Origin of the sequence: Nesterenkonia sp. PF2B19 (assembly GCF_001758425.2) — a bacterium.
In the GTDB taxonomy this organism is placed as follows: Bacteria; Actinomycetota; Actinomycetes; order Actinomycetales; family Micrococcaceae; genus Nesterenkonia; species Nesterenkonia aethiopica.
Window position 1 is genome coordinate 1 of the sequence record NZ_MDSS02000028.1, and the last position, 45297, is coordinate 45297.

Below are 45297 nucleotides of genomic sequence, written 5' to 3' on the forward strand. Positions count from 1 at the left end.
GTACCCATCGATCCGCCCGGGCACGGTCGCAGTCGGCCTGGTATTGGGCGGGGTCCAGGGTGGCGGTGTAGCGACGCAGCCAGGCCCGCAGCTCACCGAGAGTCATTCTCGCTGCCGCTGCGGCGGCCGCAGCATCGAAGGCCTCACAGTGCGCAGCCCGGATCAGGGTGGTGGCGGTGGTGGTGATCGCGCGCAGTCGGGCGGTGTCGATGATCCCGGCCAGATAGATCTTCCAAGTGACCGGCAGGGTGGTCCGGGCGGTGCGGGCGGCGGTCAGCATCCCGGAGGCGACCTGTTCGCTGACTCCGAGGATGTGGGCGGTGTCACCGGTGGCGGCCTCCCGCAGGGCGCGGCGGGTGTGATGGTCAACTCCGGCGGCGTCAGCTTCTCGGGCTCTGCGGTCTTGGTAGTCCAGCAGTCCGGTCAGCGCTTGGGCTTCGGTCTGTCGGGTGGTGATGATCAGTGCTCGGGCGTGGGAGAGTTCTGGTTCTTGGGCCAGGTGCGCGGCCCGGGCGGGCCAGAACACGGAGCCAGCATCACCAGAACCAGCAGCAGCGTGATCGGCACGAAAGTCGTCGCCGTGCTGGCTGTGCTGGCTGTGCTGGCCGTGCTGGTCTGGGTGCTGGTTCACCCCGTCCTGGTCCTCCATGTCTCCCACGCTATCCACCTCCTCTGACGCGTCCCGGAGCGGCTGAATCTGACCTCCAGATCGCGCCCCGCCTCGGCTGTGCCTCCGGCGCGTTCCGATCTCCTCCGGTGTGCTCCAGACCCTACGACCAGGCACTGACGCAGCCGGAAATGGCCACGTCCCCCCGCGCCGTCGTTCCCCGCCCTGCACAGCAGATGAACAGCTTCTGCGAATTGCGTGAATCTGGGAACAGTCTCCTGGGCCCGCGCGTTCTGTACGGATGGAACCCGTGATCCCGCCGCACCGTGGCCCTCACCGCGGACGGCGGTTCCGACGAGAGGAGTTCACTGATGACCCACCACACCGAGTCAGTCGCCCCCGAGGGCATCTCGATCGACGGCAAGACCATCGCACTGCTGGTGACGGACGGCGTGGAGCTGCCGGAGCTCACGGAGCCGCTGGCGGCAATCCGTGGGGCGGGAGGTACCCCGAAGATCGTGTCTCCGAAGGAGAGCTCCCTTCAGGCTATGAAGGGAGACTGGGAGCACGCGGACCACTTCGATGTCGACCATCAGCTCGGCACCGTCAGTGCCTCCGACTTCGACGCGCTGGTGCTGCCCGGCGGCACGCTCAATGCTGACTCCCTGCGCATCGATGAGAAGGCCCAGGAGTTCGTCTCCGGCTTCTTCAGCGAATCCAAGCCGGTGGCGGCGATCTGTCACGGTCCCTGGATCCTCACCGAGGTCGGCCAGGTTTCCGGCCGGCGGATGACCAGCTACGCAGCGCTGCGTACAGACCTGAGCAATGCCGGGGCGCAGTGGGTGGACGAGGAGGTCGTCGTCGACGGCGGCGTGGTCACCTCCCGCACTCCGAAGGATCTCGACGCCTTCAACCGCGCCTTCCTGGAGCTCGTCGCGGCAAGGGCCTGAGTCTTTCAGGGGCCGCTCGTTCCGCCTCTGGAGTTTCCGCCTCAGAAGTGAAACGATTCACGTCACGTGAAGCTCACCTGAGGAGGACCCATGCGTCGCGTCTGTTTCCAGCTGCAGGTCAGGCCGGACCGGATCGAGGAGTATACGGAGCGTCATGCCGCCGTCTGGCCAGAGATGCTGCGCGCGCTCAAGCGCTCCGGCTGGCACAACTACTCCCTGTTCCTGCGGGAGGACGGTCTGCTCATCGGCTACGTCGAGGTGGAGTCTCTGGAGGCCGCTCAGGCGGCCATGGAGGCCGAAGAGGTCAATGCCCGGTGGCAGGCGGAGATGTCCGAGTTCTTCGTCGAGCTCGACGGAGCCCGTCCGGACACCGGATTCCTGGAGCTGAGGGAGGTCTTCCATCTGGAGGACCAGCTCACCGACGCCGACGACGACGGCGCCCGCTGACGCCGCCGCCGAAGGGCAGGGGTGCTCGTGCTCACTCGCCGACGGCGGCCCGTGCTTCCGTCAGCCACTGTTCCGCCGCGTCCTCCGGTGAGGCGCCGTGGTGCAGCAGCTGGTCGATGACCCGCGGGGTGATGTCCTCGATCGCCGTGGAGCCGGCCGGGCCGATCCAGCGGGGAGCAGGGTCACGCTCCGCGACCTCCTCCACATAGTCCACCTCGGCCTGCTGGTTCTCGTCCAGGGAGCCTCGAGGGTCTCGCGCATGGCGGGACTGTCCGGGACTCCGCGTTCCAGTCCCAGGATCTCCACGGCCTGCTCGGAGTTGACCAGGAAGTCGACGAGCTGCGCTGCGGCGTCGGGGTCCGGGGTGTCGGCGGCGATCGCATAGAACTGTGAGGACTGCTGCCAGACGCCGGGGGTCGACGACTCACCGGGCAGCGGCCACAGCTCGAGGTCCTCGCCCACGGACTGGGAGAACGTGGAGAGGAAATTGCTCCAGTCGATGGTCATCGCGACCTGGCCGGTGGCCAGCAGCGTCTCCTCCGGGGCCGCGCCCTCCTGGGAGATCCGGCGGCTCACCGAGTGGGAGAGGCGGTGGGACTTCGGCGGTCACGGGACGCTCGACTTCGAGGTCGAGGTGTTCGGCTCGGAGGCCCAGCCGGATGGTCGCGTGCGCGTCGACCTCCGGGCCTTCGGAGAGCGACGCAGCATCGTCATGGATCAGGAGCTGCGAGCTCTGGGGGAGGGGCCCACGTCCCCCTGGCCGGACGGGCTCGACGTGGTGCGCGGCGACTTCCCGGGGCTGCAGGTGAATATGCTGCACGGCCGGGGAGTCGGCTCCGGCGGAGGGCGGTACGTGCTGCGCTGGGAAAGCCTGCCGGAGAACCGGGACCGGCCCTATGCGGATCACCCGCAGGGCGGACCGTTGGAGGTGGTGCGCCTGCCTGAGGTGCAGGACGGGCCCGCCGGTTGACACGCCTGTGACCATCATCATACGATGCTCGCAGGTTTTGAAACGATTTACTACCGGCAGGACTGAGGACCATGACGACATTCGCAGAGATCGCTCCGCAGCTGGAGGGCCAGGCGATCGAGGTGCCCTCCTGGGCCTACGGCAACTCCGGGACGCGGTTCAAGGTCTTCGGCACGGCCGGCACCCCGCGCACGGTGGAGGAGAAGATCGCCGACGCCGCCACGGTGAACCGCTTCACCGGTCTGGCGCCGAAGGTCGCGCTGCACATTCCGTGGGACCTGGTGGACGACTTCGCCGCGCTGCGCCGCTATGCCGAGGACCTGGGCGTGGAGCTGGGCACCATCAACTCCAACACCTTCCAGGACGACGACTACAAGTTCGGCGGTCTGACCCACCACGACCCCGCCATCCGGCAGAAGGCGATCGACCACCACCTGCAGTGCCTCGAGGTCATGAACGCCACCGGATCGCGGGATCTGAAGATCTGGCTGGCCGACGGTTCCAATTATCCGGGACAGGCGGACATCCGCGGTCGCCAGGACCGGCTGGCCGAGTCCCTGCAGACCATCTATGCCCAGCTCAGCGGCGACCAGCGCCTGGTGCTGGAGTACAAGTTCTTCGAGCCGGCGTTCTACCACACCGACGTCCCGGACTGGGGCACTGCACTGGCGCACGTGCAGGCCCTCGGGGACAACGCCACCGTCTGCCTGGACACCGGGCATCACGCCCCGGGCACCAACATCGAGTTCATCGTCGCCCAGCTGCTGCGGCTCGGGAAGCTCGGCGCCTTCGACTTCAACTCCCGGTTCTACGCCGACGACGACCTGATCGTCGGCGCGGCCGACCCCTTCCAGCTCTTCCGCATCCTCTTCGAGGTCATCCGCGGCGGCGGCTACGGCCCGGGCTCCGAGGTCGCCTTCATGCTGGACCAGTGCCACAACGTGGAGAAGAAGATCCCGGGCCAGATCCGCAGCGTGCTCAACGTCCAGGAGATGACGGCCCGCGCACTGCTGGTGGACCGTGAGGTGCTCGGGCAGGCTCAGCAGGCCGGAGACGTGCTGGGCGCCCACGAGGTCTTCATGGACGCCTTCTACACCGACGTCCGCGCTGACCTCGCCGCCTGGCGGGAGTCCCGCGGGCTGCCGGCGAACCCGATGCGAGCCTACGCCGAGTCCGGCCACCAGGAGCAGATCGAGGCCGAGCGCGTCGGCGGCACCCAGGTGGGCTGGGGCGCCTGATGCGCGCCGCCGTCGGGGCTCTGGACGCCGTCGAGGCGCAGGACCACACGCTGGCCGGCCCGCACGGGTCGCTGCCGGTGCGTCTCTACCGCAGGCAGCCCCCTGCGGCGGCGCAGCCGGGACCGGCGCTGGTGTGGGCCCACGGCGGCGGCTTCGCCTACGGCGACCTGGAGATGGCCGAGGCCGACTGGGTGGCCCGATCCCTGGCCGCCCGCGGGATTCCCGTCGTCTCCGTCGACTACCGGCTGGCTCCGCCGTTCGAGGCTCTCGACGCCGCTGACCTGCACCAGGGCGAGCCCGAGACTGGAGTGCGCTTCCCTGTGCCGGGGGAGGAGCTGGCGGCGGCCTTCGACTGGACCGCGCGCAGGCCGTCGAGATCGGGGCGGACCCGGAGCGGATCAGCCTCGGTGGAGCGAGCGCCGGCGCGAACCTGGCCGCCGGCGCGTGCTGACCCGCCTGGCCCGGACCACGGGCGACGACGACGAGCACCCCGCCCGGCCGCTGCCGGCCCATCTGCTCCTCGCCTACCCCACCCTGCACGCCGTCCAGCCACCTACGCCTGCGGATCTCCGCGCGCTCCTCGACGCCGATCCGGAGGCCGACCGCTTCGGCCCCGAGCCGGTGCGCCGCATGTACGAGAACTACCTGGCCGCCGGCCGAGGACGCCCCCGTGGCCGCCGTGCCCGGGACCGCCGACGTCGGCCAGCTGGCCGGGCACCCGCCGACCACCCTCGCCACCGGCGAGGTCGACGAGCTGCGCGTCTCCGCCGAGACCTACGCGGAGTCCCTGCGGCAGGCCGGCGTCGACGTGGACCTCCGGATGGTGCCCGGCGTCCGGCACGGCCATCTCAACCGGCCCCACGAAGGGCCAGCGGCCGCACAGGCGGCGCAGCAGACCATCGAGCAGTTCGCCGCGCGGCTGCTCCGCACGCCCTGAGACCCTGACTCACCCACAGAAGGATCACTCATGACGAACCCCACCGTCGCTGACCTCATCACCCGGTCCAACCGGCTCGGAGCCGACCCGAAGAACACCAACTACGCCGGCGGCAACACCTCCGCCAAGGGCGTCGACGTCGACCCTGTCACTGGGGAGGAGGTCGAGCTGCTCTGGGTCAAGGGCTCCGGCGGCGACCTCGGCACCCTGAAGGAGTCCGGCCTGGCCACCCTGCGCCTGGACCGCATGCGCGCCATGGTGGGCACCTACCCGGGCGTGGAACGCGAAGATGAGATGGTCGCCGCCTTCGACTACTGCCTGCACGGCAAGGGCGGGGCCGCGCCGTCGATCGACACCGCCATGCACGGGCTGGTGGACGCCGCCCATGTGGACCACCTGCACCCGGACTCGGGCATCGCGATCGCCACCGCCGCCGACGGCGAGGAGCTGACCCGCACCATCTTCGGGGACAAGGTCGTCTGGGTGCCGTGGCGCCGTCCCGGGTTCCAGCTGGGCCTCGACATCGCCGAGATCAAGGAGAAGAACCCGCAGGCGATCGGCTGCATCCTGGGCGGCCACGGCATCACCGCCTGGGGCGACACCTCCGAGGAGTCCGAGCAGAACTCCCTGTGGATCATCGACACCGCCGCCGCCTATATCGAGAAGCACTCCCGGCCGGAGCCCTTCGGCCCGGCGCTGGACGGCTACGGCGCCCTGCCCGCGGATCAGCGCCGCGCCAAGCCGCCGCGCTGATGCCCACCATCCGCGCCATCGCCAGTGCGGACAAGCCGCAGGTCGGCCACTTCTCCGATGACGACGTCGTCCTGGACTTCCTCTCCCACGCCGAGCACCCGCGACTCGCGGAGCTGGGCACCTCGTGCCCGGACCACTTCCTGCGCACCAAGGTCAAGCCGCTGGTGCTGGACCTGCCCGCAGACGCCGCCGTCGATGACGCCAAGGCCCGTCTGCTGGAGCTGCACGAGGCCTACCGGAAGGACTACCAGGCCTACTACGACCGTCACGCCGACGCGGACAGCCCCGCGATCCGCGGCGCCGACCCGGCGATCATCCTCATCCCCGGGGTGGGCATGTTCTCCTTCGGCAAGGACAAGCAGACCGCCCGGGTGGCCGGCGAGTTCTACCTCAACGCCATCAACGTGATGCGCGGCGCCGAAGGGCTGTCCCGCTACGCGCCCATCGACGAGCGGGAGAAGTTCCGCATCGAGTACTGGGCGCTGGAGGAGGCCAAGCTGCAGTGCATGCCGAAGCCCAAGCCGCTGGCCACCCGCATCGCGCTGGTGACCGGGGCCGCCTCCGGCATCGGCAAGGCCATCGCCACCCGTCTGGCGGCTGAAGGCGCCGTCGTCGCCATCGCAGACCTGGATCTGGAGAAGGCCCAGGCGGTCGCCGCCGAGCTGGGCGGCCCGGACAAGGCCATCGGCGTCGCCGCCGACGTCTCCGACGAGGCCGCCGTGCAGGCCGCCGTCGATGAGACCCTGCTGGCGTTCGGAGGCTGGACATCGTGGTCAACAACGCCGGCCTCTCGCTGAGCAAGTCCCTGCTGGAGACCACCGCCAAGGACTGGGATCTGCAGCACAACGTGATGGCCAAGGGCTCCTTCCTGGTGTCCAAGACGGCGGCGAAGGCGCTCATCGACCAGGGCCTGGGCGGAGACATCCTCTACATCTCCTCGAAGAACTCCGTGTTCGCCGGCCCGAACAACATCGCCTACTCCGCCACCAAGGCCGACCAGGCCCACCAGGTGCGGCTGCTGGCCGCCGAGCTGGGAGAGCACCAGATCCGCGTCAACGGCATCAACCCCGACGGCGTGGTGCAGGGCTCCGGCATCTTCTCCTCCGGCTGGGGCGCCAACCGAGCCAAGACCTACGGCATCGAGGAGAAGGACCTGGGCAGGTTCTACGCCCAGCGCACCATCCTCAAGCGCGAGGTGCTGCCGGAGAACGTCGCCAACGCGGCCTTCGCCCTGGTCAGCTCGGACCTGTCCCACACCACCGGGCTGCACGTGCCGGTCGACGCCGGCGTCGCCGCCGCCTTCCTGCGCTGAGCCGCAGCCCGAGCGAGAGGCAGACTCGATGAGCACGACGACGCAGCCGACCACCCAGCATGCGGCCGTGGACCTCGGCGCCTCCAGCGGGCGCGTGGTCCTGGGTCAGGTGGGTCCGGACACGCTGCAGCTGACGGAGGTGTCCCGCTTCTCCAACGGGCCGGTGCACCTGCCCGACGGGCTGCGGTGGGACCTCATCGGCCTGTTCGACCACGCCCTGACGGGGCTGGGCGAGGCGGTCCGTGTCGCCGACGACGACGGCGGCCTCGCCTCGGTGGGCATCGACTCCTGGGCGGTGGACTACGGTCTGCTGGCCCGCGCGGCGGCGACGGCGGCCTGGCCCTGCTGGGCGCCCCGTTCCACTACCGGGACGAGCGCACCGCCGCCGGTGTGGAGGCGGTGCACCGACGGGTCCCCTTCGCCGAGCTGTACCGGCGCAACGGTCTGCAGTTCCTCCCGTTCAACACCCTCTACCAGCTGGCCGCCGACGAGCTGCTGGCCGGGCCGGCGGGGGCGGCCGTGGAGCGCGCCCTGCTGGTGCCCGACCTGCTGGGCCAGTGGCTCACCGGCGAGGCGACGGCGGAGGCCACCAACGCCTCCACCACCGGGCTGGTCAACGTGGACACCCAGGACTGGGACCATGAGCTGATCACGACACTCGGGCTGCCGGCCGGGCTGTTCCCGGACATCGCCGCACCCGGCACCACGCTGGGGGAGACTCGTGACCAGCTGGCCCCGTTCCTGGGCGGACAGCGGCTGCCGGTGACCCTGGTGGGGTCCCATGACACCGCCAGCGCGATCGTCGGCACCCCGCTGTCCTCCCCGCACGCCGCCTACATCTCCTGCGGCACCTGGGGGCTGGTGGGGCTCGAGCTGGATCAGGCCGTGGTCACCGAGGCCAGCCGGGAGGCGAACTTCACCAATGAGGGCGGCGTGGACGGCCGCTTCCGCTTCCTCACCAACGTGATGGGCACCTGGCTGCTCTCTGAGACCCTGCGCACCTGGGAGCGTCAGACCGGCCGGGCCCAGGACCTGGGGGCGCTGCTGGAGGCCGCGGAACAGGTGCCCGCCGCCGACGTCGTGATCATCGACGTCCAGGACGAACGCTTCGTCGCCCCCGGCGACATGCCCGCCCGGATCGCGGACTGGTGCACCGAGCACGACCAGCCGACCCCCGGCTCCGAGCCCGCCCTGGTGCGCTGCATCGTGGAGTCCATCGCCGCAGGCTTCGCCCGCGCCCTCGACGACGCCGCCCGGCTGGCCGAGAGGAGGGTCGACGTCGTGCACGTGGTCGGCGGAGGGTCGCTGAACGCCCTGCTGTGCCAGGCCACGGCGGACCGCAGCGGTCTCGACGTCGTCGCCGGCCCGGTGGAGGCCACCGCCATCGGCAACCTGCTCATCCAGGCGCGCACCGCCGGGACGCTCAGCGGCGAGCTGGAGGACCTGCGCGAGCTGATCACCCGCAGCCACTCGCCGACGAGGTACCGGCCGCAGGCCTGACCCTCGGCGGCCCGGCGTGCCGGAGAGGGATCATCCGTGGTCGCGACGCATCGCGGGAAGCGCGTCGACGGCGAAGCGGATGTGTTCCTCCACGAGATCTTGGCTCCGTCTGCTGTCACGGGCCAGGATCGCATCATGGATCTGGCGGTGCTGTTCCTGGAGGGAGGTCCGAAGCTCCTCCGGTCCGTCCTCGGCGCGGAACGCGTCCAGAATCGCCAGCCGGAGGGAGCTGCGGATCGCGGTGGTCAGGTCCGCGACAAGTCGATTGCCGGCAGCCTCTGCGATGGCCACGTGGAAGGCCGTGTCGGCGTCGTTGAAGGCTTCCAGCGACTCGGCATCCTCCAGTGCGGTGAGCGCCTCGGTGATCGTGGCCTGCTGCGTGTCGTCCGCCTGCTCCGAGGCCAGTTTCGCACTCGCCCGCTCCAAGGCGATGCGGGCCTCGACGACGTCGTCGAGGGGGAAGCTGGACAGCCCGATGTGCATGCGCAGCAGACGGGTCAGGCCCTTGCTCGGCAGGGCGGTGACAGTGGTGCCCGCTGACCGGCCCGACCCCACTTGGGACTGCAGCACCCCCTGGGACTCCAGGATCCTGATGGCTTCCCGCACACTGGCTCGGCTCACCTGGAGCCGTGCAGCCAGGTCCCGTTCGGGGGGCAGGGTGTCGCCGACGGCGAGCCGACCGGCCATGACCTGCTCCTCGATGGCGTCCAGGACCTGCTCGTGTGCTCGGCTGCGTGTGATCGGGTCCCACGTGATCGGCGTGCGGGGGGAATCGGAGGTGGGGTCGGACATAGCTTCCTTTCTACCACCGTGCGTCCTGTCTGCCGCCGTCGGGCCGCAGCCTACTGTCCATCGTCGACGCGACTGCGCCGCGTCAGCCAGAACCCGGCGGCCGGCAGACCCGCTGCGAGGACGGCGAGCGCGATGGTGCCGAGATTCCAGCCCACGCCATGGGCCAGGATATAGCTGATGGCTCCCGCCGCCGTGCAGTAGTAGAGGGTGACCGGCAGGACTTTGCGCAGAAGGTCTCCCTCCCTGCCGAGGAGCCCCACGGTGGCGGAGGCTGCGACGATGTTGTGGACTGAGATGGGGTTGCCTCCGGCACCGCCGACGGCCTGTCCTGCCACGACGATCTCCGGGTTCACCCCGATCTGCGTGCCGGTGTGCCACTGGAACTGAGCGAAGGTCAGGTTGGAGATCGTGTTGGAGCCGGCGACGAACGCTCCCAGAGCGCCGAGGAAAGGTGCCATGAAGGGCCACAGGCCGCCGGAGACGGCGGAGGCGCCCTCCGCCAGGATCACCGGCATGCTCTCCAGGCCGGAGTCGTTGATCCCGGATTGGAGCAGGACCCTCACCAGCGGGACGGCGAAGAGCAGGGCGAGCGCCGTGCCCGCGATCTGTCGACCGGCGACCCGCCACGTCTGGAGGATCTGGGGGCCGGACATCCGGTAGATCCCGTAGCCGCAGGCCACCGCCAGCAGGAGCATGAACCCGGGCAGGTAGAACGGGTCCACGGTGGGGCTGATGCCGCCGACGCCGAGCAGGTCCTCCAGGGGGAAGCGGGTCAGTCCGGGGCGGGTGAGGAGTTCGGTGAGCGGGTCGAGGATGCGCGTGGCGACGAGGAGGCCCGCGAGCACCAGGTACGGCGTCCAGGCCTGGAGCGTCGTGATCCGCCGGGTGGTCGTCGTGGCGCCCTCATCGGCGGTCATGCGGCCGCTCCAGCGGATGTCCCACTCGCTGCGGCGGGCGAACTCGAAGGTCGTCTTGGGCATCAGGAAGCCCTTCGACGAGGTCACCATGACCAGGACCAGCCCCGCGAGACCGCCCAGGAGGGAGGGGAATTCCGGTCCCATGAAGCTCGCGACCAGGACGGAGGGGATGGTGACCGCCAGCGAGGCATAGATGGCGAACGGCGCGATCCTCAGGCCGTCGGCGAAGCTCCGGTGCGGTCCGAACAGGCCTGTGAGCAGTGTGACGATCAGCAGCGGAATCAGCAGCCCCACCACCGCGTGGATGAGGGCCACCTGCAGACCGATCTCAGCGACGTACTCCGGGTAGGTCATGGACTTCTCCGCCAGGCGTGTCTGCAGAGAGCTGGAGCTCTCGTCCAGCCCGTGGCCGACGCCGATGAGGATGGGGGTTCCGACGGCGCCGAAGCTGACGGGGGTGGTCTGGACGATGAGGCCCACCATGACTGCAGCCATGGCGGGGAAGCCCATGGCCAGCAGCAGGGGGGCGACGACGGCGGCGGTGGTGCCGAAGCCGGAGGCGCCCTCGATGAACGAGCCGAAGCACCAGCCGATGATGATCGCTTGGACCCGGCGATCCGGGGAGATGCGGTCGAATCCGGTCTTGATCGTCTCCATCGCGCCGGATCCCACGACGGTGGCGAGCAGAAGGAGCGCGCCGAAGACGATGTACAGCATCGTGCCGGCGATGATGAGGCCTTCCAGGGAGGCCGCGGCGATCGTCGTCGGCGCCATGTCCCAGGTGAGCCAGGCGATGCAGACGGCCACGACATACCCGAGCGGCATCGCGAACTTCGCGGGCCATCGGAAGACGGCGAGCAGGATGCCGACGGTGAGGATCGGTGTGAGGGCCAGCATGCTGTACCAAGCGACGGAGTCCATGAGGTGTCCCTTCGACGAAGTGCTCGATGTGGCTTGCTAGATATGTGGTCTGACCACAGGACGATACGGTCAGATGTGATCTGCGTCAATGTCTCCGGCGTGGATGATCGGCGCGGACGACCGGGATGGAGTCGTGGGCCGAGGCATTGACGGCGGCGATGTGGCGCGCATAACCTTTGTGTGGTCAGACCACATAACTGAGTGAGAACCGTGCAGAGGAGCCCCCATGGTTGAGCGTCGCCTCCCCAAACCCCGTGACCTTGCGCCGCTGATGCAGTTCAAGAAGTTCGACGTCAATGCGTCTCGGCGGCGGTTGAACGCGGCGCTGACCATCGAGGATCTGCGCCGGATCGCGAAGCGGCGGACCCCGAAGGCCGCCTTCGACTACACCGACGGCGCGGCCGAGGGCGAGCTCTCCATGCACCGGGCGCGGCAGGCCTTCGAGGACGTGCAGTTCAACCCCTCGATCCTGCGGGACGTCTCCGAGGTGGACACCTCCACCACGATCTTCGGCGGGCCCTCGGCCCAGCCCTTCGGGATCGCGCCCACCGGGTTCACCCGGCTGATGCAGACCGAAGGCGAGACTGCCGGGGCCTCGGCCGCCGGCGCGGCGGGGATCCCGTTCACGCTCTCCACGCTGGGAACCACCTCCATCGAGGATGTGAAGAAGGCCAACCCGCACGGGCGGAACTGGTTCCAGCTGTACGTGATGAAGCAGCGGGAGATCTCCTACGGCCTGGTGGAGCGCGCCGCGGCCGCCGGATTCGACACCCTGTTCTTCACCGTGGACACCCCGGTGGCCGGGGCCCGGCTGCGGGACAAGCGCAACGGGTTCTCCATCCCGCCGCAGCTGAGCCTGGGCACCGTGATCAACGCGATCCCGCGGCCCTGGTGGTGGATCGACTTCCTGACCACCCCGCCGCTGGAGTTCGCCTCGCTGTCCTCCACCGGGGGGACCGTCGGCGAGCTGCTGGACTCCGCCATGGACCCGTCCATCAGCTTCGACGACCTGACGATCATCCGGGAACTGTTCCCCGGCAAGATCGTCGTCAAGGGCGTCCAGAACGTGGAGGACGCCAAGAGCCTGGCGGATCTGGGCGTCGACGGCATCGTGCTCTCCAACCACGGAGGCCGTCAGCTGGACCGGGCGCCGATCCCGTTCCACCTGCTGCCTGAGGTGGTCCGCGAGGTCGGAGACGACCTCGAGGTCACCATGGACACCGGCATCATGAACGGCGCCGACGTCGTCGCCGCCCTGGCCATGGGGGCGAAGTTCACCTTCGTGGGACGGGCGTACCTGTACGGGCTCATGGCCGGCGGCCGTGCCGGAGTGGACCGGACCATCGAGATCCTCAGTGAGCAGGTGGAGCGGACCATGCGGTTGCTGGAGGTCTCCACGGTCGAAGAGCTCGAGCCGAAGCACGTCACCCAGCTGCAGCGCCTGGTGCTGCGGGAGGCGTCGACGGTCAGGACGCCGAGCCGTGGGCGGCCATCGTCAGCAGGCTGAACAGCGTCATGGCGATGACCGCCAGGATGAGGATGCCGACGACGATCTCGATCCACGCCACCACGACCACCCAGCGGAGGGGCTCGCCTCCCAGGCGCCGGGTCCTGCGCACCAGGATCAGCGCCATCGGACCCAGAAGCATCGGCAGGAGCACCAGCCCCACCAGGACGGTCACGACGGCGCGGTCCGCCGCCCGCTGAGCGGCGGTGAAGCGGTGGACCGGAGGGGCAGGCGGTGCGAGCGCGCTGTGCTGCGGCGAGCAGGTCATGGAGCTGCCCTCCTCACAGTCCGCCGGTGGCCAGGATGATGAGCCCCAACACCACCGGGATCAGCGTCAGCACACCGATCGCCAGGGATATCCACCCGAGCACCAGGCCGGGCAGAGCGCGGTGGCCGTTCCGCCGCGCCCGGACGGCGAATCCGATGGCGACCGGCCCCAGCACGATGTGCAGGAAGAACAGCCCCACGATGCCCAGCGCCAGGGAGACCGACGCATCACGCTCGGCATTCTGAGCCTGCGGGTTCGGCGGCGGAGGCATGGGCGGTCCGGCCGGTGGAGGGGCGGGCAGCGCCCCCTGCGGAGGGGCGGGCATCGGGATCTGACCTGGAGTCACATGCGGTGGCTGGCTCATGCCTCCACGGTAGCCAGATCCGAGGGGCCTGGCAGGCCCCCACCGGCAGCCTGTGGAAAACGCGACTGGGGAGGGCCTGGAGGGGAGGGCCCAGGGATCAGCGCCCGGCGTCGGAGGGCTCCCGGGCGGGCTCCTCGCCGGGCACCGCCAGCAGATCCGCGACGGCGCATCGCCGTGCCGCAGCGGCCCGGGCTCGGCGTGGACCTGGACCGGAATCGCCTGGAGGAGGCCCATGAGCTCTACCTGCGGGAAGGGCTCGGTGCCCGCGACGACGCGGTGGCCATGCAGTATCTCGTCCCGGGCTGGGAGTTCGATCCCAAGCGTCCCTGCCTGCTGCGCTGACCTTCCTGCTGAGCTGACCTGCAGAGGTGGCGCGCTGTAGGGTGCGGGTGGATGCTCCGCCGCCGGCGGGCACGGCCAGCGAAGGAGGGTGAGTGGAGGGCGTTCTCCTCGGTTTCAGCGTGGTGGCGGTGCTCGTGCTCATCGGCGCCGGCACCGCGGCGATCGCCCCGCAGAAGGCCCGCTCTGCGCAGCGCGGGGTCACGCCGTTGGTCTACTACATCACCAACCCGTGCCTGATGGTGGTGCTGGTCTCCCAGACGGATGTCCGCATGGTGGCCGGACTGTACGCGCCGCTGGCGCTCGGCATCGCCGGGATCACCGCCGTCGTCTTCTCCGCCTATGGCCTGCTGGCGCTGCGACGACGCCGACGTCGGCCGATGCCCGACGGCGACGGCGCCAGAGCCAGCGCCCGTGACGGTGGCGCGTCGGGTGCCGCCACCGGTGCCGACGTCGCGGTGGGAGCGATGGCCTCCTGCTACGTGAACGCCGGCAACATCGGGGTGCCGATCGCGCTCTACATGGTGGGCACCACCGCTCCGGTGGTCTCGGTGCTGCTGGCCCAGCTGCTGGTTCTCGCCCCGCTGTTCCTCACGCTCTTCGGGCTGCTCGGGCGTTCCGGCGGGCCCTCCCGCGCACGGACCATCCTGGGCTCCATGCTGAACCCCGTCACGGTGGGGGTGCTGATCGGGGCGGTCCTCTCTCTGCTGGACCGGCGGCCGCCCGAGGTGATCTGGGAGCCGGTCCGGATGCTGGGGGAGGCCTCCATCCCGCTGATGCTGCTGATCTTCGGCATGGCGCTGTGGCAGGAGCGACCCTTCGCGGTGCGGGAGCGCCGCGTCGACGCCGTGGTGGGCACGGTGTGCAAGGTGGTGGTCATGCCGGTGGTCGCATGGGCGCTCGCCGGCCCGGTCTTCGGGCTGACCGGTGCCGAGCTGCTGGGAGTAGTGGCGATGGCGGCGCTGCCCACCGCACAGAACGTGTTCGTCTTCGGCCTTCACCACTGGATGCCGGTCACCGTGGCCAAGGACGTCACCTTCGCCAGCTCGCTGCTGAGCCTACCGGTGGTGCTGCTGGCCGCCTGGCTGCTCGGCGTGTGATGCGGATCAGCGTCCAGACCTTCACCGGGCCCTGCGGCGCGTGATACGACGTCTCTGAGACCCAGGCACGTCGCGGAGAGGAGCCACCGGGTGACAGCTGCATCGTCCATGCTGCTCCCACGCCTGCAGCAGGCAGGCCTGGACGACGTGGTGCGCGTGGAGCCGGTCGCCGGGGGTCTGGCGGCGACCGCCGGTCTGGCTCACCGCCGCGACGGCACCACGGTGTTCGTGAAGACCTTCGGCGGGCCGCCGGGCGACGATGCCTTCGCCGCGGAGGCTGAGGGGCTCACGGTGCTGGCTGAGGCGGGCGGAGTCGTCACCCCCGAGGTCGTCCTCGCCGACCACGATCTGCTCGTCCTCTCGACGCTGCATCCCCGGCCGGACGCCGAGGTCTTCTGGGAGCGGCTCGCCCATGAGCTGGCCCATCTGCACACCTCCACCCGGCACCCCCGCTTCGGGTGGCACCGCCACAACTGGCTGGGTCGGCGACAGCAGATCAACACCTGGGAGGACGACGGCTTCGAGTTCTTCGCCCAGCACCGACTGCTGCGGTGGCTCGACGAGCCCCGCGTGCACGACGTGCTCGGGGTCGCGGACCGAGCCGCCCTGGAGCGGCTGTGCGACCGACTGCCTGAGCTGCTTCCGGCGGCGCCGGCATGCCTGGTCCACGGTGACCTGTGGGCGCAGAACCTGCTGGCCACCCGGGAGGGCCGGCCGGCACTGATCGATCCGGCGGTGTCCTACACCTGGGCGGAGATCGACCTGGCCCATCTGTGGACGACGGCTCCGCCCCCGGAGGCCGAGACGTTCTTCGAGCTCTATGCCGACCTGACCGGGCTCGACCGGCACTGGGGGGACCGCATGCCGATCCTCCAGCTGCGCCAGCACCTGGCGGTGATCGCCCAGTTCGACACCGACTGGGGTGCCGCCGACGTCGTGCGCGCCACCCTCGCTCCGTTCCGCAGCCTCAGAGCCAGCCCAGCGTCTGGGGGATGACCCACAGGGTGAGCAGGGACAGGACCACGATGCTGATCCAGCTCCAGATGACCACGAATCTGCCGGGGCGGTACCGCGCCGGGATGAACTTCACCGCCACATAGAGGTTCACCGCGAAGAGCACCGGGCTGATCGCGAACGAGACCGCGCCGGCGGCGGGCACCAGCATCGCCGGATTCGGGAACAACGTCAGCGCGATGATCGCGCACACCACCATCACGCCCATCATCACTCGCATCAGGGTCCGCTCGGTCCACCACGGGCGGTCGGCGTGCGGCGCCACCAGCTCGGTCAGGCAGGCCGCGAAGGTCCGAGGGAATCCGTCGAAGATGATCAGCACGGTGGAGAACAGCGCGGCGGAGGCCCCGGCGATGAAGATCGGGAACATCCACACGCCCACGGTGTCGGTGAAGATGTGGGAGATGGCGAGGATGGTGCCCGCACCCTCCGGCTTGTCCTCGCGGGCGAAGAGGATCATCGCCCCCAGCACCAGGTACATGGTCGCGATGATCCAGGAGACGATGTGCCCGATCCGGAAGTCGTAGAGCGCGGCCTTGAACCAGGCGTCGGCGTAGGGACGCACCTCAGCGGGCGTATGCTCCACCGCCTGCGGCCCGAAGACCTCCCGGACGCGCACCATGCCGCGGCGCTTGCTCGTCATCCACAGCGAGGCCCACACGCCGACGCTCAGGTCGGTGGGCATCCAGCCCATGAGCCCGGCGACGAGCAGCGCGGACCCAGCGGGGATGGCCGGCAGCAGCAGGTGACCCCAGGCCTCGCCCTGGACTCCGCCGACCACGAAGGCGACGACGGTGCCGATCACCAGCACGATGGCCAGCACCTTGTTGACCCATTCCAAGCCCCGGTACTTCCCGGCCAGGAGCAGTCCGACGGCCAGCAGGGACAGCACCACGCCGTAGGCCAGCAGGGATCCGACGCCGAAGCTCGCCCACAGCACGGCCGCCGCGGCCGCGACGATCGCCCCGACGGCGGTGCAGCCGATGACGATCGTGGCTGCCAGCACGGCCCAGACCGCCCACTTCTTCGGCCCCGGGATGCGGGTGTAGGCGGAGAGGATGGACTCGCCGGTGGCGGCGGTGTATCGCATAGCCAGCTCGAAGCCCTGCCATTTGAACAGGAACGCCACCGGCAGGACCCACAGGAGCGCGAACTCGAAGTGCGCACCGGCCAGCGGTGCGGTGACCAGGTGGCTGGTCCCCACGCCGGCCATGGCCACCAGCAGGCCGGGTCCGAGGAAGCGCAGGATGCGCAGGCCCCGGACATCGGGATGCTGCTCCATCTCACGGCGATCGGCGGCGGCGTCCTGGCTCATGGTTCGGGTCTCCCTCATCCCTGGGTGCGGCGGTCCTGCCCGCATGACCCCCTCATGGTATGTGAGGCAGGCCACATGCCGCTGGCCCGGGGGTCAGCCCTTGCGGCGGCGCAGCTCCTCCACCATCTGCGGCACGACCTCGAACAGGTCGCCCACCACGCCGAAGTCGGCGATCTCGAACACCGGGGCGTCCTCGTCCTTGTTGATCGCCACGATCGTCTGGGCGGTCTGCATGCCGGCGCGCTGCTGGATCGCCCCGGAGATGCCGGCGGATATGTAGAGCTGCGGGGACACCGTCACGCCGGTCTGGCCCACCTGGGCGGCGTGGTCGATCCACCCGGCGTCGGTGGCCGCGCGGGAGGCGCCGATCGCCGCACCCAGCTCATCGGCCAGCTCCTCCAGCGGACCGAAGTTCCCGTCCACCCCGCGGCCGCCGGCGACGACGACGCGGGCCTCCGTCAGGGCCGGGCGCTCCGAGACCTCGAGCGGAGTGCGCTGAAGGACCTCGACACCGCCGGAGGCGGCGGCACCCTCGGCGAGAGAGGGGCCCACCGGCAGTGCGACCACCTCGGGGGCCTGGCCCGCGACGACGGCGGCCTCCACCGAGTTCGGCTTCACCGTGGCCACCAGGGCGCGGTCCTCGGCCACCTCGGCGGTGGTGGTGTAGGAGCCGGCCAGCACGGACTTCGTGACACGCCGCTCGGAGTCGATGCCCACGGCGTCGGTGATGATCCCGGTGTCCAGGCGGACCGCCAGGCGGGCGAGCGCGTCGGTGGAGTCCGGCGTGTCCGGGGCGAGGATCGCCGAGGCGGCGGTCTCCTGCACCGCGGTCTCCAGCAGGTCCACCAGGGCGGGGTCCGGGGTGAGGATCTCCGCGTCACCGGTGTAGACGGTCTGCACACCCTCGACGGCGACCGCGTCGACGGCGCGGTCACCCGGGGTCCCGGTGACCACATGGACCTCGCCGAGCGTGGCGGCCAGGGTCAGCAGCTCCTGCTGGGCCGAGGAGAGCCGCGCGTCCAGCGACTCGAAGAACACCAGGGCAACACTCACAGCACACGCTCCTTTGCCAGGAACTCCACGATCTTCACGCCGGCATCACCCTCATCGGTGATGATCTCGCCCGCGGTGCGCGGCGGACGCGCCTCCGCGGTCAGCACGGTGGCCTTCGAGGCCACCGCGGAAGCGTCCAGCCCGACGTCGGCCAGACTCCAGGAGGTCATCGGCTTCTTCTTCGCCGCCATGATCGCCTTGAAGTTCGGGTACCGGGGCTCATTGGCCTGGTCGGTCACGGAGACCACGGCCGGCAGGGCGGCCGCCAGCCGCTGCTGCTCCGTGGCGGAGGCGCGGGTGACCACCAGCCGGTCCTCCTCCAGCGCCACGGCGGTGGCCTGGGTGACAAGGTTGAGTCCGAGTCGTTCGGCCAGCTGCGGCGGCACCGCGCCGGACTCGCCGTCCTCGGAGGCCATGCCCGTGATGACGAGGTGCTCGCCCTCGGCATCGCCGTCGGCCAGGACATGCTCGATCGCCGCGGCCAGCGCGGCAGAGGTGGCGACGACGTCGGCGCCGGTCAGCGCGTCGTCGCTGAGGTGGAAGGCGTCATCGGCGCCGATCTGCAGGGCCTTCTTCGCGGCGGTGGCCGCGCCCGCCGGCCCGATGGTCAGGGCGGAGACCCGCACGTCCCGTGAGGCGGCCTCCTTGATCTGCAGGGCGGCCTCGAGCGGGTACTCATCCAGCTCACCCAGGATGCCCTCCGAGCGGTCGATGCGTCGCTCCGCGGTGAACCGGCGCTCCAGCTGAGCGTCCGGCACCCATTTGACCAGGGTGATGATGTGCAGGGGGGTTCCAGCTGCCGATTCAGGCATGGGGCTGACCTCGCCTCACTCTCCGTGCGATTCCGAACAGATCCGATGGTGCGGGAGCGGGGCTCCCGCCAGCAGGCATCCCAGCATGGTGCCACGAAACGCGTCCGGAGGTGAGGTGCGCGACCTCAGGTGTCATGGTCAGGCGTCATGGTGCGATAGGGGGTCTGGGAGGCGTCAGCTCGACGCCGCCTGCAGGGGGATCCGGGGTGAGCGCGCCGCCCACCAGGTCCCCAGCAGGGCGGTCACCGACCCGGCCAGGCCGATCGCGGCCAGCACGACGAGCTGGAACTGCGCGGCCTCGACAGGCGAGGCGCCGCCGAAGAGTGCGCCGACGAAGGCCCCGGGCAGGGTGACCAGTCCGGTGTTCTTCGTCTGGTCGAGGTTCGGGAGCAGGGCCTCCCGCACCGCTTCCCGGCGCATCTGGGCCGTGGCCTGGGCCGGTCGCGCCCCCAAGGACAGCCAGGCCTCCACCTCTCCGGAGCGCTGCTGCAGGCTGGAGGCGAACCGTCGCATCGCGAGCGTGGAGGCCGTCATGCAGTTGCCGATGGTGATGCCGGCGATGGCGATGATCTTCTCCGTCTCCCACGCGACCAGGCCCAGCAGCAGCACGACCGCCACGGTCATGGTGCCGCCGATCAGCACGCCGAGGACGGCTCCTGCGGGGCCGCGGGGGAGCTCCTTCGCCCGTCGGAAGGAGGTGGCCGAGGCGGTGGAGAGCATGAGCAGGATGAACAGCACCACGGTCCAGGGAGCGGTGAGCACCCCCTGCAGCAGCAGGGCGATGAGCGTGAGTTGGGCGGCCGCCCGCACCAGCGCCACCAGCGGCAGTGCGCCGAGGCGGATGCCGGAGCGGCGCAGCAGCACCACGGTGGCGGCACCCATCACGGCGATGCCCAGCCCGTACTGGGCCCAGTCGCGGAGGGAGCCGACCGCCAGGTCGGCGGCCCAGGTGTCGCCCAGGCTCAGCGGTGCCGCCATCGCGTCACCGCTGCAGGTCCAGGTGGGCGGCGACTTCCTCGAGATGCTCGGCCATGAGGCGGCGGGCCTCGTCGGCGTCGTGCCGGCGGATGGCCTCGTAGATCCGGCGGTGCGCCTCCACCGCGGTCCTCAGCTTCTCGTCGGGCAGGTGCAGGCCTGCCTCTGAGGGCGTCATCCAGTCGTGGGTGACGTTCAGCAGTCGGGTGAGCATCGGATTGTGGGTCAGCTTCGCGATCTCACTGTGGAAGGCCATGTCCAGCTGGAAGAGCAGCGGCACGGAAGGGTCCGGTCGGGCGAGCTCCTCCTCGGCCTGCTCCACACGGTGGAGGAGCCCGGGCAGCTCCGAGTCCAGTGCCCGGTCGGCCGCACGCTCCGCCATCGGGGGCTCGACCACGGCGCGGAGGTCCATGACCTCCCGGAGCACGCGGTGGGAGGTCTCCATGGAGCCGAGCATCCCGGCGTGCAGGTCCGGACGCCGGACGGCGCGCACCACTGTGCCGCGGCCGCGCGTCCTGGTGATCAGCCCCCGCAGCTCCAGGTCCCGCAGGGCTTCCCGCACGGTGGTGCGGGAGACCTCCGCCGACTCCGCCAGGGCGCGCTCGTTGGGCAGCTTGTCGCCGGCCTTGAGCTCGCCGTCCTCGATCATGCTGATCAGGCGTCGGCTGAGCTGTTCGGCGACGGTGACCGAGCTGATGGAGAGTCCGTCGAGTTCGCGCATGGGTCCTCCGCTCCGTGGCCGGTCGTCTGCCGGCCGCGCTCCGTGCCTCCCCAGTATGGCGGATGCGTCTCTGGCGACCCGTGAATCGTCCACCGGTGGACCGGTGGTCCGACCAAGTGTCCATACCGTGGCATGGACAGGACGGGGCAGTCAACGCCCAGAGGGCCTACCAGTCGTTGAGTTTTCGCGAAACTCTTGACATCCATGTGATGTGGAGCACAGACTCAGGACTCATGAGATTTGGTCCGACCAAGTGACCTGATACTCACTCGCGCTGTCCAATCCGCTCCCTGAAACGGTGGTGTCACGACCCATGAAGAAATCACTCGCCCTGCTGTCCCTGGTCGCCCTGGTGGGCTGCTCCGAGGTCCAGGAGATCGGAGAGCAGGAGGTCGACGCGCGTGAGGGGGAGTCGTCCGTTCCGCTGGCCGCCGACGAGGCCGTCGAGGGCGGCGACCTCGTCATGGCCCTGTCCCAGGAGCCGGACGCACTCGACCCCACCACGGCCCGCACCCGGGCCGGGCGCATGGTCTTCGAGTCCATGTGCGAGAAGCTCTACGACATCGACGCCGAGGGCGAGATCATCCCGATGCTCGCCACCGAGCTGCCGGACTACTCCGAGGACGAGACCGTGCTGCGGATCCCGCTGCGCGAGGACGCCGTCTTCTCCGACGGCACCCCCATGGACGCCGAAGCGGTCAGGACCAGCCTGGAGCGGCACCTGGAGCACCCCACCTCCGCGCGCAGCTCGGACATGGGGCCGATCGAGGAGATTCGCGTGGTCGACGACCATGAGATCGAGATCGAGCTGGCCGAGCCCTTTGCGCCCCTGGTGGCGACGCTGTCCGACCGCGCCGGGATGATCATGTCTCCTCAGGCGCTCGATGAGCTCGGGGACGACTTCGCCCAGGCGCCCAGCTGCGTGGGGCCCTTCGCGCTGGTGGAGCGGGTGCCGCAGACCCGCATCGACGTCGTCGCCGACCCCCACTACTACGGGGCCGACGAGGTCCACCTGGACTCCATCACCTACGTGATCATGCCTGACCACAACATCCGGGCCGCCAACCTGCGTTCTCGGGATGTGCACCTCACCGACACCGTCTCGCCCCAGGAGTTCGACGCGCTCGTCGACGACGCCACCGGTGAGGTCAACGGCCTCGTCCTGGACTCCCTGGGATTCCAGGGGCTGACGCTGAACATCGGCAATGTGGACGGCACCGGCCAGCCGCCCGGTGAGATCGACACCGTGGTGGCCCAGGAGCCCGCCGTGCGCGAGGCGCTCTCGCTGGCCATCGACCGGGACTCCCTCGTCGACGTCGTGTTCAACAACTGGTACGTCTCCGCCTGCACACCGATGTCACCGATCAGCACGTTCGCCGACGAGCGGGCCACCGACTGCCCCGAGCACGACCCGGACCGCGCGATGGAGCTCCTGGAGGACGCGGGGGTGGACATCCCCGTGGAGATCGACCTCACCGTGCGCAACGACCAGGACTCCCTGCGTTACGCGCAGGCCCTGCAGGCCTCCGTGGAGGACGCGGGCTTCGAGTTCACCATCCGGCCCATGGAGTGGACCGCCCTGCTCGATGCCCAGGACCGCGGCGACTTCGACGCGATCCTCGTGGGCTGGGGCGGGATGATCGACCCGCACAACAACCTGCACAACTACTTCTCCACCGGTGCCGGCAACAACTACTCGGGGCTCTCCGACCCGGAGATCGACGAGTACCTCGACGAGGCCGCCCGCACCGTGGACCACGACGAGCGCGTCGAGCTCTACGGGCAGGCGGTGGAACGGGCCGGCGAGCTGAACAACATCATCGTCACCTACCGGCTGAGCAACCTGGGTGCGGCCCACGAATCCATCGCCGGCGTCTGGTTCTCCCCGGACGGCATCCTGCGGGTCTCCGGTGCGGCGTTCGTCGACACCGAGGCGGCCGAAGAGGAGATCGACATCGACGAGCTCGACCTCGGCGACGACTGAGGGCCGCCGTCACGATGACCAAGAGCCGCTTCTTCCTGACCCGACTCGTCCAGTCCCTGATCACGCTGCTGATCTCCGCCGTCGTCATCTTCCTGGGGATCCGGGCACTGCCCGGTGACCCGGCGCGGGCGATGGCCGGCGATGAGGCCGGCCCGGCCGAGATCGCCGCGATCCGGGCCGACCTCGGACTGGACCGCCCGCTCGTGGAGCAGTTCCTCATCTTCCTGAAGAACGTCGTCACCCTGAACCTCGGGGAGTCGACCCGCACCGGGCAGGAGGTGACCTCCATGATCTCCCAGACGCTGCCGGTGACGCTCTGGCTGGCGCTCTACGCCGTGTTCCTGGCGACCGTCGGCGGCATCATCCTCGGGATGATCGCCGAACGGCACCGGGGACGGTTCCCGGAGTTCCTCAGCAACGGGATCGCCCTGCTGGGGCTCTCCCTGCCGAGCTTCTGGCTCGGCCTGCTGGGGATCATGCTCTTCGCGATCACCCTCGGATGGTTCCCGGCATCCGGGTACGTCCCTATGGGCGTCAACCCCTTGGCGGCGCTGTACCACCTCACGATGCCGGCGATCGTGCTGGCCACCGCGCTGGCCGCCGTGGTGACCCGCCAGACACGGGCGTCCATGATCGAGACGATGGGCACCGACTACGTCCGATTCGCCAAGGCCAAGGGGCTGTCCCAGCCGCGGGTGCTGTTCAAGTACGGGCTGCGCAACGCGCTCATCGCCCTGGTGACCATCACCGGACTCCAACTGGGCGCGCTGCTCTCCGGGGCGGTCGTCACGGAGCAGATCTTCGTCCTGCCCGGCATCGGGAGCCTCACCCTGGACGCCATCCTGGCGCGAGACTTCCCGGTGATCCAGGCCGTCGTGCTGGTCGTGACGGTGCTCTACGTGGTGATCAACCTTCTGGTGGACATCCTCTACACCGTCATCAATCCCCGAGTCCGGGTCAGTGCCTGAGGAGGACGTGCCCATGTATCAGACCACAGCCACCGCGGCCGCGGCGGAGACGAGCCGCAGTCCCTTCATCCGGGGCCTCCAGCAGCTGGCCCGGAACAAGCTGGGGGTGATCGGCGGCCTCCTGCTGCTGCTCACCGTCATCGCCGCCGTCGGCGCCCCCTGGATCGCCCCGCATCACTTCGCCGCGGTCAACTTCCAGATCCCGTTCCAGACCCCAGGCACCGCCGGCTATCCGCTGGGCACCGACGACCTGGGCCGGGACGTGCTCTCACGGCTGCTCTACGGCGTCCGCACCTCCCTGTGGATCGGGCTGCTCTCGGTCGCCGTCGCCGTGGGCGTCGGGACCCCGCTGGGGCTGCTGGCCGGGTACTCCCGGGTGGCCGACGCCGTCGTCTCGCGACTCACCGACGTCGCCCTGGCCTTCCCGTTCCTCATCATCGCGGTCGGCCTGGCGGCCATCCGCGGGCCGAGTCTGGAGAACGCGGCCATCGCGCTGGGCATCGCGAACATCCCGATCATCGTGCGAGTGGTCCGCGGGGAGGCGCTGCGGATCTCCGGGCTGGAGTTCGTCCAGGCCGCCCGCGCCATGAACATCTCGCAGGCGAGGATCCTGTTCCAGCACCTGCTGCCCAACGCGTCCTCGGTGATCATCGTCCAGGCCACGGTGATCATCCCGGTGGCGATCATCGGTGAGGCGATGCTCTCCTTCCTGGGGCTGGGGATCCAGCCGCCCGAGCCGTCGCTGGGCATCATGCTCGCCGACGCCCAGGAGTACATCTACCGCTCACCCTGGGCGGCCGTCTGGCCGGGTCTGACGATCATCGTCATGTGCCTGGGCTTCAACATGTTCGGCGACGCCCTGCGCGACGCCCTCGACCCCAATGCGAGGTGACCCGATGACGACCACGGCACACGAGACGGACAGCTCGCCCATCAGGCCGGACCCGCTGATCACGGTGCGGGACCTCCGCGTCGCCTACGACGGGCAGGACGCGGTGCGAGGAGCCAGCTTCGCGGTGGCCCCCGGGCGCTCGCTGGCGATCGTGGGCGGCTCCGGATCGGGCAAGTCCACCACCGTCAAGGCGCTGCTGGGCCTGCTCCCGGAGAACGCCCGCGTCGTCGGCGGGGAGGTCGACTACGCCGGCGAGCGTCTGGCGGACCTCTCCGAGGGCACTCTGCGCCACTATCGGGGAGCACGCATCGGGCTGGTGCCGCAGGACCCCATGGCGAGCCTGAACCCCTCGATGCGCATCGGTGACCAGATCTGTGACGCGCTGAAGCAGTACGGCATGCGATCCAAGGAGGATCGGCGGCGTCGGGCCCTGCAGCTCATGGACGACGCCGGGATCCCTGAGCCGGCGCGCCGGTTCCGGCAGTATCCGCACGAGTTCTCGGGAGGGATGAGGCAACGCATCCTCATCGCGATCGCGCTCTCCGGCGATCCGGAGCTGCTGATCGCCGACGAGCCGACCTCGGCCCTGGACGTCACCGTGCAGAAGCGCATCCTGGATCACCTGGACACGCTCGCCGAGGACAGGGGTCTGACTCGGATCCTGGTGACCCATGACCTCGGCGTGGCCGCCGATCGGGCCGACGAGGTCGTGGTGATGTCCGACGGTGAGGTCGTCGAGCAGGGCACCCCGAGGGGGATCCTCCGCGCGCCGAGCCACCCGTACTCGCAGCGGCTCGTGGACGCCGCCCCGCGGCTGGACGCCCACCGGCGCCGGGAGGAGGCGCCGCGGGAGGACGACGGGGGCCCCAGCTTCCTGAGCATCCGCGGTCTGGTGAAGGACTTCAAGATCCGGGGCTTCAAGGAGCCGCTGCGGGCCGTCGACGACGTCAGCTTCGACATCAGGAAGGGCACCACCACAGCGGTGATCGGAGAGTCCGGGTCCGGGAAGTCGACGGTCGCCAGGATCACCCTCGGGCTCGAGAAGGCCACGAGCGGTGAGGCGCGGGTGGGCGCACGCGCCATCCGGCCGGAGTCCCGCGATGACATCCGCTACCTGCGGAGCCTGACCCAGCCCGTGTTCCAGGATCCCTTCTCCTCGCTGAATCCGTACTGGAGCGTGGCGGGGCTCATCGCGGAGTCGCTCGTCCCGCGACGCGACCTCGGACGCGCGGAGAAGCGGCGCAGAGTCCGGGAGTGCCTCGATCACGTCGCGCTGCCGCAGTCCGCCCTGGGAAAGTATCCCGGGGAGCTCTCCGGCGGGCAGCGGCAGCGCGTGGCGATCGCCAGGGCGCTGGTCGCCGAGCCCGAGCTGCTGGTGTGCGACGAGGCCGTCTCGGCCCTCGACGTGCTCGTGCAGAAACAGATCCTGGACCTGCTGCGCGGCCTGCAGTCCGAGATCGGCGTGAGCTGCCTGTTCATCACCCACGACCTCGGCGTCACCTCGGAGATCGCGGACGAGGTCGTGGTCCTGCGGCGGGGCCGCGTGGTGGAGGCGGGACCCGTGGGCAGATCATCGACGCCCCGCAGGATGAGTACACGACTGCTCTGCTGGAGGCCGTCCCAGGACGGGGCCTCTGAGGCCTCCTCGGTCTTCGGGGCGGGCGGCACAGAGCTGACATCAGTGACGCGCCACCCGGCGCTGACACATAACACGACGAAAGGTGAGGAATGGAACGCATCGGAACGCGGGAGATCGCCGGGGCCAGAGCGGCGGAGGCCGTCGCCACAGAGGATCTGATCTTCTTCTCGGGGATCACGGCGAAGGACACGTCCCTGAGCGCGGCGGATCAGACCAGCTGGTGTCTGCAGCGCCTGGACCAGCTGCTGGAACAGTTGGGCGAGGATCAGGGCTCCGTGCTGATGATCCACATCTGGCTCAGCGACATGCGCTACTTCGGGGCGATGAACAAGGCCTGGAACCACTGGATCGACAAGGAGAACCCGCCGGCGCGCACCTGTGTCTCCGGGGAGCTGCACCGGCCCGACATCCTGGTGGAGGTCGTCGCCACTGCAGCGCGCACGGCTGGGACGGAGGGCCGATGAGCATCACCAAGGCCGGACGTGTCACCGCCCCGGGGGCGCCGGGGATCCACCTGGCCTCCGCCCATGGCGGTCTGGCCTCGGCCTGCCTGACAGCGCCGGACAAGTCCCTGGACGTCGAAGGCCAGAGTCGGCAGATCCTCGAGACGATCGATGACCTGCTCGCCGAGGTGGGAGGCGACCCCCGCCAGATCGTCATGGCGCAGGTGTGGCTGCTGAGCATCGACGACGCCGAGGACTTCGCGCGCGCCTGGAACGACTGGCTCGGGGACCGGCCGGTCCCGGCGCTGTCTGTGGTGCAGGCGTCGGCGGCCAGCCGGTCCTCCCAGGTCGAGATCCGGGCCTACGCGGCGACCCTCCGGTGAGGCGATCACAGACACTGTCCGAAAGGACAGTCTTACATGAGATTCATTGATCCGCGGATGTAGTTGTCTGTACGGTGTTCGTGGCCATTGGAATCTTGAAGAACAAGGTGTGAAACATATGACTGTCGCAGCTCATCATGTCGATGCAGTCTCAGGGGGAAACTCGCTCGCAGACCGGGTCAGTACAAGCCTGATTTCGGGGATGCTTGCTTTCGGTGCCGTCGTAGAATCCTTCTTTCAGGCTCCAGAACGTCTTCGACGACGGGCGGACGGCAACTCTGAGTTGGTGACCGTCTTCGTCGTCGCAGCCGTCATCATCGCTGCGTTGGCGGTGGTTGCGGCCGTGGGGGTCTTCATCTACTGCCGTCGGCAAGGGTTCACCGGGGTCTCCTTCTGGGAGAACACCCCGAGCGGACAGTTCATCAGGATCGGATGCTACCGCTGAGCCTGAGGCTCGGGGAATGACGAGAGGCCCCGGGGTGCCGTCGGTTGATGGAGTCCCCGCGCTCGCCGTCGAGCAGGTGCAGAAGAGTTTCGGCGATCATGCGGTGCTGCAGGGAGTCTCCTTCTCTGTGCAGCGGGGCCGCGTGGCCGGGCTGCTGGGCCCCAACGGTGAGGGGAAGTCGACGCTTCTGCACTGCCTCAGCGGCATCGAGAGTCCTGACCGGGGTAAGATCACCATCCTCGGCGTCGACGCTCGGAAGCCCGCGGCGAAGGAGCGATTCGGTTTCGTGCCCGATGAGCTGCGACTTCCGGAGCGTCTGACGGGTGAGGAGTTCTTCGAGTTCACGAGGAGCCTGCGTCGCAGCTGTGACAGGGGGATCTTCCGCGAGGCGCTGGAGGGACTTCGTCTGGAGCTGACCGCCGACGTCGTCATCGGGCAGTACTCCCACGGGATGAAGAAGAAGCTCCAGCTTGCGGTGACGCTGTCGCACCGTCCGGATGTACTCATTCTGGACGAGCCGTTCAGCGGCCTGGATCCGCGGACTCATCTCGTCCTCCGGACCCTCCTGCAGGAGTACGTCCGAGGAGGTGGCGCCGTGCTGATCTCCACCCATGACCTCAGGTTTGCTGAGCATGCCTTCGATGAGGTGCACCTGCTGCATCGGGGGGGCCTGATCGTCTCGGGCGCACCGGGCCGGGTCACGGAGCAGACGCAGACGGGCTCACTGCTCGACGCCTATGTGGAATTGACGGCACCAGGCGACGCCCCTGTGCTGATGGCTCAGGAATTCATGGAGGGTTTCTTTGGACAAGCGTAGGTCCCGATTCTGGCCGTGGGGATTCGTCCTCACGTATCTGGTGGCAGCCGTGGGGAACCTCCTGGCCTCAATGGCTCTGCTCTTCAGCGCCAGCACTCGGTCGGAGGGGCAGGGTGGCGTCTCGGGGATTCCCGGGTTCGTGGAGATCCATCATGAGGCTGATGGGCTCTTCTGGGATCTGCACATGGTCGGTGTCCCGGCTCACCTTCTGTTGACACCTCTGGTGCTGACCCTCGCCATCTGGGGCCTGCTGGCGCTCGTCCCTCGGCGGCTCCAGGTGTCCCAGTGACCGTGGTGCGTCAGGCCTGGGTACTGACGCGGGCGTTGCGGATCTCGGTGGTCAGGCAGCTTTTCGGCTCGGGCCCGAGCGATACTGTTCGCCGGAGATGGGTATGGGCCGGGGTCGGAGCCCTGGTGCTCGGATACCAGGCGGTCATCTTCACCGTGGCTCATTGGACGGCAGGATCCATTGCTGGGCATGAAGCTCTGGCGGGAACGTACTACCACCTGATGATCGTGCTCTATGTGGCGCTGACGGCCGCCGTCTGCGGGTGCCTGTCGATCCTGGCGGGGAACGCAGTGGTGACGTTGGGGTATATCATCCATGTGCTCCCCATCGGGCGTCGTGCGAGCACCTTGGCGTCCGACATTCCTGTGGTCCTCTCCTCTCTCGGGACCGTGGTGAGCGCCGCTCCGGCGACCGTCTATGTACTGTCGGGAAGCCTGGGGGCCGGGCGAGCGGTCTGGGCCACGGTCACAGTGTGCGTCGTGGCGCTCATCATCACGGCGCTGGCGTTGGCGGTGATCCGTGGAGTCTCGAGGCTCGGACAGATGGTGCGTCTCCCTCGGGAAGCCGCCGACGCTGTGGGGCTGTCCGCGGTGCTTGCGGGGGCCGGCGTCGTCGTGTGGATCGGTGTTCTGCATCCGGAGGCGATGGCGGAGGGCGCCTTGCTGTTCCGCTGGTCGCAGGGGCTGGCCCTCGGTGTTCCGGGGGCTGTGGTCAGCCTGGTGGGGCTCGGGCTCTCGGGGCTGCGGCGTGGTTCGCGTCCCTGTCGTTGTCGTCAGCACCCTCGGTCTCATCCCCCATCGGACGGACCGGTCTCACCGTCGTGCGCATCATCGATTGGCTCTCGGCGGGCTGGCTGCGCGGCCCCGTGTCCCTGGAGGTGAGGCAGGTGCTCCGTGCGTCGATCGTCTCTCTGGCGCTGAATATCCTGCTGGTGACCGGTGTCCTGGCCCTGGTGGTCTCGCTGCTGCGACCAGGTGGGGGCACATGGATGCCGGAGGTGGGCGTCGTCCCTGCCTACGTGGGCGTTCAGGTGTGTCTGATCGCGGCCCTGGCCGCTTACGGCGCCACCAGCAGGTCCCACTGGCTGCACCACGTGTACCTCGGGCGGGCAGCTTGGCAGGCGCCGAAAGCTGCAGCGGTGATGAGCATCGTCGCCTGCGTCGTGGCCGCGACCACCGTGCTCGCCGTCTGGGCCGGGCACGATAACGTGTCGATCCAGACGCTGCTCGTTCCGCTGGCGGCGTGTTCCGTGGGGTACTCGGTCGGAGGCCTTCTGCCGGTCGACTCCCGCGAGCCGGGGGCTTTCGTCGCCGGGCTGCTGATCGCGGCGGCGGCCACGTTCCTGGCGCTCGTGGTGTTCACCGAACTCCCCGGCGCGGTCTATGACGCGCTGTATGTGCTCACCCTCGGGATGGTCAGCTGGCTCTTCGTCCGGCTGGTCGTCGCCCGACGGGAGACGCGTCGACCCCTGGCCTACACATGATCCAGGTGGTGCTGCATGGGGGTTTCGTGACGGGGTCGCCGGGGTGGTTGCTCGACCAGATCAGATCTCAAGAGCTGCGCGTGACGCAGAGACAATGGGAACTGGTCCGACGCTTGGAGGCAGGCGACGTTCCGTTTCGTGGATTGACGTCAGACGATATCAAGGACCTCCGATCCCTAGGGTCGGAGGTGGTCGCTGTCCGTGTCTCTGGGCCGCTGAGCCACTTCCACGCGGCACGACTCCCGCTGGGCGGCGGGTGGGTGGCTTACGCGCAGATCTTCTGGTACGTCGTCACTGTCAACATTCCGCTGATGGCATTCATAGGGATCAGCAGCGGCGTCGTGGCCTGGATTCTCGCGATCGGACGGTGGTTCCCCTGGCAATGTCTCGTGGGCTTGGCGACGCTGTTCGTGGTGACCTCGTGTCATGAGATGGGTCATGTGGCAGCAGTTCGACTCCTGCATGGACGAGGGACCCCAGTGGCGCTGTGGCGCTCGCCTCTGCATCTCCGTATTCTCCGGCCTCCTGTCTCGACGCAGAACGCGCGGTGGATAGCCTGTGCCGGCCCACTGGCCGGAGGTCTCTGCGCGAGCGCATTGATCCTGCTGTCGGCAGGTGGCCCGGGGGTGACCTGGGGCGCGTGGATCGCCATGGCTCAGCAGTGTCTCTCGCTCCTGCCGGTCAGTCCGGATGGGCGGGACATCTGGCGGAACTCGACCCGCCGGTAAGTCCGCAACGTGTGGCGCGGCGCTGGGGAATGCGTCACACTGCGGGGCGTACGGTGGGACGAGCCTGACGCCAGGCCACCTGCCGTACGCCCCTCTGATCTTGCCTCAGGAGAACCATGCCCCGTCCGGATGCCCCTGTCTCCAGCTTCACCCTCGGCCCCGCGCTGCTGTTCTGCCCCGGCAGCCGCCCCGACCGCTTCGGCAAGGCCGCCGAGCGCTCGGACGCCGTCATCGTGGACCTGGAGGACGCGGTCACCACTGCGGAGAAGCCCGCTGCCCGTGCCGCCGCCGTCACAGCCATCACCGGTGGGGACGATGACGTCCCCGCCCTCGATCCCGCCGTCACCGTGGTCCGTCTCAACGGCGTCTCCTTCGGGGAGCTCGACGCCGACCTGGCCGCCCTGGAAGGAAGCCCGGTGCGGCACGTGGTGGTCGCCAAGGCGGAGGACCTCGGCGTGCTCGACCACGTCGCCGCAGCCCTGCCTGACGCCCGACTGATCCCTCAGGTCGAGAGCCCCATCGGAGTGCTCAACGCCCCCGCGCTGGCCTCCCACCCCGCCGTCGAGGCCCTGTTCTGGGGCACCGAGGACATGATCGCCGGACTCGGCGGGACCACCGCCCGCACCGCCGACGGAGCCTATCGGTCGGTGATCCGACACATCCGCCACAGCGTGCTCATCGCCGCCGGGGCGGCCGGCGTCCCCGCCCTGGACGCCATCAACACCGGCATTCGGGACCTGCCGCGGCTGGCCGCCGAGGCGGAGGACGCCTGCGCCAGCGGCTTCGTGGCCAAGGCCTGCGTCCACCCGCATCAGGTGGAGACCGTGCGTCGCGCCTACACCCCGGACGCCGGGGAGGTGGAGTGGGCCAAGGCCCTGCTGGTGGCCCTGCGCCAGGAGGCCGGCGCCGACGCCGACCCCCTCACCGTCGGCGCGTTCAGCTTCCGTGGGCAGATGGTCGACGCCCCGGTGGCGCTGCAGGCGCAGCGGATCATGGCGCGATACGACGCCACCCGCGTGCACCAGCCCGGAGAATGAGAGAATCAGCAGGCGAGCCCAGCGATCATGCCCAGATCTGCCGATGACCTCCTGATCTGAAAGGACCCCCATGTTCCCCGGCTTCTACGAGGAGATCCACGAGGAGTTCCGCGAGGTGGTGCGTGAGTTCGTCACCCGCGAGGTGGCCCCGCACTACCGGCGCTGGGACGCTGAGCACATGATGGACCGAGCCGTCTGGGAGGCCGCCGCGGAGAACGGGCTGCTCGGCCTCGCCGTGGGGGAGGACCACGGCGGCATGGGACTAGATGACTACCGCTTCCGCATGGTCGTCGATGAGGAGCTCGCCCGGGTCGACGCCCTCGGCCTGGCCCTGGCGCTGCACCTCCACGACGACTGGGTGCTGCCGGCCCTGCTGCGCTTCGGCTCGCCGGAGCAGCAGGAGAGGTGGCTCCCGCAGTTCATGGACTCCAGCTTCATCGCCTCCGTGGCGTTCACCGAGCCCGGCGCCGGGTCCGACCTGCGCGGTGTGCGCACCAAGGCCGTCCGCGACGGCGAGGACTGGGTGCTCGACGGCCAGAAGACCTTCATCGGCAACGGCATCTCCGGCGACGGCGCCCTCGTGCTGGCCCGCACCGACGGCTCGGACGTCAAGCAGCGCGGAGGGGCGGGCTCCTTCAGCCTGTTCCTGGTGGAGAAGGCGGACAACCCCGGCTACCAGGTGGGCACCCAGCTGGACAAGATGGGGCTCAAGGCCTCCGACACTGCCGAGCTGTTCTTCTCCGGGGTCCGGGCCCCCGCGGCGAACCTCATCGGTGAGGAGGGGCAGGGCCTGCAGATCGCCAAGGCGATCCTGCCGCAGGGGCGGCTGGCGGTGGCCACCTCCGCCGCCGTCGTCGCCGCGGAGGTGCTGCGCCAGACCGTGGCCTACGTCCAGGAGCGCCAGGCCTTCGACCGCCCGGTAGCCGAGTATCAGAACACCCGGTTCCGCCTGGCGGAGCTGCAGGTCTCCCTGGAGGCCACCCAACGCTACGTGGCCGCCGCCGTGGAGCGGTTCAACGCCGGTGAGCTCGACGTCGTCGAGGCCTCCAAGGCCAAGATGTGGGCGACCGAGCGGGCCAAGGAGAGCATCGACGCCTGCCTGCAGCTGCACGGCGGCTACGGCTACATCCTCGAGTACCCGGTGGCGCAGGCCTACCTGGCGGTGCGTCTGATGACCATCTTCGGCGGCAGCTCCGAGATCCTGCGGGAGACCGTGGCCGGGGACCTGCTGGCCTGAGCCCTCGGTCGGCGGTCTCCCGCCGTCTCAGGCTCGGGTGACCTCGGTCGGCGCCTCGAAGCGCAGGACCGCCGCGACGCCGTCCGGCAGCTCGGCTCGTGTCACCGCGGCCTCGGCGTCCACGCGTGCCGCTGCGGCGATCAGCTCGTCCTCCTCCGGTGCGGACCGGTCCGCCTGGAGCAGCAGGGTGTCCACGCCGCCCATCTCGGCGGCCAGGCGGACGGCGGCGGCGCCCTCCGCCACGCGGTTCTCCGCGCGGGCCTGATCGAAACGTGAGGTCTGATCCTGGGATCGGCCCGCGGCGAGCCGCCGGGTGATCAGGAGCAGGTCCTCGGCCAGCGCCTCCTCGGCGGCCTCGTCGCCGATCCCTCCGCGTTCGGCGACGTGGGTGATGCTCTCCAGGGAAGCGGGGAGCTCTTCGGCCAGGGCGGTGCGCCCCTGGACCTCTCCGGCCAGCACGACGGCGTCGGGGCGCCATCGTGCCGCCAGGCTCTCCAGCCGCTCGGCCACGCTGCGGGCGTTCTGCGTGACGACCTCGTCGGCCCGACGCTGGATCTGCCGGTGGGACAGAGCGCCCTCGCGCGGCTTGTGGACCGAGCCGTCACCGGCACCCTCGACCTGCTGCTCGGCATCAGGCTCGGTGCTCAGGCCCTCGGCCACAGTCACGCGGCGCAGCGTCGCGCCCTCCTGGTCGGCCACGGCCACCAGCAGCACGGCCGATCCGGCGCGCTCCCGGACATAGTCACCCACGGCGGGAGCGTCGCCGACATGGGCCGCATCGCCCTGCCCCCGGGTCGCGTCCCAGGGCTCGTCGAGCAGGACGGTGTCGGCGTCGGCGACCAGCACCCTCCCCTCGGTGTGGATCTGGGTGGGATCCGTCTCGCCGCCGACCAGCGCGGCGTCCAGGGCTTCCAGCGCCTCGGCGGGAGCCCCGGCCTCCTCCAGGCGGCTCCGCAGGGCGTCCCAGCGCAGCCGCAGCTGGTGCTCGGCGTCCTCGGAGGGGGAGCTGCCCTGCAGGCAGACGGTGCTGAAGGGCGGGGTGTGGTCGATCAGCTGGGCGATCGGGGTGAGCTGCATCGTGAGTTCCTCCTCGTCCTCTCCACGAACCATGTCGAACCATGCCGAATCATGCCGGGCTGAGTCGATCGCGCGACCTCAGCCTCGGCGGTGTCCCCTCCGCGCCTCACCGGTGCATGCGTCCCGCCCTTCGAGGCTACCCATGCCCGGCGGGGCTGCGTCCAGGCCGACGTGCCCGCCCCGACTCTTAAGTCTTACAGTGATGCATAAATGGTCGTAGGATGAGGGGACCTGCCTGTGTGCCTCGCCCCGGGGTGCCGCCCTGAGTCCCTCGACGAACGGAATCCGTCATGACCACCACCCCCGCCCGGCCCGCCGCCGGCATCTCCGGCTCGAATCCCGCCGCCGTCCTGCATGCCGTCCACGATGTGCGCATCGAGGACCGCTCCGTGCCCCAGCCGGCGCCTCACGAAGTCCTCGTGGAGATCGGCGCGGTCGGGATCTGCGGCTCCGACGTCCACTACTACGAGCACGGCCGCATCGGGGACTTCGTGCTCACCAGTCCCATGGTCATCGGTCATGAGTCGGCTGGGCATGTGGTCGGTGTGGGTGAGGATGTCGACCCCGGGAGGGTGGGTGAGCTCGTCGCCCTGGAGCCCGGCATCCCCTGCAAGGCCTGTGAGCAGTGTCGCCAGGGGCGCTACAACCTGTGCCCTGACGTGCAGTTCTTCGCCACTCCGCCGGTGGACGGCTCCATCGCCCGCTTCGTCACCCTGGACGCCGCCTTCGCCCACCCCGCCCCGGAGAACCTCGACGCCGAGCAGGCCGCCATGGCCGAGCCGGTCTCAGTGGGGGTCTGGGCCTGCCGCAAGGCCGGGGTCAGCGTCGGCGACCGTGTGCTCATCACCGGGGCGGGCCCCGTGGGACTCTTCGCCGCCCAGGCCGCACGGGCCTTCGGGGCGCGCAGCGTCACGCTCACCGACCTCAACCCGCACCGCCTCGCCGTCGCCGACGACCTCGGCTTCCAGACCGTGCCCGGCGGCGCAGGCATCGAGGCTGAGCATGACGTGCTCTTCGAGTGCTCCGGCGCCGCTCCGGCCTTCGCCGCCGGGGTGCGCGCTCTCGCCCGCGCCGGTCGTGCGGTGGTCGTCGGTATGGGTGCTGAGATCCTGCCGCTGGAGGTCTTCGCCCTGCAGGGTCGTGAACTCACCATCAGCGGAGTGTTCCGCTACGCCAACTGCTACCCGGCCGCCCTGGAGCTGATCTCCCGGGAGGCGGTGGATGTGCGGCCGGTGATCACCCACCGTTTCGGGCTCGAGCAGACCGAGGAGGCGCTGACCCTGGCCGGCCGCGACCCCCAGGCGCTCAAGGCCGTCGTGCTGCCCGGGAGCTGACGCGTTCCTTGCGCTCGGGCTGCCCGAGGGGTCACTTTTCCATGCATCTCCATCGTCATGAAGCGGGCGGATTCTATGAGTCGTTGCACCAGCTGATGGTCAGCTGGTGAGGATGATGTCTCTCATCTTCTCAGCTGGGGTGGCCCACTGAAGTGTCTTACGAGGCCGACCATTGAGCAGGTGAGCAACGTGTTCAAGGTCCTCAGGGCCATGGACCGCCAGGTCTGTGCCTTTGGGGAAGTATTGACGCAGCAGGCCGTTGGTGTTCTCGTTCGATCCCCGTTGCCAGGGGCTGGCGGGATCACAGAAATACACCGGCAGTTCAGCTTCGATGGTGATCCTGTGATGCTGTGCCATCTCTGATCCTTGGTCCCAGGTCAGCGAACCACGAAGATGCTGCGGCAATCTGCTAATCTGAGCGGTCACCGCAGCAGCGACAGTCTCAGCGGTGTGATCCCCAGGCAGATGGCAGAGCATGACATAGCGGCTCTGGCGTTCAACGAGAGTCGCAATGGCCGAGCGGTTGCCTGCCCCCATGATCAGGTCTCCCTCCCAGTGGCCAGGAACGGACCGGTCCTCGATCTCAGCGGGCCGGTCGCTGATCATGATCATGTTCTGCCCCAGAGAGCGGGGCCTGCGCTGCTGGCCCTGCGGCTTCCGACGGGTACGTCCAGTCCGTAACGCGGTCTGGACTTCCTTCTTCAGCCCGCCGCGGGCTTGCAGGTAGAGGGCCTGGTAGATCGTCTCAGGGCACACGCGCATCTCCGGGGCATCGGGGAACTCTGTGACCAGGGTGGCACTGATCTGAGCCGGTGACCATTGCAGCGAAAGCTTCCGGGTCACCCACAAACGTAGTGGCGAGTCCCCGATGAGCTTGGCTCTCTTCGGTCGGGCACGGCGCTGTGCAGCCATTCGCTGAGCACCGTAGGGCATGTACCTGCCAGCACTATCACTGTTACGAGCGATCTCGCGACTGATCGTCGAATGTGGCCTGCCCAGCTGGGAAGCGATCTCCCGCATCGAGGTCCCCAGGGCCCGCAGATCACGGATCTTCTCCCGCTCGGCAAGGCTGAGGAACCGGGGATTAGTATCGGTGCCGGCAAGCAGCTGATGAGCACGCATTCTCCGGTTATACGCCCGGGTACCACCAGGGGCGGGCAGCGCGCCGGCGCCACCACGGATCTCTCGATCCCAGGTGTACCCGCTGGTCGCAGAGGCTCCCACAGCTATCGCCGCTGCACGTACAGAGCGGCCTTGTTGGCGCAGCTGATGAAACTGTTCCCGACCGGGATGTCGGGGTGCGCCATGGGGTCCATGCCGATCTCCAGTACGGGATTTCCGTACCCAACGCTTCACGGTCGAAAGTGAGACCCCGCATGCAACCGCCGCACAACGGAGGCTCATGCCCTGCTTGAGCAGAGCGATGACTCTGTCGAAGACATCATCGCCATGACGAAAGACTCGAGGACTAGGTTCAGTGGGCTCCACTGCGGCTCCTGATGAACAGGCCGGTGCAACCACCGATAGACCCCGCCGCGCGTCAGCCTCGGAAGATGCGTGGAAAAGTGACCCCTGAACGGCTGAAGCTCCCGGACCCGCTCACGGTTCCTCGGATGCCGCTCGCCGAAGCGCCTGCACGGCGTGATCCCAGGGGATGCGTTCCTGCTCGAGGCGCACGTCGCCGAGTTCATGGAGGGCGCTGAAGAGGTCACGTTCGACGCCGGTGAGATGCTCCGGCAGACCCCGCGGGGCGTTCCGGTGGTCCGGGACCGTGAGGTCCAGATTCGCGGTGAGCGTGGATCGGTCGGTCAGCACCGAGCGGGTGTGGGGGAGCCGACCCCGGACCCGGCTCAGAATGCGGAGCCCCTCGACGTCGAGGTCTCCCCAGTAGATCAGGTCAGCGGCGTGCAACCACGGCAACCGGTCCAGCAGCGGCGCCCCGGTGCTTCCAGGATTGTGCACTGCGATCACCCCGTCCATCTCCGGCAGGCCCAGCAGAGTCTGCAGATTCTCGACGACGATGGCGCGGCGGGGAGCGGTCTGCCACCGCGAGAGCTCCTCCACCGGTACGGTGAGGTCCCGCAGTCCCGCCGGTGCCAGAGCCGGGTCCAGCACTCGGATGCGGAGTGTCTGGGGCAGCCCCCGCAGGCCGAGATCCGTCCGGCCCGTCACGGAGGACGCCAGGGGCAGCACGAGTCTGCGGTGGGACTCGAGCCACTTGCTGTGGACGCCCCGCACCGGGATCTGACGGGGGAACAGGCCCGAGTCCGGATGTGCCAGCAACCATGCCAGCACCTCGCGGAGTCTGCCGTGTTCGTCCTGATCCAGGCCCGCGACCTCGGCCAGCCGACGCCGTACCGCGTCCCGGGAGGACCCTGCGCCCAACAGGTCCAACAGTTCGGCGGCACGATCCCGGGCGGCTGCCCAGTGGGCGCCGCGCCCCGCGAAGTGGGCGACGTCGTCGGGGCTCGGCAGCTCCAGGCGCACCGGAACCCGGTTCGTCCCGGCATTCGCCCAGCGTCGGGTCTCCCAGTGGAGCCGCGCGTCGCGGCTGAGGCCACGCTCGGCGGCCCGCCAGTCCCGCACCCAGGTCTGCACCTCCTCCCCGCGCTGCAGCACCACCGCCTCGGTGGGAGGGTGCAGGGGCAACGAAGCTGCAGTCTCCGTCTCCCCGTCCACGGCCCACTGGGAGAATCGTCGTCGGTAGCGGTTCTCCGTCTTCTTCCGCGCCGCCTCGACCCCGATCACCGTGATGTCTTTCGCCGAGGGGAGACGTTCATGTGGTGACCTCGAACAGCGTCTCGGCCGAGGTGTCCGGGGCGTCCTTCGGGTCGGCCCCGCCGTCGTGCCGACGAGCCTCCTCCCAGGTGACGGGCGTGGCGTGGGAGTCCTGCCCGTCCTGGCAGGTCACCAGCGCCACGCCACCCACGTAGTCCTCCAGCACCTGCAGCATCTTCAAGGGGGTCGCCAGGATCATGTGGAACCCGAACTCGGCGAAGATGTCCAACGCCATGCGGGTGAACGTGACATCGGACTTGTCGAACGCCTCATCCATGACGATGGAGCCGTAGGTGGGCACCTCTTCGGACTCCCGGGCCAGCTGGTAGCGCAGGGCTGCCGCCAGGCAGAAGACCACCAGCTTCTGCTTCTGCCCGCCGGAGCGGCCCTGCCCGGATTCGTGCCAGTCCACAACGACACCGTCGACATCCCGTTCCAACCCCAGGAACTTCACGTGCCGGCGGGTGTCGAGGCACTGGGTGCGCCAGCTGCGGTCCGCAGCCTCCGAGGAGCCCAGTTGCGTCATCACCCGATGCAGCACTTGGAAGCGTCGCTCGGCCTCCTCCCGGTCGTCCTCGAAAGCCAGCACATCGGCCGTGATGGACTGCAGGTCGTTCAGGAAGTCCTGGGCTACGGCAGGGCGGCTCGGGTCCACCCGGATCTCGAGGTGCCGGCCGGGAGAGAACGGGCTGCGGCGCAGGGAGTCGTTGATGGGGGCCACACGGTTCTTCACCTCCCGGGGTGCGCTGCGGATCCGTTCGGCCAGCAGGCCCACGTTCTGCTGGGACTGCTCACGCAGCATGTCGAAGAACCGCTGTTCGAAGTCCGGGAGGCGATCCGCCCGGAGACGCTCGAGGATCCGAAGATACTCACCGCGACCTCCGACGTCGGCGGTCGCCTCGGAGGCCTCCGCGGGCCATTCCACACGGAAGGAGTAGGCGATCTTCTCGATCTGTGAGGCGGCCTGTCGCAGCGCTTCGGCAGAGTCGCGGCCCCGTCGGCTCAGGCGTCGGCGACCTTCGCCGACTCAGCATCGATGCTCAGATGGGTGACCCGGCGTTCCGAACGGACCCGGGCGAACTCCTGAGCGAGCTGGTCGGCGATCTCCGGGGAGATCTCCGGCTGAGGCTCCGTGGAGAGCCGGGCCAGCTCCTCATCGATGCCCTCGAGCTGCGCCTGAGCCTGCATATGGGCCTTCAGTGCCGACTGGGAGGCCGCCCGTGCGTCACGGATCTCGCGCTCGGCCCGGTCCAGCCGGTGCTGGGCGGCCTTGAGGTCGCCGTCCTCGGTCAGCAGCGTCGCCTGCTCCTGCTCGGCCTGGCGCAGTTCGCGACGGCGGGCGGCGACGTCCAGTTCGGCCCACTGGAGTCCGCGTACCTCCTCGAGGGCCTCCCGACGTCGCTGGGCTCTGGAGCGCTCCCGTTCGGCGGCGCCCAGGGCGTCCTCCGCCCGGGAGACCTGCTGTTCGACCTCACGCAGGAGGCCGAGATAGTGCTCCACCTTCTGCTCGTTGTCGAAGCCGAGGATCCAGCTGCTCCGGTCGTCCACCGCCCGGCGGTCGTCCTTCTCATAGCTGCGGGCGCCACGTTTGACCTGCCCGGAACGGCTGACTCCGCGGGTGACCCCGGCCAGATCCTCCGGAGCGTCGACACAGGCGTAGTCGAAGCGGGAGGAGAGCTCCGCGTGCAGCCAGGGGGCGAACCGCCCCTCCGCCACCTCCACACGGTGGAGCAGCGACGACGGCGCAGCAGCCGGACGCGGCGGCTCCACCGCGGCGGGCACCACCTGATAGCGGAGGCGCGTGCCCAGGTGGGCGGCGTCGACGGCGGCTCGGACCGCGTCCTCATGGGCGGCAGGGACCAGCATGACGGTGGCCAAGGGGCGCAGCACGCGCTCCAGCGCACCTGTCCACTCGGAGTGCTCCTGCCGGACCTGCATCAGCTCGGCCGCATAGGGCAGAGTGCTCTCCGGCAGGTCGGTGATGCGCAGCACCGTCTCCCGGGCGCGCAGCAGACGGCGGTCGATGTTGGAGCGGCGGCCCCGCATCGCGTGGAGCTCATCCTGCAGCTCCTGCTTCCGGAACACCGCGCGGGACCGTTCCTCGTGGAGCTCGCTGACCCGTTGTGCAGCAGTGTCCTGCGTGGCATCGTCCTCGGCGAGGCTGCGGCCGGCCAGGTCCTGCATGGCGGTCAGCTCCGCATGGCTCTGGGGGCACTGCAGGCCGGCGGCCTCCAGCCGCGTCCGCACCCGCTCCTGACGGAGTTGGGTGTCCCGCAACCGCTCCTGACGGGAAACGATCTTGGCGGCCAACGCCTCCAGCTGGGCGCCGCCGCGGGCATCCAGGGCGCCCTGGGCGCTGCGCGGCGCTCCTCGGCGGACTCCAGCGCCAAGTCGGCCCGTGCGTGCTCCTCGGCGGCAGCCGCGGCGCCGGCGACGGCGGTATGGCGGGCCTCCTCCAGCAGCTGCACCTTGCGCCGACGGGTGAAGAGCTCGCGGGAGAGGCTCAGCTGTTCGATCTGGGCCAGCTCGGACTCGGCGTCGTCGTAGCGGCGGGACTGCTGCTCCAGCGGCGTGAGGTGCTCGATCTGGCGTCGAGCGGTCACGACCGCATGATGGGCTTCAGAGAGTTCGGCGAACTGCTCCACCGCTCGGTCGGCCAGAGCGAACGTCTCCGGCTCGTCCAACATGAAGCCGCGGAACAGGTCGTCCAGGCTGCCGAGGTTCTTCGCGGACTGGGTCTTGTGCAGCAGCAGCACCGCACGTTCACCCCCGATGCCGAGCTCCCGGGTGAACCGTGCGGCGAACCGGCTGTGCTGCTTGTGGACGAAGGCCTTGGGCATCGCCTGCTTCAGTGCGCGCTCCGAGATGCCGCGGGTCATGAACTGATCGAAGTCGCCCAGCTGCACCTCCTCATGGACGAGCACGTGCAGTTCGGAGAGGTCGGCGGGCCGGGCCGCAGTCCTGCGCGCATGGAAGAGCTTCACCAGGGAGCAGGTCCTGCCCAGACCGTTCCGATAGCGCAACAGGATGCCGCTCCAGGTGGCTCCGGTGCGCAGATAGCGTGTGGTGACCTCCCCGGTGTCCTCGTCAGCGCCGCGCGCATACGCTCCCCGGACGTAGGTGAGCTTGCTGCGGTCCGAGCCGCGGGAGGAGCCGTCAGCGGCCGCGGCGTTGAAGCTGGCCTTCCCTGTGGGAGTCAGCACGGCCGTGATGGCATCGACCACCGACGACTTCCCGGATCCGGACCGGCCGGTCAGCATGAACCCTCCCCGCGGAACGTGGATCCTGTGCAGGCCGTGGAAGGTGCCCCAGTTGACCAGCTGGAGTTCTTCCAGCCGCCACTGGCCGGGGTGCTGCGTCATGGGGTGTCCTCCGGGTTCTCGTCCGTCAGGTCCTTGTCCGTCAGGTCGTCGGCCGCCGGGTCTGGAGCGGTCGTCCCTTCAGCAGTCGTTCCTTCAGCGGTGTCGCTGTCTTCCTCCAGCGTCTCACCCTCCTCAGACATGCCGCCCTCGGCCATCCGGGCATAGACCGCGCGGAGCTGGCTGATCTCCTCAGGGCCGAAGATCAGGCGCAGCACCGGTGAGACTTCGTAGCGACCTTCGGTGGCCGTCGCTGGGGTCCGCTGCAGGATCCCCAGGTCCCTCATGGTCTTCCAGGAGGACCGGATGCGCTTGGTGAACAGGGCCGCGTCGGTGGACGTGGCCGCTCGGTACCCGGAGAGCTGCTCGAAGATCTCCTCCTGGCCGACGATCACCCGCTGGCCCGCGGGGGCGCTGACCAGCTCTCGCCGCAGATGCAGCAGCATCGCGGTGTCCATCAGCGTCAGCGATCGGGTGCGCACCACCTGGGGCGCGGAGCCGTCGTCGGCCTCCGCATTGCGCACGAACGCGACCCCGCGCTCGGTGTCGATCACCAGCTCGAGGAACAGGTCTGCCAACCTGGAACGCACGGCGTCCGTGTCGGCCAGCAGGGCTCGCCAGTTCTGCGACTGGCGCTCAGCGGAGATATAAGGCCCGGCGATCAGCGCGGCCAGGGCCCGGCGGGAGTCGGCGCGCAACGTGCCCGTGTCGCCGTCCCACAGCTGTGCCGCCGTCGGCGCGTCCTGATCGGTCTCAGTCATCGCAGGGGCTCCTTGAACAGGTGGACGGGCAGCACGGCGGCGCGAGCAGCCGCCACGGAGTCGGCAGGCTCCCAGCGGACCTCTTCATGCCGGTCAGGGACCATCACGGCGTGCCGTTCAGCGAGGTCGAGGAGGCCGACGACTGAGGCCACGCCCTGGCTGGCGGGCCGGTGGGAGAATACCTCAGCGATGGTGCAGGGGCCGTGGTCCCGCAGCACGGCGTTGACGGCGTCGATCAGCTCGGCTGTGTCGATCTCGGACTCCCGGACGCTGCGTCGCAGCTCCGCCACGTCCACCGGAGGAGCCTCGGACTCGACGACCTCCTCCGTGACGGCCGCATCCTGCGGGTCGTGCAGAGTCAGCGCGGAGACGGAAGACACCGGGACGCGTGTCAGGTTCAGCACGAAGCCGATCTCGCGGAACGGGCGGCAGCCCTGCTCGAAGAGCGTGTGCGCCTCCGAGGTGGCCGCACGCAGCAGCTGGTTGACCTGTCGTTCCTCGGCCAGCTCTTCCGACTGGACGAAACGCCGCAGGCTGCGGGACAGCGAGGTCATCACCTGATGGATCTCGCTGGAGGAGTCCTGCATGGCGGGCAGCAGCCGACGCAGCTGCGTGCGCTGCTCCGGAGTCAGACTTCGCGCGAACGGACGCTCCAGCAGCGCGTCGATGTCGTCGTCCAGCGCCGAGGTGCGTTCCGGGTCGAGCACGAGGGCGTAGAACGCCGCGAAGGAGCGGCCGGCCTCGGACTCCTGCAGCAGGTCCACACCCCGGAAGATGTCGTCCAGGACGGAGCCGCGGGACTGCGGTTCGTCGATGAGCTGCCTGCGCAGGCGGGAGTTCAGTGCTTCCAGCGAGGCCCGCAGGCGGGCGAAGTCCTCCGGGAGCTCCGCGGCCAGGGCGAGGACGTCGCCGGCCTGTTCTGCGGCGCGATCCGTCTCCAGGATCTCGACATCCCCGGACGCGAGGCGAGAGATCTCCTCATCCAGTCGGTCGCGCTCGGCGCGGAGCATCTCGATGCGCCGGCTCACATCCGGATCGGTCTCGATGCTGAGCTGACGGATGCGCTCCACGATGGTGGTCAGCCGCGACTCGGTGACGGAGCTGCGCGGCTCGGAGAGCTCCTGGACGAAGCGGATGGCCGCGAGTGCGCCGTCCGAGAGGGAGTAGAGCTCCTCCCGGGACTCAGTGGGCCGCCGGATGAGGAATCCGGCCTCCAGCCACGCCTTGCAGTACTGCAGGGCGGTCTGCGGCAGGTCGAAGCCGTGGGCGCGGAGTTCGTCGAGATCGGCCTCGACCGCGTCGATCAGGACGGCGGACGGTATCTCCCGGCGCGGGTCAGCGAGGTGGGCCCCGAGCACGGTGACGGCCACCGGGGCGTTCGCCGCGCGCAGCAGTGCCCAGGCGGTGCTGTGGTCGGCGAGGCGCCGTGTGGTCAGGGCGGCCCGGAGTGCAGTCATCTGTTCCATGGTAGGGCGGGCCGCCGACGTCGGGCGCCTGGGGTCTCTGTTGAGAGGTCACTTTCGCGTGCATCTCAGCCGTCGTGAAGCGCATCAGTGTCGGGAGATGTACGGGATTGTGACCCCTGGATGAGGTGCCTGCCTGGGGTTCAGCGCAGCCGCAGGCCCCGGTGGCGGTTCAGGGCGGCGTGCAGCTCGTGCCTCCGCGGCCGCGCCATCGCCCCCGGATGGCCCTGGTGCGGGGACAGGGCGTCCAGGCCCTGGGCGTCCATCCGGTGCAGCAGCTCCTCGACGATCTCGGCCACCGTGCGTCGTCCGTCGGCCAGTTCGGCGGCGCGATCCAGCGCGTGGGCCAGGGCGGCCGTCTGCAGGGGGTCCATCAGTTGGGAGACCGCGAGAGGTCGACGTCGTTACCGCCCTGCTGGATCACCGCCCGGCCGCGCGCCCGCGCGGGCTTGGGGCGGCCGCCTCGGCCGCGTCGCGCCCGGTTCGCTGTCGCTCCGCGGGGATCCGAGCTCGGGAACTCGTGGCGAGGCCGCCGCGAACAGCGTCTCCGTGGCCCCTTCCCCGCTGCCGACCGACGAGGTCGGCTCGGCCAGTGCCTTCGCCTGCTCGGTCACGTCGGTCGGCACATAGGAGTCGAGGGCGATCACGTGGTCGGCGACGTCGAAGAAGGCGCCGGAGCCGCCGGCCACCAGGACCGTGGAGACGCCCTGTTCGGTGTGCAGGGGGCGGATGCGCTCCACGAACGGGGTGATCGGCTCCCGGTCGGCCGGGATGAGCTGGCGCATGCGCTCGTCCCGGATCATGAAGTTCGTCGCCGAGGTGTCCTCGTCGATCAGCAGCACGTCGGCCTGCGCCTGGACGGCCTCCACCAGGGAGGCGGCCTGGGAGGTGGAGCCGGAGGCGTTGGTGGTGGAGAAGCGGCGGGTGTCGGTGCCGGAGGGCAGGTCCCCGATGAACGGGGAGATGTCCACACCGGTCACCGCGCGGCCGTCCTCGGCACGGATGGCGACGGCGTCGGGTCGGGTGATCACCCATTCGCGGCCGTCGCGCCCACATGCGGGTGCACGCCGCGTTCGATCGCCCGCAGCAGGGTGGACTTCCCGTGATAGCCGCCGCCGATGATCACTGTGATCCCCTCCGGGATCCCCATGCCCGTGACCTGGACTCCGCTGGGCAGGTCGAAGCTCACGCGCAGGGAGTCCGGAGAGCGGAACGGCGTGGCGGCCGAGGAGTCCAGAGGCAGGTCCGAGTCTCCGGCCCGGCGGGGCAGCAGGCGCCACGTCGCCCACGAAGGCCACCAGCCGGCCCCGGCGAGCTGGTCGCGCAGGTGCTGCTGGTCCCGGTGCAGGGTCACGTGGCGTCGCAGCG

The 45297-nt window shown here is 69.5% G+C and carries 44 protein-coding genes and 4 pseudogenes; 24 read left to right on the forward strand and 24 right to left on the reverse strand.

The genetic code is table 11. From position 1 onward, the window contains the following. On the reverse strand, positions 1-526 hold a 526-nt coding region (locus BCY76_RS09630; protein WP_139827717.1), incomplete at its 3' end, for a hypothetical protein. 452 nt (positions 527-978) lie between these two features. Between BCY76_RS09630 and BCY76_RS09635 the strand changes: the two genes are divergently transcribed. Next, the gene (locus tag BCY76_RS09635) at positions 979-1557 is read left to right on the forward strand and encodes a type 1 glutamine amidotransferase domain-containing protein (RefSeq protein ID WP_085437589.1); all 579 of its coding nucleotides are present in this window, start codon (positions 979-981) and stop codon (positions 1555-1557) included. 90 nt (positions 1558-1647) lie between these two features. Continuing rightward, complete coding sequence (locus BCY76_RS09640) at positions 1648-2004, forward strand: L-rhamnose mutarotase (protein ID WP_070159036.1); 357 nt, start codon at positions 1648-1650, stop codon at positions 2002-2004. A 31-nt stretch (positions 2005-2035) separates the two neighbouring features. Here the strand turns inward: BCY76_RS09640 and BCY76_RS19300 are convergent, their stop codons facing one another. Together BCY76_RS19300 and BCY76_RS20715 are read right to left on the reverse strand one after the other, a co-directional pair. Beyond that, a complete protein-coding gene (locus BCY76_RS19300) occupies positions 2036-2218 on the reverse strand; it encodes a hypothetical protein (protein ID WP_070159035.1) in 183 nt (60 codons plus the stop codon). Positions 2219-2370: 152 nt separating this feature from the next. After that, a pseudogene (locus BCY76_RS20715) lies at positions 2371-2511 on the reverse strand (ABC transporter substrate-binding protein); the annotation flags it as partial. On the opposite strand from BCY76_RS20715, the gene BCY76_RS09650 reads away from it, so the two are divergent. The 5 genes and pseudogenes from BCY76_RS09650 to BCY76_RS09670 all read left to right on the forward strand — a co-directional run bounded on the left by BCY76_RS09650 (position 2504) and on the right by BCY76_RS09670 (position 8714). Further along, positions 2504-2974, forward strand: coding sequence for a hypothetical protein (locus BCY76_RS09650; protein ID WP_070159034.1), 471 nt, complete (start codon positions 2504-2506; stop codon positions 2972-2974). The pseudogene BCY76_RS20715 and the gene BCY76_RS09650 overlap by 8 nt on opposite strands. A 71-nt stretch (positions 2975-3045) precedes the next feature. Continuing rightward, a complete protein-coding gene (rhaI, locus tag BCY76_RS09655; RefSeq protein ID WP_070159033.1) occupies positions 3046-4212 on the forward strand; it encodes an L-rhamnose isomerase in 1167 nt (388 codons plus the stop codon). 670 nt (positions 4213-4882) lie between these two features. After that, positions 4883-5149, forward strand: coding sequence for an alpha/beta hydrolase (locus BCY76_RS19305; protein WP_237090081.1), 267 nt, complete (start codon positions 4883-4885; stop codon positions 5147-5149). Between the two features lie 30 nt (positions 5150-5179). Further along, positions 5180-7214, forward strand: a pseudogene (locus BCY76_RS09665) (bifunctional aldolase/short-chain dehydrogenase). 399 nt (positions 7215-7613) lie between these two features. Continuing rightward, complete coding sequence (locus BCY76_RS09670; RefSeq protein WP_336582045.1) at positions 7614-8714, forward strand: rhamnulokinase; 1101 nt, start codon at positions 7614-7616, stop codon at positions 8712-8714. 30 nt (positions 8715-8744) lie between these two features. Here the strand turns inward: BCY76_RS09670 and BCY76_RS09675 are convergent, their stop codons facing one another. Continuing rightward, positions 8745-9506 carry a FadR/GntR family transcriptional regulator gene (locus BCY76_RS09675; protein WP_085437591.1) on the reverse strand — a complete coding sequence of 254 codons (762 nt, stop codon included), beginning with the start codon at positions 9504-9506 and terminating at the stop codon, positions 8745-8747. Between the two features lie 50 nt (positions 9507-9556). Continuing rightward, positions 9557-11344, reverse strand: a complete 1788-nt coding sequence (locus BCY76_RS09680) for an L-lactate permease (RefSeq protein WP_070159100.1) — start codon at positions 11342-11344, stop codon at positions 9557-9559. 226 nt (positions 11345-11570) lie between these two features. Here BCY76_RS09680 and BCY76_RS09685 point away from each other — a divergent pair, with 226 nt between their 5' ends. Beyond that, positions 11571-12851 carry an alpha-hydroxy acid oxidase gene (locus tag BCY76_RS09685; protein ID WP_070159099.1) on the forward strand — a complete coding sequence of 427 codons (1281 nt, stop codon included), beginning with the start codon at positions 11571-11573 and terminating at the stop codon, positions 12849-12851. On the opposite strand, the gene BCY76_RS09690 is transcribed toward BCY76_RS09685, so the two are convergent. Both BCY76_RS09690 and BCY76_RS09695 read right to left on the reverse strand, forming a co-directional pair. Beyond that, positions 12811-13119, reverse strand: a complete 309-nt coding sequence (locus BCY76_RS09690; protein WP_070159098.1) for a hypothetical protein — start codon at positions 13117-13119, stop codon at positions 12811-12813. The two genes, BCY76_RS09685 and BCY76_RS09690, sit on opposite strands and share 41 nt — an antisense overlap. 13 nt (positions 13120-13132) lie before the next feature. Continuing rightward, positions 13133-13483 (reverse strand): hypothetical protein, encoded by a 351-nt coding sequence (locus BCY76_RS09695; protein WP_139827720.1) that lies wholly within the window; start codon positions 13481-13483, stop codon positions 13133-13135. Positions 13484-13651: 168 nt separating this feature from the next. On the opposite strand from BCY76_RS09695, the pseudogene gudD reads away from it, so the two are divergent. From gudD to BCY76_RS09710, 3 genes and pseudogenes are all read left to right on the forward strand, one after another. Further along, positions 13652-13825 (forward strand): annotated as a pseudogene (gene gudD / locus BCY76_RS09700) (glucarate dehydratase); the annotation flags it as partial. Positions 13826-13917: 92 nt separating this feature from the next. After that, entirely contained in the window at positions 13918-14922 is a 1005-nt protein-coding gene (locus BCY76_RS09705; protein WP_070159096.1) for an AEC family transporter, read from the forward strand. A 90-nt stretch (positions 14923-15012) separates the two neighbouring features. Further along, positions 15013-15918 carry a fructosamine kinase family protein gene (locus BCY76_RS09710; RefSeq protein ID WP_237090082.1) on the forward strand — a complete coding sequence of 302 codons (906 nt, stop codon included), beginning with the start codon at positions 15013-15015 and terminating at the stop codon, positions 15916-15918. On the opposite strand, the gene BCY76_RS09715 is transcribed toward BCY76_RS09710, so the two are convergent. The 5 genes from BCY76_RS09715 to BCY76_RS09735 all read right to left on the reverse strand — a co-directional run bounded on the left by BCY76_RS09715 (position 15890) and on the right by BCY76_RS09735 (position 20812). Beyond that, positions 15890-17251 carry an Nramp family divalent metal transporter gene (locus tag BCY76_RS09715; RefSeq protein ID WP_201791110.1) on the reverse strand — a complete coding sequence of 454 codons (1362 nt, stop codon included), beginning with the start codon at positions 17249-17251 and terminating at the stop codon, positions 15890-15892. The genes BCY76_RS09710 and BCY76_RS09715 overlap by 29 nt on opposite strands. Before the next feature lie 93 nt (positions 17252-17344). Then, positions 17345-18304, reverse strand: a complete 960-nt coding sequence (locus BCY76_RS09720; protein WP_070159093.1) for an electron transfer flavoprotein subunit alpha/FixB family protein — start codon at positions 18302-18304, stop codon at positions 17345-17347. Continuing rightward, the gene (locus tag BCY76_RS09725) at positions 18301-19116 is read right to left on the reverse strand and encodes an electron transfer flavoprotein subunit beta/FixA family protein (protein WP_170922648.1); all 816 of its coding nucleotides are present in this window, start codon (positions 19114-19116) and stop codon (positions 18301-18303) included. Before BCY76_RS09725 ends, BCY76_RS09720 begins: the two co-directional genes overlap by 4 nt. Positions 19117-19290: 174 nt before the next feature. Next, a complete protein-coding gene (locus tag BCY76_RS09730) occupies positions 19291-20094 on the reverse strand; it encodes an ABC transporter permease (RefSeq protein WP_083277350.1) in 804 nt (267 codons plus the stop codon). A 4-nt stretch (positions 20095-20098) separates the two neighbouring features. Continuing rightward, positions 20099-20812: a FadR/GntR family transcriptional regulator gene (locus BCY76_RS09735; protein WP_070159092.1), complete on the reverse strand. Its 714-nt coding sequence runs from the start codon at positions 20810-20812 to the stop codon at positions 20099-20101. Between the two features lie 313 nt (positions 20813-21125). Between BCY76_RS09735 and BCY76_RS09740 the strand changes: the two genes are divergently transcribed. The 12 genes from BCY76_RS09740 to BCY76_RS09800 all read left to right on the forward strand — a co-directional run bounded on the left by BCY76_RS09740 (position 21126) and on the right by BCY76_RS09800 (position 33157). Then, the gene (locus BCY76_RS09740) at positions 21126-22796 is read left to right on the forward strand and encodes an ABC transporter substrate-binding protein (protein ID WP_070159091.1); all 1671 of its coding nucleotides are present in this window, start codon (positions 21126-21128) and stop codon (positions 22794-22796) included. Positions 22797-22810: 14 nt separating this feature from the next. Beyond that, the gene (locus BCY76_RS09745; protein WP_070159090.1) at positions 22811-23764 is read left to right on the forward strand and encodes an ABC transporter permease; all 954 of its coding nucleotides are present in this window, start codon (positions 22811-22813) and stop codon (positions 23762-23764) included. Positions 23765-23777: 13 nt separating this feature from the next. Continuing rightward, positions 23778-24656, forward strand: a complete 879-nt coding sequence (locus BCY76_RS09750) for an ABC transporter permease (protein ID WP_070159089.1) — start codon at positions 23778-23780, stop codon at positions 24654-24656. 4 nt (positions 24657-24660) lie between these two features. Continuing rightward, positions 24661-26454, forward strand: a complete 1794-nt coding sequence (locus tag BCY76_RS09755) for an ABC transporter ATP-binding protein (protein WP_336582046.1) — start codon at positions 24661-24663, stop codon at positions 26452-26454. After that, positions 26385-26759 (forward strand): RidA family protein, encoded by a 375-nt coding sequence (locus BCY76_RS09760; RefSeq protein WP_070159088.1) that lies wholly within the window; start codon positions 26385-26387, stop codon positions 26757-26759. The genes BCY76_RS09755 and BCY76_RS09760 overlap by 70 nt, the downstream gene beginning before the upstream one ends. After that, positions 26756-27121 (forward strand): Rid family hydrolase, encoded by a 366-nt coding sequence (locus tag BCY76_RS09765; protein ID WP_070159087.1) that lies wholly within the window; start codon positions 26756-26758, stop codon positions 27119-27121. The genes BCY76_RS09760 and BCY76_RS09765 overlap by 4 nt, the downstream gene beginning before the upstream one ends. A 202-nt stretch (positions 27122-27323) precedes the next feature. After that, a complete protein-coding gene (locus BCY76_RS17570; RefSeq protein WP_139827722.1) occupies positions 27324-27566 on the forward strand; it encodes a hypothetical protein in 243 nt (80 codons plus the stop codon). Between the two features lie 16 nt (positions 27567-27582). Further along, on the forward strand, positions 27583-28383 hold the full coding sequence (locus BCY76_RS09770; protein WP_083277349.1) for an ABC transporter ATP-binding protein: 801 nt from the start codon (positions 27583-27585) through the stop codon (positions 28381-28383). Next, complete coding sequence (locus tag BCY76_RS09775; RefSeq protein WP_070159085.1) at positions 28370-28672, forward strand: hypothetical protein; 303 nt, start codon at positions 28370-28372, stop codon at positions 28670-28672. Before BCY76_RS09770 ends, BCY76_RS09775 begins: the two co-directional genes overlap by 14 nt. Positions 28673-29492: 820 nt before the next feature. Beyond that, entirely contained in the window at positions 29493-30155 is a 663-nt protein-coding gene (locus BCY76_RS09785) for a hypothetical protein (protein ID WP_070159083.1), read from the forward strand. Between the two features lie 844 nt (positions 30156-30999). Continuing rightward, the gene (locus BCY76_RS09795; protein WP_070159081.1) at positions 31000-31920 is read left to right on the forward strand and encodes an HpcH/HpaI aldolase/citrate lyase family protein; all 921 of its coding nucleotides are present in this window, start codon (positions 31000-31002) and stop codon (positions 31918-31920) included. 70 nt (positions 31921-31990) lie between these two features. Next, a complete protein-coding gene (locus BCY76_RS09800; RefSeq protein ID WP_070159080.1) occupies positions 31991-33157 on the forward strand; it encodes an acyl-CoA dehydrogenase family protein in 1167 nt (388 codons plus the stop codon). Positions 33158-33184: 27 nt separating this feature from the next. Here BCY76_RS09800 and BCY76_RS09805 read toward each other — a convergent pair whose 3' ends face one another. Continuing rightward, positions 33185-34234, reverse strand: a complete 1050-nt coding sequence (locus BCY76_RS09805; protein WP_070159104.1) for a baeRF2 domain-containing protein — start codon at positions 34232-34234, stop codon at positions 33185-33187. A gap of 290 nt (positions 34235-34524) precedes the next feature. Between BCY76_RS09805 and BCY76_RS09810 the strand changes: the two genes are divergently transcribed. Next, complete coding sequence (locus tag BCY76_RS09810; RefSeq protein ID WP_070159079.1) at positions 34525-35568, forward strand: NAD(P)-dependent alcohol dehydrogenase; 1044 nt, start codon at positions 34525-34527, stop codon at positions 35566-35568. 99 nt (positions 35569-35667) lie between these two features. Here BCY76_RS09810 and BCY76_RS09815 read toward each other — a convergent pair whose 3' ends face one another. The 11 genes and pseudogenes from BCY76_RS09815 to BCY76_RS19935 form a co-directional block, all read right to left on the reverse strand. Then, on the reverse strand, positions 35668-36834 hold the full coding sequence (locus tag BCY76_RS09815; protein ID WP_442935355.1) for an IS30 family transposase: 1167 nt from the start codon (positions 36832-36834) through the stop codon (positions 35668-35670). A 72-nt stretch (positions 36835-36906) separates the two neighbouring features. Then, positions 36907-37089: pseudogene (locus BCY76_RS19930) on the reverse strand (helix-turn-helix domain-containing protein); the annotation flags it as partial. A 78-nt stretch (positions 37090-37167) separates the two neighbouring features. Then, positions 37168-38316, reverse strand: a complete 1149-nt coding sequence (locus tag BCY76_RS09820) for a Wadjet anti-phage system protein JetD domain-containing protein (protein WP_083277346.1) — start codon at positions 38314-38316, stop codon at positions 37168-37170. A 28-nt stretch (positions 38317-38344) separates the two neighbouring features. After that, positions 38345-39271 carry an SbcC/MukB-like Walker B domain-containing protein gene (locus BCY76_RS09825; RefSeq protein WP_070159077.1) on the reverse strand — a complete coding sequence of 309 codons (927 nt, stop codon included), beginning with the start codon at positions 39269-39271 and terminating at the stop codon, positions 38345-38347. A gap of 77 nt (positions 39272-39348) precedes the next feature. After that, the gene (locus BCY76_RS09830) at positions 39349-40593 is read right to left on the reverse strand and encodes a hypothetical protein (protein ID WP_085437594.1); all 1245 of its coding nucleotides are present in this window, start codon (positions 40591-40593) and stop codon (positions 39349-39351) included. After that, positions 40536-41708 carry an ATP-binding protein gene (locus tag BCY76_RS09835; RefSeq protein ID WP_085437595.1) on the reverse strand — a complete coding sequence of 391 codons (1173 nt, stop codon included), beginning with the start codon at positions 41706-41708 and terminating at the stop codon, positions 40536-40538. Before BCY76_RS09835 ends, BCY76_RS09830 begins: the two co-directional genes overlap by 58 nt. Next, the gene (locus BCY76_RS09840) at positions 41705-42466 is read right to left on the reverse strand and encodes a DUF4194 domain-containing protein (protein ID WP_070159075.1); all 762 of its coding nucleotides are present in this window, start codon (positions 42464-42466) and stop codon (positions 41705-41707) included. Before BCY76_RS09840 ends, BCY76_RS09835 begins: the two co-directional genes overlap by 4 nt. Next, positions 42463-43923, reverse strand: coding sequence for a DUF3375 domain-containing protein (locus tag BCY76_RS09845; RefSeq protein WP_070159074.1), 1461 nt, complete (start codon positions 43921-43923; stop codon positions 42463-42465). Before BCY76_RS09845 ends, BCY76_RS09840 begins: the two co-directional genes overlap by 4 nt. A 149-nt stretch (positions 43924-44072) precedes the next feature. Continuing rightward, positions 44073-44303: a hypothetical protein gene (locus BCY76_RS19315; RefSeq protein ID WP_237090083.1), complete on the reverse strand. Its 231-nt coding sequence runs from the start codon at positions 44301-44303 to the stop codon at positions 44073-44075. A 30-nt stretch (positions 44304-44333) separates the two neighbouring features. Further along, the gene (locus BCY76_RS09850; RefSeq protein WP_272896832.1) at positions 44334-44960 is read right to left on the reverse strand and encodes a P-loop domain-containing protein; all 627 of its coding nucleotides are present in this window, start codon (positions 44958-44960) and stop codon (positions 44334-44336) included. After that, on the reverse strand, positions 44957-45297 hold a 341-nt coding region (locus BCY76_RS19935), incomplete at its 5' end, for a P-loop domain-containing protein (protein WP_272896833.1). The genes BCY76_RS19935 and BCY76_RS09850, both read right to left, overlap by 4 nt.

Excerpts from the sequence above, each read along its gene's own strand:
- BCY76_RS09675 (WP_085437591.1), bottom strand. The coding sequence starts at position 9,506 with ATGTCCGACCCCACCTCCGATTCCCCCCGCACGCCGATCACGTGGGAC.
- BCY76_RS09795 (WP_070159081.1), top strand. The coding sequence starts at position 31,000 with ATGCCCCGTCCGGATGCCCCTGTCTCCAGCTTCACCCTCGGCCCCGCG.
- BCY76_RS09725 (WP_170922648.1), bottom strand. The coding sequence starts at position 19,116 with ATGCCTGAATCGGCAGCTGGAACCCCCCTGCACATCATCACCCTGGTC.
- BCY76_RS09840 (WP_070159075.1), bottom strand. The coding sequence starts at position 42,466 with ATGACTGAGACCGATCAGGACGCGCCGACGGCGGCACAGCTGTGGGAC.
- BCY76_RS09635 (WP_085437589.1), top strand. The coding sequence starts at position 979 with ATGACCCACCACACCGAGTCAGTCGCCCCCGAGGGCATCTCGATCGAC.
- BCY76_RS09770 (WP_083277349.1), top strand. The coding sequence starts at position 27,583 with ATGACGAGAGGCCCCGGGGTGCCGTCGGTTGATGGAGTCCCCGCGCTC.
- BCY76_RS09835 (WP_085437595.1), bottom strand. The coding sequence starts at position 41,708 with ATGACGCAGCACCCCGGCCAGTGGCGGCTGGAAGAACTCCAGCTGGTC.
- BCY76_RS09680 (WP_070159100.1), bottom strand. The coding sequence starts at position 11,344 with ATGGACTCCGTCGCTTGGTACAGCATGCTGGCCCTCACACCGATCCTC.
- BCY76_RS09755 (WP_336582046.1), top strand. The coding sequence starts at position 24,661 with ATGACGACCACGGCACACGAGACGGACAGCTCGCCCATCAGGCCGGAC.
- BCY76_RS09845 (WP_070159074.1), bottom strand. The coding sequence starts at position 43,923 with ATGACTGCACTCCGGGCCGCCCTGACCACACGGCGCCTCGCCGACCAC.
- BCY76_RS09715 (WP_201791110.1), bottom strand. The coding sequence starts at position 17,251 with ATGAGCCAGGACGCCGCCGCCGATCGCCGTGAGATGGAGCAGCATCCC.
- BCY76_RS09695 (WP_139827720.1), bottom strand. The coding sequence starts at position 13,483 with ATGAGCCAGCCACCGCATGTGACTCCAGGTCAGATCCCGATGCCCGCC.
- BCY76_RS09760 (WP_070159088.1), top strand. The coding sequence starts at position 26,385 with ATGGAACGCATCGGAACGCGGGAGATCGCCGGGGCCAGAGCGGCGGAG.
- BCY76_RS09735 (WP_070159092.1), bottom strand. The coding sequence starts at position 20,812 with ATGCGCGAACTCGACGGACTCTCCATCAGCTCGGTCACCGTCGCCGAA.
- BCY76_RS09810 (WP_070159079.1), top strand. The coding sequence starts at position 34,525 with ATGACCACCACCCCCGCCCGGCCCGCCGCCGGCATCTCCGGCTCGAAT.
- BCY76_RS09730 (WP_083277350.1), bottom strand. The coding sequence starts at position 20,094 with ATGGCGGCACCGCTGAGCCTGGGCGACACCTGGGCCGCCGACCTGGCG.
- BCY76_RS09750 (WP_070159089.1), top strand. The coding sequence starts at position 23,778 with ATGTATCAGACCACAGCCACCGCGGCCGCGGCGGAGACGAGCCGCAGT.
- BCY76_RS09690 (WP_070159098.1), bottom strand. The coding sequence starts at position 13,119 with ATGACCTGCTCGCCGCAGCACAGCGCGCTCGCACCGCCTGCCCCTCCG.
- BCY76_RS09765 (WP_070159087.1), top strand. The coding sequence starts at position 26,756 with ATGAGCATCACCAAGGCCGGACGTGTCACCGCCCCGGGGGCGCCGGGG.
- BCY76_RS09685 (WP_070159099.1), top strand. The coding sequence starts at position 11,571 with ATGGTTGAGCGTCGCCTCCCCAAACCCCGTGACCTTGCGCCGCTGATG.
- BCY76_RS17570 (WP_139827722.1), top strand. The coding sequence starts at position 27,324 with ATGCTTGCTTTCGGTGCCGTCGTAGAATCCTTCTTTCAGGCTCCAGAA.
- BCY76_RS09745 (WP_070159090.1), top strand. The coding sequence starts at position 22,811 with ATGACCAAGAGCCGCTTCTTCCTGACCCGACTCGTCCAGTCCCTGATC.
- BCY76_RS09805 (WP_070159104.1), bottom strand. The coding sequence starts at position 34,234 with ATGCAGCTCACCCCGATCGCCCAGCTGATCGACCACACCCCGCCCTTC.
- BCY76_RS09800 (WP_070159080.1), top strand. The coding sequence starts at position 31,991 with ATGTTCCCCGGCTTCTACGAGGAGATCCACGAGGAGTTCCGCGAGGTG.
- BCY76_RS09640 (WP_070159036.1), top strand. The coding sequence starts at position 1,648 with ATGCGTCGCGTCTGTTTCCAGCTGCAGGTCAGGCCGGACCGGATCGAG.
- BCY76_RS09650 (WP_070159034.1), top strand. The coding sequence starts at position 2,504 with ATGGTCATCGCGACCTGGCCGGTGGCCAGCAGCGTCTCCTCCGGGGCC.
- rhaI (WP_070159033.1), top strand. The coding sequence starts at position 3,046 with ATGACGACATTCGCAGAGATCGCTCCGCAGCTGGAGGGCCAGGCGATC.
- BCY76_RS09740 (WP_070159091.1), top strand. The coding sequence starts at position 21,126 with ATGAAGAAATCACTCGCCCTGCTGTCCCTGGTCGCCCTGGTGGGCTGC.
- BCY76_RS19315 (WP_237090083.1), bottom strand. The coding sequence starts at position 44,303 with ATGGACCCCCTGCAGACGGCCGCCCTGGCCCACGCGCTGGATCGCGCC.